52 protein-coding genes and 1 pseudogene (2 of these 53 running past the window's edge) are annotated in these 55,396 nt (G+C 64.4%); 30 read left to right on the top strand and 23 right to left on the bottom strand.

Translation table 11 applies throughout. From position 1 onward, the window contains the following. A protein-coding gene (locus PAA8504_RS15640) for a zinc-dependent alcohol dehydrogenase family protein (RefSeq protein WP_108895131.1) crosses the window boundary here: on the top strand, nucleotides 1-336 show its 3' portion. 669 nt of this gene lie to the left of the window's left edge; only the last 336 of its 1,005 coding nucleotides appear in the window; its start codon lies off the left edge, out of view; the stop codon is at nucleotides 334-336. 20 nt (nucleotides 337-356) lie between these two features. Here PAA8504_RS15640 and PAA8504_RS15635 read toward each other — a convergent pair whose 3' ends face one another. After that, nucleotides 357-1,034 (bottom strand): spermidine synthase, encoded by a 678-nt coding sequence (locus PAA8504_RS15635; protein WP_108895130.1) that lies wholly within the window; start codon nucleotides 1,032-1,034, stop codon nucleotides 357-359. A gap of 184 nt (nucleotides 1,035-1,218) precedes the next feature. Here PAA8504_RS15635 and PAA8504_RS15630 point away from each other — a divergent pair, with 184 nt between their 5' ends. The 5 genes from PAA8504_RS15630 (at nucleotide 1,219) to PAA8504_RS15610 (ending at nucleotide 6,181) form a co-directional block, all read left to right on the top strand. Continuing rightward, nucleotides 1,219-2,085 carry an S-methyl-5'-thioadenosine phosphorylase gene (locus PAA8504_RS15630; protein ID WP_108895129.1) on the top strand — a complete coding sequence of 289 codons (867 nt, stop codon included), beginning with the start codon at nucleotides 1,219-1,221 and terminating at the stop codon, nucleotides 2,083-2,085. A 195-nt stretch (nucleotides 2,086-2,280) separates the two neighbouring features. Beyond that, on the top strand, nucleotides 2,281-2,820 hold the full coding sequence (locus PAA8504_RS15625) for an adenine phosphoribosyltransferase (RefSeq protein ID WP_108895128.1): 540 nt from the start codon (nucleotides 2,281-2,283) through the stop codon (nucleotides 2,818-2,820). A gap of 33 nt (nucleotides 2,821-2,853) precedes the next feature. Beyond that, nucleotides 2,854-3,495 (top strand): type 1 glutamine amidotransferase, encoded by a 642-nt coding sequence (locus PAA8504_RS15620; protein ID WP_245897664.1) that lies wholly within the window; start codon nucleotides 2,854-2,856, stop codon nucleotides 3,493-3,495. Next, nucleotides 3,492-4,847: a glutamine synthetase family protein gene (locus tag PAA8504_RS15615; RefSeq protein ID WP_108895126.1), complete on the top strand. Its 1,356-nt coding sequence runs from the start codon at nucleotides 3,492-3,494 to the stop codon at nucleotides 4,845-4,847. The genes PAA8504_RS15620 and PAA8504_RS15615 overlap by 4 nt, the downstream gene beginning before the upstream one ends. Nucleotides 4,848-4,942: 95 nt before the next feature. Further along, nucleotides 4,943-6,181: a multidrug effflux MFS transporter gene (locus PAA8504_RS15610; protein ID WP_108895125.1), complete on the top strand. Its 1,239-nt coding sequence runs from the start codon at nucleotides 4,943-4,945 to the stop codon at nucleotides 6,179-6,181. On the opposite strand, the gene phaR is transcribed toward PAA8504_RS15610, so the two are convergent. The 3 genes from phaR to phaC form a co-directional block, all read right to left on the bottom strand. Next, complete coding sequence (phaR, locus tag PAA8504_RS15605) at nucleotides 6,178-6,720, bottom strand: polyhydroxyalkanoate synthesis repressor PhaR (protein ID WP_108895124.1); 543 nt, start codon at nucleotides 6,718-6,720, stop codon at nucleotides 6,178-6,180. The genes PAA8504_RS15610 and phaR overlap by 4 nt on opposite strands. Nucleotides 6,721-6,858: 138 nt before the next feature. After that, entirely contained in the window at nucleotides 6,859-7,311 is a 453-nt protein-coding gene (locus PAA8504_RS15600; RefSeq protein ID WP_108895123.1) for a phasin family protein, read from the bottom strand. A gap of 283 nt (nucleotides 7,312-7,594) precedes the next feature. Further along, nucleotides 7,595-9,391: a class I poly(R)-hydroxyalkanoic acid synthase gene (gene phaC / locus PAA8504_RS15595; protein WP_108895122.1), complete on the bottom strand. Its 1,797-nt coding sequence runs from the start codon at nucleotides 9,389-9,391 to the stop codon at nucleotides 7,595-7,597. A 141-nt stretch (nucleotides 9,392-9,532) separates the two neighbouring features. On the opposite strand from phaC, the gene phaZ reads away from it, so the two are divergent. Next, a complete protein-coding gene (gene phaZ, locus PAA8504_RS15590) occupies nucleotides 9,533-10,846 on the top strand; it encodes a polyhydroxyalkanoate depolymerase (RefSeq protein ID WP_108895121.1) in 1,314 nt (437 codons plus the stop codon). Between the two features lie 49 nt (nucleotides 10,847-10,895). Here phaZ and PAA8504_RS15585 read toward each other — a convergent pair whose 3' ends face one another. Genes PAA8504_RS15585 through PAA8504_RS15575 form a run of 3 tightly spaced genes read right to left on the bottom strand, consistent with a single transcriptional unit; the run spans nucleotide 10,896 to nucleotide 13,863 of the window. After that, the gene (locus PAA8504_RS15585; protein WP_108895120.1) at nucleotides 10,896-11,861 is read right to left on the bottom strand and encodes an alpha/beta hydrolase; all 966 of its coding nucleotides are present in this window, start codon (nucleotides 11,859-11,861) and stop codon (nucleotides 10,896-10,898) included. Continuing rightward, nucleotides 11,852-12,586 carry an alpha/beta hydrolase gene (locus PAA8504_RS15580; RefSeq protein WP_108895119.1) on the bottom strand — a complete coding sequence of 245 codons (735 nt, stop codon included), beginning with the start codon at nucleotides 12,584-12,586 and terminating at the stop codon, nucleotides 11,852-11,854. Before PAA8504_RS15580 ends, PAA8504_RS15585 begins: the two co-directional genes overlap by 10 nt. Before the next feature lie 2 nt (nucleotides 12,587-12,588). Continuing rightward, nucleotides 12,589-13,863, bottom strand: a complete 1,275-nt coding sequence (locus PAA8504_RS15575) for an MFS transporter (protein WP_245897661.1) — start codon at nucleotides 13,861-13,863, stop codon at nucleotides 12,589-12,591. A 162-nt stretch (nucleotides 13,864-14,025) separates the two neighbouring features. Between PAA8504_RS15575 and thrS the strand changes: the two genes are divergently transcribed. Further along, entirely contained in the window at nucleotides 14,026-15,972 is a 1,947-nt protein-coding gene (thrS, locus tag PAA8504_RS15570) for a threonine--tRNA ligase (RefSeq protein WP_108895118.1), read from the top strand. Here the strand turns inward: thrS and PAA8504_RS15565 are convergent. Further along, on the bottom strand, nucleotides 15,965-16,288 hold the full coding sequence (locus PAA8504_RS15565; protein WP_108895117.1) for an ArsC/Spx/MgsR family protein: 324 nt from the start codon (nucleotides 16,286-16,288) through the stop codon (nucleotides 15,965-15,967). The two genes, thrS and PAA8504_RS15565, sit on opposite strands and share 8 nt — an antisense overlap. Nucleotides 16,289-16,453: 165 nt before the next feature. Here PAA8504_RS15565 and PAA8504_RS15560 point away from each other — a divergent pair, with 165 nt between their 5' ends. Then, a complete protein-coding gene (locus PAA8504_RS15560; RefSeq protein WP_108895116.1) occupies nucleotides 16,454-16,660 on the top strand; it encodes a cold-shock protein in 207 nt (68 codons plus the stop codon). Nucleotides 16,661-16,718: 58 nt separating this feature from the next. Here the strand turns inward: PAA8504_RS15560 and PAA8504_RS15555 are convergent, their stop codons facing one another. Both PAA8504_RS15555 and PAA8504_RS15550 read right to left on the bottom strand, forming a co-directional pair. Next, nucleotides 16,719-17,039, bottom strand: coding sequence for a hypothetical protein (locus tag PAA8504_RS15555; RefSeq protein WP_181375821.1), 321 nt, complete (start codon nucleotides 17,037-17,039; stop codon nucleotides 16,719-16,721). A gap of 103 nt (nucleotides 17,040-17,142) precedes the next feature. Next, entirely contained in the window at nucleotides 17,143-17,535 is a 393-nt protein-coding gene (locus PAA8504_RS15550; protein ID WP_108895115.1) for a DUF2177 family protein, read from the bottom strand. Nucleotides 17,536-17,630: 95 nt separating this feature from the next. On the opposite strand from PAA8504_RS15550, the gene gph reads away from it, so the two are divergent. Continuing rightward, nucleotides 17,631-18,296 (top strand): phosphoglycolate phosphatase, encoded by a 666-nt coding sequence (gene gph, locus PAA8504_RS15545; protein ID WP_108895114.1) that lies wholly within the window; start codon nucleotides 17,631-17,633, stop codon nucleotides 18,294-18,296. 121 nt (nucleotides 18,297-18,417) lie between these two features. Further along, nucleotides 18,418-20,481 carry a DEAD/DEAH box helicase gene (locus tag PAA8504_RS15540; protein WP_108895113.1) on the top strand — a complete coding sequence of 688 codons (2,064 nt, stop codon included), beginning with the start codon at nucleotides 18,418-18,420 and terminating at the stop codon, nucleotides 20,479-20,481. Nucleotides 20,482-20,493: 12 nt separating this feature from the next. On the opposite strand, the gene PAA8504_RS15535 is transcribed toward PAA8504_RS15540, so the two are convergent. Continuing rightward, nucleotides 20,494-20,916 carry a Fur family transcriptional regulator gene (locus tag PAA8504_RS15535; protein ID WP_108895112.1) on the bottom strand — a complete coding sequence of 141 codons (423 nt, stop codon included), beginning with the start codon at nucleotides 20,914-20,916 and terminating at the stop codon, nucleotides 20,494-20,496. A gap of 125 nt (nucleotides 20,917-21,041) precedes the next feature. On the opposite strand from PAA8504_RS15535, the gene PAA8504_RS15530 reads away from it, so the two are divergent. The 4 genes from PAA8504_RS15530 to PAA8504_RS15515 are packed head-to-tail and all read left to right on the top strand — an operon-like array spanning nucleotide 21,042 to nucleotide 24,503. Next, a complete protein-coding gene (locus PAA8504_RS15530; protein ID WP_108895111.1) occupies nucleotides 21,042-21,941 on the top strand; it encodes a metal ABC transporter substrate-binding protein in 900 nt (299 codons plus the stop codon). Further along, nucleotides 21,938-22,813 carry a manganese/iron ABC transporter ATP-binding protein gene (locus PAA8504_RS15525; protein ID WP_108895110.1) on the top strand — a complete coding sequence of 292 codons (876 nt, stop codon included), beginning with the start codon at nucleotides 21,938-21,940 and terminating at the stop codon, nucleotides 22,811-22,813. Before PAA8504_RS15530 ends, PAA8504_RS15525 begins: the two co-directional genes overlap by 4 nt. Continuing rightward, entirely contained in the window at nucleotides 22,810-23,664 is an 855-nt protein-coding gene (locus PAA8504_RS15520) for a metal ABC transporter permease (protein ID WP_108895109.1), read from the top strand. Before PAA8504_RS15525 ends, PAA8504_RS15520 begins: the two co-directional genes overlap by 4 nt. Further along, nucleotides 23,661-24,503, top strand: a complete 843-nt coding sequence (locus PAA8504_RS15515; RefSeq protein WP_108895108.1) for a metal ABC transporter permease — start codon at nucleotides 23,661-23,663, stop codon at nucleotides 24,501-24,503. The genes PAA8504_RS15520 and PAA8504_RS15515 overlap by 4 nt, the downstream gene beginning before the upstream one ends. Here PAA8504_RS15515 and xylA read toward each other — a convergent pair. Then, complete coding sequence (gene xylA, locus PAA8504_RS15510; RefSeq protein ID WP_108895107.1) at nucleotides 24,494-25,789, bottom strand: xylose isomerase; 1,296 nt, start codon at nucleotides 25,787-25,789, stop codon at nucleotides 24,494-24,496. The genes PAA8504_RS15515 and xylA overlap by 10 nt on opposite strands. Before the next feature lie 262 nt (nucleotides 25,790-26,051). On the opposite strand from xylA, the gene PAA8504_RS15505 reads away from it, so the two are divergent. Genes PAA8504_RS15505 through arsJ form a run of 3 tightly spaced genes read left to right on the top strand, consistent with a single transcriptional unit; the run spans nucleotide 26,052 to nucleotide 29,163 of the window. Next, nucleotides 26,052-26,894, top strand: coding sequence for an arsenate reductase/protein-tyrosine-phosphatase family protein (locus tag PAA8504_RS15505; protein ID WP_108895106.1), 843 nt, complete (start codon nucleotides 26,052-26,054; stop codon nucleotides 26,892-26,894). Next, nucleotides 26,891-27,889 carry an ArsJ-associated glyceraldehyde-3-phosphate dehydrogenase gene (locus PAA8504_RS15500; RefSeq protein ID WP_108895105.1) on the top strand — a complete coding sequence of 333 codons (999 nt, stop codon included), beginning with the start codon at nucleotides 26,891-26,893 and terminating at the stop codon, nucleotides 27,887-27,889. Before PAA8504_RS15505 ends, PAA8504_RS15500 begins: the two co-directional genes overlap by 4 nt. Then, the gene (arsJ, locus tag PAA8504_RS15495; protein WP_108895104.1) at nucleotides 27,886-29,163 is read left to right on the top strand and encodes an organoarsenical effux MFS transporter ArsJ; all 1,278 of its coding nucleotides are present in this window, start codon (nucleotides 27,886-27,888) and stop codon (nucleotides 29,161-29,163) included. The genes PAA8504_RS15500 and arsJ overlap by 4 nt, the downstream gene beginning before the upstream one ends. A 31-nt stretch (nucleotides 29,164-29,194) precedes the next feature. On the opposite strand, the gene PAA8504_RS15490 is transcribed toward arsJ, so the two are convergent. Further along, nucleotides 29,195-29,491 carry a DUF2218 domain-containing protein gene (locus tag PAA8504_RS15490; protein ID WP_108895103.1) on the bottom strand — a complete coding sequence of 99 codons (297 nt, stop codon included), beginning with the start codon at nucleotides 29,489-29,491 and terminating at the stop codon, nucleotides 29,195-29,197. A gap of 85 nt (nucleotides 29,492-29,576) precedes the next feature. Here PAA8504_RS15490 and PAA8504_RS15485 point away from each other — a divergent pair, with 85 nt between their 5' ends. Genes PAA8504_RS15485 through PAA8504_RS15470 form a run of 4 tightly spaced genes read left to right on the top strand, consistent with a single transcriptional unit; the run spans nucleotide 29,577 to nucleotide 33,116 of the window. Then, nucleotides 29,577-30,479: a siderophore ABC transporter substrate-binding protein gene (locus tag PAA8504_RS15485; protein ID WP_108895102.1), complete on the top strand. Its 903-nt coding sequence runs from the start codon at nucleotides 29,577-29,579 to the stop codon at nucleotides 30,477-30,479. Between the two features lie 21 nt (nucleotides 30,480-30,500). Beyond that, nucleotides 30,501-31,421 carry an iron chelate uptake ABC transporter family permease subunit gene (locus PAA8504_RS15480; RefSeq protein ID WP_108895197.1) on the top strand — a complete coding sequence of 307 codons (921 nt, stop codon included), beginning with the start codon at nucleotides 30,501-30,503 and terminating at the stop codon, nucleotides 31,419-31,421. Next, nucleotides 31,414-32,355 (top strand): iron chelate uptake ABC transporter family permease subunit, encoded by a 942-nt coding sequence (locus PAA8504_RS15475; protein WP_108895101.1) that lies wholly within the window; start codon nucleotides 31,414-31,416, stop codon nucleotides 32,353-32,355. The genes PAA8504_RS15480 and PAA8504_RS15475 overlap by 8 nt, the downstream gene beginning before the upstream one ends. Then, the gene (locus PAA8504_RS15470) at nucleotides 32,352-33,116 is read left to right on the top strand and encodes an ATP-binding cassette domain-containing protein (protein ID WP_108895100.1); all 765 of its coding nucleotides are present in this window, start codon (nucleotides 32,352-32,354) and stop codon (nucleotides 33,114-33,116) included. The genes PAA8504_RS15475 and PAA8504_RS15470 overlap by 4 nt, the downstream gene beginning before the upstream one ends. Here PAA8504_RS15470 and PAA8504_RS15465 read toward each other — a convergent pair whose 3' ends face one another. From PAA8504_RS15465 to PAA8504_RS15440, 6 genes are all read right to left on the bottom strand, one after another. Continuing rightward, on the bottom strand, nucleotides 33,117-34,472 hold the full coding sequence (locus PAA8504_RS15465) for an aldehyde dehydrogenase family protein (RefSeq protein WP_108895099.1): 1,356 nt from the start codon (nucleotides 34,470-34,472) through the stop codon (nucleotides 33,117-33,119). Then, nucleotides 34,469-35,605: a glycosyltransferase family 2 protein gene (locus PAA8504_RS15460; protein ID WP_108895098.1), complete on the bottom strand. Its 1,137-nt coding sequence runs from the start codon at nucleotides 35,603-35,605 to the stop codon at nucleotides 34,469-34,471. The genes PAA8504_RS15465 and PAA8504_RS15460 overlap by 4 nt, the downstream gene beginning before the upstream one ends. A gap of 6 nt (nucleotides 35,606-35,611) precedes the next feature. Then, nucleotides 35,612-36,310: a lysophospholipid acyltransferase family protein gene (locus PAA8504_RS15455; protein ID WP_245897660.1), complete on the bottom strand. Its 699-nt coding sequence runs from the start codon at nucleotides 36,308-36,310 to the stop codon at nucleotides 35,612-35,614. A gap of 82 nt (nucleotides 36,311-36,392) precedes the next feature. Further along, entirely contained in the window at nucleotides 36,393-37,907 is a 1,515-nt protein-coding gene (locus PAA8504_RS15450) for a phytoene desaturase family protein (protein WP_108895097.1), read from the bottom strand. Beyond that, entirely contained in the window at nucleotides 37,904-39,469 is a 1,566-nt protein-coding gene (locus PAA8504_RS15445) for a phytoene desaturase family protein (RefSeq protein ID WP_181375820.1), read from the bottom strand. The genes PAA8504_RS15450 and PAA8504_RS15445 overlap by 4 nt, the downstream gene beginning before the upstream one ends. Continuing rightward, the gene (locus tag PAA8504_RS15440) at nucleotides 39,466-39,879 is read right to left on the bottom strand and encodes a DUF2141 domain-containing protein (protein WP_108895096.1); all 414 of its coding nucleotides are present in this window, start codon (nucleotides 39,877-39,879) and stop codon (nucleotides 39,466-39,468) included. The genes PAA8504_RS15445 and PAA8504_RS15440 overlap by 4 nt, the downstream gene beginning before the upstream one ends. Nucleotides 39,880-39,958: 79 nt before the next feature. On the opposite strand from PAA8504_RS15440, the gene PAA8504_RS15435 reads away from it, so the two are divergent. The 3 genes from PAA8504_RS15435 to hpnE are packed head-to-tail and all read left to right on the top strand — an operon-like array spanning nucleotide 39,959 to nucleotide 42,956. Next, nucleotides 39,959-40,843, top strand: a complete 885-nt coding sequence (locus PAA8504_RS15435; protein ID WP_108895095.1) for a squalene/phytoene synthase family protein — start codon at nucleotides 39,959-39,961, stop codon at nucleotides 40,841-40,843. After that, nucleotides 40,840-41,706: a squalene/phytoene synthase family protein gene (locus tag PAA8504_RS15430; protein WP_108895194.1), complete on the top strand. Its 867-nt coding sequence runs from the start codon at nucleotides 40,840-40,842 to the stop codon at nucleotides 41,704-41,706. The genes PAA8504_RS15435 and PAA8504_RS15430 overlap by 4 nt, the downstream gene beginning before the upstream one ends. After that, nucleotides 41,706-42,956 (top strand): hydroxysqualene dehydroxylase HpnE, encoded by a 1,251-nt coding sequence (hpnE, locus tag PAA8504_RS15425; RefSeq protein WP_108895094.1) that lies wholly within the window; start codon nucleotides 41,706-41,708, stop codon nucleotides 42,954-42,956. The genes PAA8504_RS15430 and hpnE overlap by 1 nt, the downstream gene beginning before the upstream one ends. Before the next feature lie 111 nt (nucleotides 42,957-43,067). Here hpnE and PAA8504_RS23010 read toward each other — a convergent pair. Then, nucleotides 43,068-43,544: pseudogene (locus PAA8504_RS23010) on the bottom strand (DUF2238 domain-containing protein); the annotation flags it as partial. Nucleotides 43,545-43,762: 218 nt separating this feature from the next. Between PAA8504_RS23010 and PAA8504_RS15420 the strand changes: the two are divergent. The 5 genes from PAA8504_RS15420 (at nucleotide 43,763) to PAA8504_RS15400 (ending at nucleotide 50,842) form a co-directional block, all read left to right on the top strand. Next, entirely contained in the window at nucleotides 43,763-45,832 is a 2,070-nt protein-coding gene (locus tag PAA8504_RS15420; RefSeq protein WP_108895093.1) for a methyl-accepting chemotaxis protein, read from the top strand. Nucleotides 45,833-45,947: 115 nt separating this feature from the next. Then, the gene (locus PAA8504_RS15415) at nucleotides 45,948-47,210 is read left to right on the top strand and encodes an imelysin family protein (RefSeq protein ID WP_108895092.1); all 1,263 of its coding nucleotides are present in this window, start codon (nucleotides 45,948-45,950) and stop codon (nucleotides 47,208-47,210) included. A 109-nt stretch (nucleotides 47,211-47,319) separates the two neighbouring features. Next, entirely contained in the window at nucleotides 47,320-48,843 is a 1,524-nt protein-coding gene (locus PAA8504_RS15410; RefSeq protein WP_108895193.1) for a di-heme oxidoreductase family protein, read from the top strand. Next, nucleotides 48,840-49,796: an imelysin family protein gene (locus PAA8504_RS15405; protein ID WP_108895091.1), complete on the top strand. Its 957-nt coding sequence runs from the start codon at nucleotides 48,840-48,842 to the stop codon at nucleotides 49,794-49,796. Before PAA8504_RS15410 ends, PAA8504_RS15405 begins: the two co-directional genes overlap by 4 nt. Then, nucleotides 49,796-50,842, top strand: coding sequence for a DUF1513 domain-containing protein (locus PAA8504_RS15400; protein WP_108895090.1), 1,047 nt, complete (start codon nucleotides 49,796-49,798; stop codon nucleotides 50,840-50,842). Before PAA8504_RS15405 ends, PAA8504_RS15400 begins: the two co-directional genes overlap by 1 nt. A gap of 14 nt (nucleotides 50,843-50,856) precedes the next feature. Here PAA8504_RS15400 and PAA8504_RS15395 read toward each other — a convergent pair whose 3' ends face one another. The 3 genes from PAA8504_RS15395 to deoC all read right to left on the bottom strand — a co-directional run. Further along, nucleotides 50,857-52,500 (bottom strand): alpha-glucosidase, encoded by a 1,644-nt coding sequence (locus tag PAA8504_RS15395; RefSeq protein WP_108895089.1) that lies wholly within the window; start codon nucleotides 52,498-52,500, stop codon nucleotides 50,857-50,859. Between the two features lie 122 nt (nucleotides 52,501-52,622). After that, nucleotides 52,623-54,965, bottom strand: a complete 2,343-nt coding sequence (locus PAA8504_RS15390; protein WP_219928933.1) for an aldehyde dehydrogenase family protein — start codon at nucleotides 54,963-54,965, stop codon at nucleotides 52,623-52,625. Nucleotides 54,966-54,972: 7 nt separating this feature from the next. Next, on the bottom strand, nucleotides 54,973-55,396 hold the 3' portion of the coding sequence (deoC, locus tag PAA8504_RS15385) for a deoxyribose-phosphate aldolase (protein WP_108895088.1). 545 nt of this gene lie beyond the right edge of the window; 424 of the gene's 969 nt are visible here — the last part of the coding sequence; the start codon falls outside the window, past its right edge; the stop codon is at nucleotides 54,973-54,975.

Genomic DNA, 55,396 nt, shown 5'->3' with positions numbered 1-55,396 from the left:
TCGGGCGGCGGCGTTTCGCACACGATCGAGGTCGGCGGCCCGGCGACGTTGAACCAGTCGATCCAGGCGACGAAGATCGGCGGGCACATGGCCCTCATCGGGGTTCTGACCGGCCGTTCAGGGGAAATCCCCACGGCCCTCATGATGGCCAAACAGCAGCGCCTACAGGGCCTCATCGTGGGATCCCATGCAATGCAGAATGCCATGGTCCGCGCGATGGAATCGACGGGCATCCGCCCGATCCTGGACCGCAACTTCCCGCTGGACGATATCGCCGACGCCTTCCGGCACGAGGAATCGGGCAGCCATTTCGGCAAGATCACCCTGTCGATCTGAGCCTATGCCGGTCCGCCCCCTTAGCCCGGGCGGACCGCGATCCAGACAGTGTGCCGCACCCCACGCTTCGTGCGGCCCGCGCGCACGGTCTGCGCCTCGACGTCGAACCCGGCCTGTGACAGCCGCTCGGTGAATGCCCGGTCCGGTGCGGCGGACCACACGCCAAGAACACCACCCGGGGTCAGCGCGGTCCGCGCCGCGCGCAGGCCGGCACGGCTGTAAAGCACGTCGTTGCCCGGCCGCGTCAAGCCATCCGGCCCATTGTCGACATCCAGAAGGATCGCATCGAAGCGCGCCCCGTTTTGCCTGATCTCCACGCCGACATCCCCCACTCGCAAATCGACGCGCGGATCGGACAGGCATCCTTCGAAAACCGTGCTCATATGGGCGTCCGCCCAGTCGGCAAGCTCGGGCACGACCTCAGACACCACCAGATCACCCTCAGGCGGTGCCATCGCCAGCGCCGCGCGCAGCGTGAACCCCAGCCCAAGGCCGCCGATCAGCATGCGCGGCGCTGGCCGCGGGCCCAGCCGTTCAAGCGTCAGCGTCGCCAACGCCTCTTCCGAGCCGGAGAGGCGGCTGTTCATCAATTCGTTCCCGTCCCCCAGACGGATCGAAAATTCGCCACCCCGCCGAAACAGGCGCAGGGTGTCTCCGTCCGGCGCGCGCGTCGTCGCCAACAATTCCCATGGCAGCATGTCCACCTCCCCTCGGTCCCGACGACGGTCGCCTATCCCACCGCCGCCCGTCCGGACACCTGAAAACCGCCCGCCAATTCACCCTTGGCGAAAATACCCTCCCCGAAGGGCCGGATCCCCACGTGCACCCCCTTTCGCCCGGTCGCGCAAGTCGGCAAACTTTCGGTAAACCACGGGGGCACACATGAGCAGACTTGCGATCATCGGCGGATCGGGCATCTACGACATCGACGGGCTCGAGGATGCCAAATGGCAAACCATCGAAACGCCGTGGGGACAGCCTTCGGACAAGATCCTCACCGGGCGGCTTGGAGAGACCGAGATGGCGTTCCTGCCGCGGCACGGGCGGGGGCATGTCCACTCGCCCACGACCGTTCCCTACAGGGCGAATATCGACGCTCTGAAACGGTTGGGGGTGACGGACGTGATCTCGATCTCGGCCTGCGGATCGTTCCGCGAGGACATGGCGCCAGGAGATTTCGTGCTGGTTGACCAGTTTGTCGACCGGACCTTCGCCCGCGAGAAGTCGTTTTTCGGCACCGGCTGCGTGGCCCATGTCTCGGTCGCGCATCCCGTCTGCGAACGGCTGCGCGGTGCCGTGAAGGCCTCGGCGGCGGACATCACGTTGCATGACGGCGGCACCTACCTGGCGATGGAGGGGCCGCAATTCTCGACCGTGGCCGAGTCGAAGCTCTACCGCGACGTCTGGGGTTGCGACGTCATCGGCATGACCAACATGCCCGAGGCGAAGCTCGCCCGCGAAGCCGAGCTTTGCTATGCCTCCGTGGCCATGATCACCGACTACGACAGCTGGCACCCGGATCATGACACGGTGCAGATCACCGAGATCATTGCGACTTTGCGTGGAAACGCCGAGAAGGCGCGCATGCTGGTTCGCGCGGTTGCCGAAACGCTGGCCGGTCCGCATCCCGACTGCCCGCACGGATGCGACCGTGCGCTGGAATACGCCATCATGACCGGACCCGAGGCGCGAGACCCGGACATCGTCGCCAAGCTCGACGCCGTCGCGGGTCGGGTCCTGAACGGTTAACCGCCGCTTAACCAACCCCTCCTTAGACTTGGGGCATGAAACTCGTGCTCCTCCTCTTCTGCGGTGGCTTTTTATGGCTGACTGCGCCAGCGATCGGACCCGCGCCCGCGCCAAAGGCGATGCTGTCCCGCTGACGCTTGGCGCGGGCGGCAGGCTGCGTTAGGTCACGCCCGACGTGGCCGTGAAGGAGTCTCCATGCAGCCCAAGAAATCCGTTCGCGACTACATTCGGACGATTCCGGATTTCCCGAAACCCGGCATCATGTTCCGTGACGTGACGACCCTGTTCGCCGACCCGCGCGGCTTTCGCATCTGCATCGACCAGCTTCTGGACCCGTTCGCGGATCAGCGCTTCGACAAGGTCGTCGCCCTTGAGGCGCGCGGCTTCATCATGGGCGGGGCGATCGCGCACCAGTTGAACGTCGGCTTCGTGCCGATCCGCAAGAAGGGCAAGCTGCCGGGCGCTACTCTGGAACAGCCCTACCTGCTGGAATACGGCGAAGCGGTGATGGAGGTGCACGACGACGCCCTTCAGGCCGGCGAACGCGTTTTGCTGGTCGACGACCTTTTGGCCACCGGCGGCACCGCCGAAGCCGGTGTGAAACTCTGCGAGCGGATGGGGGCCAGGATCGTCGGATGCGCCTTCATCGTCGACCTGCCCGATCTTGGCGGACGCAAGCGTCTAAAGGATCTGGGCCTGCGGGTCGAAGCGCTTTGCGCATTCGAAGGGGACTGATCCGTGCGCCTGGGACTTCTTCAATGCGGCGACATGCGACCTTCGCTGATCGACAGGCACGGAAACTATCCACAGCTTTATGCACAGCTCTTGGGTAACGGGTTCGAGTGGCAAGTCTTTCGCGTGTTCGAGGGCGACGTGCCCGACGATCCAACCCTGTGCGACGGTTGGCTGGTCTCGGGCTCACGCTTCGGTGCCTACGAGGATCATGATTGGATCGGCCCGTTGGAACGCCTGATCAGGGCGATCCACGGCACGCGTCCAATGGTCGGCATCTGCTTCGGACACCAGATCATCGCGCAAGCCCTGGGCGGCGAAGTCGGCAAGTTTGGCCGCGGTTGGGCTGTCGGGCGGCGTGCCTATGACTGGCAGGGGAAGACGGTGCATCTGAATGCCTGGCATCAGGATCAGGTGATCCACCCGCCCGAAGGCTTCGCAACCGTGATGACCAACGAGTTCACAAAATATGCCGGGCTTTCCTGCGGAAAAACCCTGACAATTCAACCGCATCCCGAATTTAGGAACGACCTGATCGGTGACATGATTCCCGCCGTCGGCGAAGGTATCGTGCCCGACGACGTGCTGTCGGACGCGCGGGAAAACCTTTCCGAACCGACCGATGCTGCCATGACCGGCGCACATCTTGCCGCCTTTTTCCGGGAGAACGCTCCGTGACCGACTGGCTGTCCCATGCCCCCGAAGCCGCGCGCCTCTACCTCGACGGGCGCGCCCCGGAAGAGATCGAGTGCATCGTCTCGGACCTGCCCGGCATCGCCCGCGGCAAGGCGATGCCCGCCACCAAGTTCGCCCGGCAGTCGCGCTTCTTTCTGCCCCGCACGATCTTTCACCAGACGATCACCGGCGGCTGGGCGACCGTGCCCGTCCCCGAGGACGCGACCGAGCCCGACATGATCCTGACGCCGGATTATTCCACAGCCACGGCGGCGCCCTGGACGGCGGATCGCACGCTTCAGGTGATCCACGACATGGAGCTTCAGCAGGGCGGCCCCGTCCCCGCAGCCCCGCGCAACGTCCTTAAGCGCGTCGTGCAGGCCTATCATGACCGCGGTCTGACCCCGATTGTGGCGCCTGAGATGGAATTCTACCTTGTCGCGCGGAACACCGATCCCGGCGACGAGATCGTCCCGATGATCGGTCGTACCGGCCGCGCCGCGGCTGCGCGGCAGGCCTACAGCCTGTCTGCCGTGGACGAATACGGACCCGTCATCGACGATATCTACGACTTTGCCGAAGCCCAGGGGTTCGAGATCGACGGCATCACCCAGGAAGGCGGTGCCGGCCAGCTCGAGATCAACCTGCGCCATGGCAGCCCCGTGAAACTGGCGGACGAGGTTTTCTTTTTCAAACGCCTCATCCGCGAGGCCGCGCTGCGCCACGGGTGTTTTGCGACCTTCATGGCGAAACCGATCGAGAAAGAGCCCGGCTCGTCCATGCATATTCACCACAGCGTTCTGGATGCGGACGGGGCCAACATCTTTTCGAATGCCGACGGATCGGAATCCGACGCCTTCCGCCACTTTATCGGCGGGCTACAAGCGCACTTGCCCTCGGCCATCGTGCTGCTAGCGCCATATGTGAACAGCTATCGCCGCTACGTGAAGGATTTTGCCGCGCCGGTGAACCTGGAATGGGGGCGCGACAACAGAACGGCCGGGTTGCGTATACCAGTGGCCGAACCGCAGGCCCGGCGGGTCGAGAACCGGATCGCCGGCATGGATTGCAATCCGTATCTCGGCATCGCGGCTTCTTTGGCTTGCGGACTTCTGGGCCTCGATCAGCGGTCCGAGCCACGGCCCGAATGCACGGGCGACGCCTACACCAACGATCAGGGCGTACCGCGTGGATTGTTCGACGCACTGGAGTTGTTCGATGGCGCACATGACCTGCACGCCCTGACCAGCGCCGAATTTGCCCAGGTGTATTCAGTGGTCAAACGCACGGAATACGACGAATACCTTCAGGTAATCTCCCCCTGGGAGAGGGAGCATCTGCTTATTAACGTCTAGATATGCGCCTGACGCATGGCACTTATGCGGTGCCATGCCATTGTGTCATACCCGTTCGGTCCGACATTGTACTCCTTCTTAAAGGAAGGGTTGTCATGTCAGTTGCTGCCGAATCGGAAACGCCCGCCGGACCCGCATTGTCGCGGTTCGAGTTCGTAGCCCTTGTTGCCTTCCTCATGGCGCTGAACGCGGCGGCGATCGACGTGGTGATTCCCGCCCTTTCGACCATCGGGGACGCATTCGACATCGGTGGGTCCAACGAACGGCAATTCGTCATCACGGCCTATGTTCTGGGGTTCGGTGGCGCGCAGATCATCTATGGGCCCCTGACCGACCGGTACGGGCGACGGCCCGTGCTGTTTGCAGGGCTGCTGATCTACATTGTCGGCGCACTGGCGGCGATCTGGTCGCCCACATTCGGGGCCCTGCTGGGTGCGCGTCTGGTGCAGGGCATCGGCGCGGCGTCCACGAGGGTCGTCGCGACAGCCCTGATCCGAGACCGGTTCGAAGGCGCGGCAATGGCCAGCGCCATGAGTCTGGTGATGATGGTCTTCATGATCATGCCCATTGTTGCGCCAAATATCGGTGCGCTGGTCCTGGCATTTGGCGACTGGCACGGGCTGGGGCTTGCCATGGCCCTGGTCGGTATCGCCGCCCTGATCTGGAGTGTGGTGCGGCTTCCCGAGACGCTCGATCCTGCTGACCGCCGCCCCCTTACAGGCAAGCGCGTGGCCGAAGCGTTTCGGATCGTCGTCACAAATCGACAGGCCGCTTGTTTCACGGGCGCCATGGCCGCCTTCTTCGGCATCCTCTTCGCGTTCATCAATCAGGCCGAACAGATTTTCACGGTGACCTATGGCAAGGGGGCGGGCTTCACGCTGTACTTCTCGCTCGTGGCCGTGTTCATGGCCGGGTCGAGCTTCGCCAATTCTCGGCTGGCAGGTCGGTTCGGGATCCGCCGACTGAGCCAGGGGGCCTTGCTCGCGTTCATGCTGCTGGGCGGGCTGCATTTGGTCCTTGCAATCGCGTACGGAGGCGCAACGCCTTTCCCATTGTTTTTGGTGATGTTCATCCTGTCGATGTGCTGCTTCGGCTTCGTGCCACCCAACCTGAATGCACTGGCCATGCAACCCATGGGGCACGTCGCAGGGGTCGCGTCGGCTGTCTTGGGCGCGGCGCAAACGCTGGTCGGCGGCATCCTCGGCGCCCTCGTCGCCTATCTTTACGACGGGACGCTCATTCCGCTTTTGGCAGGGTTCCTGGGGCTTTCCGCCTTGTCCCTGGCCCTTATCGCGGTGGCCGAACGGGGGCGGATGTTCCGCCCCGACGTCTAACCGTTCATCTTTTTCAGGACGGCCTGCATTTCGGCCAGTTGGCGACGGATGTCGTTCAACTCGGCCTCTTTTTCGGGGGCGTGTGTCTCAAGGTCTTCGGCGGCGGGGCCGGTCGACCCCGAAAACCCACCCGTCATCGCCTTGACGAAAGCCTCCTGCTGCTTCTGCATCGCCTCGAACCCCGGCATCGCCACCATGGGGCCCATCATGTTCTGCTGCCCCTTGCGAAGCATATCGAACGACATCTGGAGAAACTGCGGCACGACAGAGTTTGCCTGCGTGGTATAGGAGCGAACAAGGTCGGTCAGAACCTCGATCGGCAGGACGCTCTGACCCTTCGATTCGTGTTCGGCCACGATCTGAAGAAGATATTGGCGCGTCAGGTCGTCGCCGGATTTCAGGTCGACAATCTTGACCTCGCGTCCCTCGCGGATGAAGCCCGCGATATCTTCCAAGGTGACGTAATCGCTGGTTTCGGTGTTGTAGAGTCTACGGCTGGCGTAGCGCTTGATCAGCAGCGGTTTTTGCTCTGCAGCCATCGGTCGTCCTTCCCGTCTGGCGGTTCCGGAAATTGACCCTAGGCCCCACTCATGCAAAAAGAAAGGGCGGACCGAAGTCCGCCCAGTCATAACGCCGCCAGGGAGGAAGAGACGACGTATTCCGTTCTTCCGGTCACCTTACTTCGCGGCGGCGGTGGTCTTCTTCGCCGCGGCGGTCGCATCGCCGGAGGCCTTCTTGGCGGCATTGGTCAGGTCTTCCGACACGTCCTTTCCAGCGGCCATCATCAGCTCAACCGTCTCCATCTGGACCTTCTTCGCGATCTCGGCGAACTGGGCCATGGTTTCGGCGGTCATCTCGGCTTGGGCCGAGGCGAAATCGGTCATCGCCTTGCCGTAATCCGCGGGCTCGTCACGAACGACGGTCGCGTTGTTCATGCGGGCAAGAGTTTCCTTGGTCCAGCGGGCCGAGATCTCGGTCGACTTCTCGGCAGCGTCGAGGGCCACTTTCGACATCTTTTCGCCGAAGGCGGCGTAGGATTTGAAGCTGTCCTGATAGGCGGACATATCGGTCGGCATCGAGGACATCATCTCTTGCATCATCTTGGTGTAGTCGGGGGTCTTGGTCGCCATTGGAATTCTCCACTTTCAGTTGTCTGAGCGGGTGAGCTTTCCGTCACCCCTTGCTTGCGCTGTCTTACCTATATGGCGCTGCACTGCGGCATTGCAAGGGATTATTCTGCACTGCAGCAAGAAAACTTCCCTTGGGGAACCCGCCGATCAACACCCGATATGGGCTGTAATCCAAAGAATACGCCGCGCACAAGTCGCATACGCTAACGTTAGCGCACGCCTTCGTATCGTCCGACCCAAAACGATTGCTGCACCCGCGAAGACTTGTGCCCGCGGGCGCTGACTACGGCTTTTCGACGACGTAGGTGCCCGGTGCATCGGCCAAGGCCTTCCGATCCGCACCCGGTTCGCGCGCCTCGACCTTGCGCCCCGACCGGCTGCCCAGCCACTCGCCCCAGCGCATCCACCAGGTTCCCTCGTGGTACTCCGCCGCCTCCAGCCAGTCGTCCGGCGTCCCCTTCCAGTCCCCGTTCGTGTAATGCCCATATTTCTTCTTGGACGGCGGATTGACGATACCGGCAATATGCCCGCTTTCGGAAAGGACGAATGTCTTCGACCGCGCCCCCATCTTCTGGATACCCCGGAACGAGGATCGCCAGGCCGCGATGTGATCGGTCTGGCACGCCACGGCCATCAGCGGGACCTTCACGTCCTTCAGCGTCACGGTCTCGCCCAGGATCTCGAAGCCGCCCTCGGCAAGCTGGTTCCGCTGGCACAGCCCGCGCAGGTATTCGACAGCCATGTCGCGCGGCAGGTTCGTGCCATCGCCGTTCCAATACAGAAGGTCGAAGGCCGGGGGGGCCTCTCCCATCATGTAGCTGCGTACGGCGGGGCGATAGATCAGGTCGTTCGAGCGCAGGAAGCTGAAGGTCCTGCTCATGTAGAACGAGTCGAGATAGCCTTGGCGCCCGGCTTCGGCCTCGATTCCACTGACGAAATCCTCGTCGAGGAACACCCCGACCTCCCCCTGGTCGGAAAAGTCGGTCAGCGCGGTGAAGAACGTGGCGGACTTCACGCCCTTTTCGCGGCGCTTGGACATCAGCCCAAGGGTCAAGGCAAGCGTCGTGCCAGCAATGCAGTATCCCACGGCATTGATCTCGGGTTCGCCCGTGATCGCCTTGACCTGGGCGATGGCCTCAAGGAACCCTTCTTCGACATAATTGTCCATGCCCACATCGGCATATTCGGCGTCGGGGTTTTTCCAGCTGACGACGAACAGGGTGAAGCCCTGCTCGACGATCCAGCGGATCAGGCTGTTCCTGTCCTTCAGGTCCAGGATGTAGAACTTGTTGATCCAGGGCGGGAAGATCACCAGCGGCGTCTTGTAGACCTGCTCGGTCATCGGCGCATACTGGATCAGCTCGAACAGGCGATTGCGATAGACGACCTTGCCGGGCGTGGTCGCAAGGTTTTCGCCCACCTTGAACGCATTCGGATCGGCGAGGGTCACGACAAGCTCCCCGTCGTTCCGCTCTAGGTCGCGAACGAGGTTCTCCAGCCCGTCGACGAGGCTCTGCCCCTCGGTCTCGACCGCGCGTGCCAAGGCTTCGGGGTTGGTCCCGAGGAAGTTGGTCGGGCTCATCATGTCGACGATCTGCTGGCTGAAATATTCCAGCCGCCGCTTGTCTTTCGGGTCCAGCCCCTCGATCTGGGACACCGCGTCCCGCACCAGTTCGGCGTTCATCAGGTATTGCTGCTTGAGGTAATTGAACATCGGGTGATGCTGCCACACCTCGCCCGAGAACCGCTGATCGCGCCCGGTCTCGTCGGTCGGGGGAGAGAAATCGCCCTGCATCAGCTTCGACTGCGCCTCGACATAGTGGGTCAGGGTCTTGCCCCAGTAATCGATCTGCGTCTGCATGATCTTGGCGGGGTTTTCCATCATCTCGCGCATGAAGGCGACCCCGGCGCGGGCATAGAGATCGCTGGACGGTCCCTGCAAGGATGGCGGCACGTGACGCTTGCGGCCCATGACCGTCGCCAGCCGCGCCGACAAGGTCTCCAGCCGGGCCAGATTCTGGGTCATCGCCTCGGAATACTGCGCGACTTTGGTGCCGCCCTTTTCATCATCTGTTGCCATATGCCCTCCCCCACGCATATGCTGCACGGCAGCACGCTTCGCTGCAGTTGCGCCGGACCTTTCCGACACGCTCCGCGTTTGCGCACCGTAGCAGAGCATCCCGCGCGTTGAACAGCGGGGCCCCGGCTGAAAGGACCTTTCATGTATCGAATGTTTTCCTACGACTGGATGGAGACGATGCGAGTCACCAATCAGTGGCTCGGCGCAACGGCGCAGGCCTTCGGCTCGTATCCCGCCCACGGACTGGCCCCGAACCCCATGTTCCAGATGATTTCAGCTTGGGGCGACGTGACCGAACGCAGCTTCGACAGGATGGTCGCGAAGCCCGATTGGGGCATCCCATCTGTCGTGGGCGAGGACGGTCGCGACCACGTCGTGCAAGTTCAGAAAGTCCTGAGCGGCGATTTCGGCGATCTGCTGAGGTTCCGCGTCCAGGGACGCCCGGATACTGGACGCAAGGTTCTTCTGGTGGCGCCGATGTCGGGCCATTACGCGACTTTGCTGCGCTCGACCGTGGTGTCGCTGCTTCCCGATTGCGAGGTCTACATCACCGACTGGCACAATGCGCGAGAGATCCCGGTTTCGGCCGGAAAGTTCGATATCGAGGACTACACCCGCTATGTCGTCGACTTCCTGCGCGAGATGGGCCCGGACACGAACCTCGTCGCGGTCTGCCAGCCCGTTCCACTGGCTTTGGCTGCCGTCGGCTGGTTGGCCGAGAACGAGCCCGAGTCGCAGCCACGCTCGATGACGCTGATCGGCGGACCGGTCGACCCGGATGCCGCCGCGACCGAAGTCACGGATTTCGGCGCACGGGTCACGATGGGTCAGCTTGACCGGATGGTGATCCAGCGTGTCGGGTTCAAGTATGGCGGCGCCGGACGCATGGTCTATCCAGGCTTGCTTCAGCTTTCGTCCTTCATCTCGATGAACCTCGAAACGCATTCGAAGGCATTTCAGGAACAGATCATGCGCGTCGCGAAAGGCGACGCCGGCGATCACGACCGGCACAACAAGTTCTATGACGAATACCTCGCCGTCATGGACATGACAGCCGAATTCTACCTCTCGACCGTCGAGCGCATCTTCAAGACGAGAGAAATCGCCCGGAACGCGTTCACAATGGACGGCCAGCCTGTCGACATCTCGAAGATCGAAAACGTGGCCACAATGATCGTCGAGGGCGAGAATGACGACATCTCGGCCCCGGGGCAGTGCCTGGCCGCGCTGGACCTGCTGACCGCGCTGCCGGCCGACAAGAAGAAGACGCATCTGGAACCGGGCGCCGGCCACTACGGCATTTTCGCAGGCCGTTCCTGGCGGAACAATATCCGACCGCTGGTTCTGGACTTCATCGACAACAACGCTGGCCGCCCCGCGACTCGTCGCCCCGCCAAAAGCAAGGCCGCGGCTGCGCCGGACGAACCTTCGGAGAAGAGCCGGACCCCCGTCTGACAGGGTCCGACCGCGCGGGGCGTGCGGCAATGGGCGACGAAGTTGCCCCTCATTCCGGCAGCGAACGAACCCATGTCAGGATACGCTGGACCACGGGGTCGGTCATGGTCGGGCTCAGGATGTCGCCGGCCAGAACGTGGTTCGACGGATCGACCCCCTCCCCGGCTGCGACGGTCATGACTTCGACAGGCCCGCCCCATGCATCTATCGCGTTTTTGGTCGCGGCGGGACGGACCACCTTGTCGTCTGGCGAATAGATGAACAACGCAGGCGCGACGATATTCTCCAGTTCCGCCTGCTTCGCCCGATCCACGGCAGCCTGCATCGGGATCGTCGCAATCGTCGGATAGGCCTCCGTCCAGTATCGGGCGTGAAGCTCGTTCTCGGGATCGAAGCCCCGCGTCTCTCCTGCGATCAACGGCACCGAGGCCGCGGGCCAGGTCAGTAGGGGCGTCATCGGGTTTTGCGGTCCGAAATTGGGCGAGATCATCACCACCGCATCCACCGCGTCGGCCGTCGCCCGATCGGCCGCAGCAATGGCGGCCATCGTTCCACCGGTCGAGGTTCCGATCACCAGGACCCGCGACGCGATCCGCTGTCCGACCGCGACCGCCTCGGACGTGTCACGCGCCCAGGCCTCGGCCGAGGCCAGCGCCATGTCCGCCCCATCCCGTCCGTGCCCCGTGAACCGGGTGTAGAACACGTTCGCGCCCAGCGCTTCGGCCACCCTTTCAGGCACCGGCCGGATCTCCTCGGAGGTGCCGGAGAAGCCGTGCAGGTACACGATCCCCCATTGCGTCGGGGTCCCTTCGTCCCCGGCCCATTCCACCCGCGCCTCTGCCCCGTCAACGATGTCGTCGAACGACTCGCGCGCGTTCAGCCAGGTCGAAAGATCGGCCCCCAGGTCGATCCCCGCGAGGTCCGGCAGGTCGCCCATTCGCGCGCCCGGCACGATGGCCAAAAACAACGCAGAAAGGCCGACCACTGCCATTACGACCGCCAAGGTCAGGCGCATTCGATCACCTCGTCGATGGCGTTCTCGATCATCGTAAGGCAAGCCGGCGTCGAAAACCGGTGGTCCGCCCCTTTCACCAGGGTCAGCCGAACATCCCCGTCCAGATGGTCCAGCAATCGCAAGGCCGTCTCGCGCGTCACGTCGGCATCCTCGGTCCCCTGCAGAAGCCTCACCGGCCCGAACGGCGCGACCGGCGTGCGCAGAACAAGCGAACCGCGCCCCTCCTCGATCAGGCGCTTCGTGATCACGTAGGGTTCCCCATATTCCGATGGCAGCGCAACCCGACCTTCTCGCGCAAGGGCCTCGCGCTGAGCCGCGTCGAACCCGGCCCACATCGAATCCTCGGTGAAATCGGGCGCCGCCGCGATCCCCACCATCCCGGCGACCCGTTCGACACGCTGTGCGACGAGCAAGGAGATCCATCCCCCCATGCTGGATCCGACCAACACGACGGGTCCTTCGGTCAGCGCCTTGATTGCCGCCACCGCGTCTTCGGCCCAATCCCCGATGGACCCGTCCTCGAACGTGCCCGAGCTTTCCCCGTGCCCCGAATAGTCGAACCTCAGGAACGCCTGCCCCCGCTTCTGCGCCCAGTCTTCGAGGTGAACCGCCTTGGTGCCCCCCATGTCCGATTTGAACCCGCCCAGGAAAACGATCCACGGCCACGCCCCTTCGGTCCGATGATAGGCAATCCGGCGCCCCTGCTCCGTATCCAGCACCTGCATTCTCACTCCACTTCCTTCAGTCCCAGCGCAACCCACGCGGCCGCGCCCGACATCATTGCGAATAGCCACAGCGTGACGCTTGCCCCCGCCATCGAGGCCACAGCCCCGAACACGCCCGATCCCATCAGCACGACACCGATGACCGTGTTCGACACCGCCGTATAGGCCGAGCGTCGGTCCTCGGGCGCCATGTCCACAAGATAGGTCGACCGCCCCTGTCGCACCCCGTGATAGGCGATCATCAGCAGGAACAACACCGACGGCAAACCCCACCATGTTCCGGCAAACCCCGCGCCCACCAGGATCGGCGCCCCTGCCAGCGCGACGGCGCCAATGCCGCCCGAGGCCGCAAGAACCCGGCGGGAAGAGCGGTCCGCGAACCTCCCCCATACATAGGACGACAGGAACGACGCCGCCGCGCTGGCCAGCAGCAGTGCGCCCAAGCGTGAGAACGCGCCGTCTTCGGGGCCGAGCAAAATCAGGTAGGGCGGCGCCAGCGCGGTCGATGTCAAAAGCCCACGCACCACGATGAACCGCGCCAGACCGCGATCCTGACGCAGAAGGCGCAGCTGTCCCCATGGCGTTCCTTCGTTTCTGCCCGGTTCAGGCGCCTCTCGCAGGCCGGCGAAGACCAGCGCCGCACCCAGCCAGAGGCCCGCCGCAACAGCCAGTGCGCCCAGCACCAGTCCCAGTCGCGTTTCGTTCCACAGCACGAGGATCGCGGCAAACACGATGACGCCGAAACTTGCGAAGCTGGCTGCGAAACCGGTCGCCGATCCCCGCCGCGCGGCCCCCACGGTCTTGCCCAGGACGTCCTTGTACGTGACCGAACAGATCGAGCGTGCAAGCGCCAGAACCGCCAGAAGGGCGCAGATGGCCACGCCGGCCGCGTTTCCCTGGAGCGTCAGCGCGACTGCGACGATGCCCGCGCATGCGCCCCCCTGGACGGCCGACCCGATGGCCCAGGCCCATTTCCGTCGCGCCATGGCCTGAAGTCGCGGCGCGGTGAAAAGCTGCGGCAGAAGCGCAAGGCTCTCCCGAATTGGGACCAGAAGACCGACCAGGATCGACCCGGCCCCCAGATGCGTCAGAAGCCAGGACAGCACCAGCTTGGGGGATAAAAGGCCGTCGGCCAGTTTGGTCATCGACAGGGACGCGACATGGCGCAGGAACGACCCCGCTTCGGCCCCCTGCGCCTCTGGCGTCAGACCGGCCGGCGCGGACGTGTCGTCCGTCAGCGCCTCAAACACCGTTTCTTCGAAACCGGTCCTGCCCATCGCGCCCTCCGCTGCCCGAGTCGGACATAGGCCGCAGGGCCCCACAGCCTAGCCGAGCAAGTACCGCTTCGACTTGACAGGTGCCGCGGCGCCGTCCATCTGGACGCCACATACTTGCAACCGGGCGTTCCGTGGGCGCCAAACCGACGAGGAGGCCCGAGCATGGCCCAAATCTCCCTTACATTTCCCGACGGCAATGCACGCCAGTTCGACGCCGGCGTGACCGCCGCCGATGTGGCAGCTTCGATCTCGAAGTCACTGTCGAAAAAGGCAATTTCCGCGTCCATCGACGGTCGGCATTGGGACCTTCAATGGCCGATCGAGCAGGACAGCGCCATCGCGATCCACACCATGGACGACGACGCGGCGGCCTATGAGCTGATCCGCCACGACCTGGCCCATATCATGGCCCGCGCTGTGCAGGAGATCTGGCCAGACGTGAAAGTCACGATTGGCCCGGTGATCCAGAACGGCTGGTACTACGATTTCGACCGGGCCGAGCCCTTCACCCCCGAAGACCTCGGCCTGATCGAGAAGAAGATGAAGGAAATCATTGCCCTGAAGGATGAAGTTCGCACGGAGGTCTGGGATCGTCCGCGCGCCGTCGCCCATTACGAGGACCAGGGCGAACCCTACAAGGTCGAGCTGATCGAGGCCATTCCCGGCGACGAGCCGCTGCGCATGTACTGGCACGGCGACTGGCAGGACCTCTGCCGGGGTCCGCACCTTCAGCACACCGGGCAGGTCCCGCAGGATGCCTTCAAGCTGATGTCGCTCGCCGGCGCCTATTGGCGTGGCGATAGCTCGCGCGCCATGCTTCAGCGCATCTATGGCGTGGCCTTCAAGTCAAAGAAGGAGCTCGATGCCCATCTGACCATGCTGGAGGAGGCCGCCAAGCGCGACCACCGCCGCCTCGGGCGCGAGATGGACCTGTTCCATATGCAGGAAGAGGCGCCGGGCCAAGTCTTCTGGCACCCGAACGGATGGAACATCTACGTCGCGCTTCAGGACTATATGCGCCGCCGCCAGCGCGCGCATGGCTATGTCGAGGTGAACACGCCGCAGGTCGTCGATCGAAAGCTGTGGGAGGCGTCGGGCCACTGGGACAAGTATCAGGATCACATGTTCATCGTCGAAGTCGACGAGGAGCACGCCCGCGAAAAAGCGGTGAACGCCCTGAAACCCATGAACTGCCCCTGCCACGTCCAAGTGTACAACCAGGGCCTCAAATCCTATCGCGATTTGCCCCTACGCATGGCCGAGTTCGGGTCATGCAACCGCTACGAGCCGTCGGGCGCGCTGCACGGGATCATGCGGGTGCGCGGCTTCACCCAGGACGACGCGCATATCTTCTGCACCGAGGAGCAGATCGAGGACGAGACCCGCCGCTTCATCGAGATGCTGGCGGCGATTTATGCCGATCTCGGGTTCACCTCGTGGCGGATCAAGTTCTCGGACCGGCCCGAGCAACGGATCGGTTCGGACGAAAGCTGGGACCGGGTCGAGGCCGCTTTGCGAAACGCCTGCGAGGCGGCGGGATATGCGTTCGAGCTGAACCCGGGCGAGGGCGCGTTTTATGGACCGAAGCTCGAATTCGTCCTGACCGACGCGATCGGGCGGGACTGGCAGTGCGGCACCCTTCAGGTCGATCCCAACCTGCCCGAGCGTCTGGACGCGACATATATCGGCCAGGACGGCGCGAAGCATCGCCCCTACATGCTGCACCGCGCGGTGTTGGGCAGTTTCGAGCGGTTCATCGGCATCCTGATCGAAGACAGCGCCGGTCGCCTGCCCCTGTGGCTTGCCCCGCGGCAGGTGGTTGTGGCGACAATCGTGTCGGACGCGGACGACTATGCCCACGAGGTGGCAGTCGCGCTGCGCAAGGCAGGTCTGCGTGTCGAGGTCGATACCCGGAACGAGAAGATCAACTACAAGGTCCGCGAGCATTCGCTGGGCAAGGTGCCCGCGATCCTCGCCATCGGGGCGCGCGAGGTCGAGGATCGCAGCGTTTCCATGCGCCGCTTGGGCGAAAAGCACCAATCCACGCTGACGCTGGACGAGGCCGTCGCCAAGCTGGCCGCCGAAGCGACGCCCCCGGACCTTAAGTGATCCGCGCCTGAACTTGGGAAGACCAGCCTAGGTAAAGCTGGTCGCCCCGTTCGATTACGGGGCGCTTCATCACCGCCGGGTAAGTTGCCACAAGCTGGACAGGCGGCATCTGCCTCTGATCCTCCGACAGGCCTCGCCATGTCGTTGACCGTCGATTGAGCAGATCATCGCCGAAAGCTTCAGCGAAACGCTCCAGATCGGCCTGCGGCAAAGGGTCAGCGCGGATGTCGACGAATTCGACATCGAAGCCCAGGTTCTTGAGATTAGTCAAAGCCTTGCGGCACGTATCGCATGTCTTAAGGCCATACAGTTTCATCGCGTCATCGTTCCGTCATCAACACTTTGCTTGCAAAACACGGCATATTGCCCTCAGATTCGAAGCGCCAATCTTTCTACGGCGACCACTCCTGAGAGTAGCCTGACTTGGAAGACACTGGCTGCAACCGACGCCGCCCTCCGCGGCACGTATAGGAGATAAGGTATGCCGACTGGCACCGTGAAATGGTTCAACACCACCAAAGGCTATGGCTTCATCGCACCCGATGGCGGCGGAAAGGATGTGTTCGTCCACATCTCTGCCGTTGAACGGGCAGGTCTGACCGGCCTCGCCGACAACCAGAAGATCAGCTACGAGTTGATCTCGGGTCGTGACGGCCGCGAATCCGCGGGCGAGCTTCAGCCCCTCTAAGTCCGGCCTTCCGGTTCCGACGACATGGCCCGCCCCCGAAAGGCGGGCCATGCTCGTTTCAATCGATGCCCTTGCCCGAAGGCACGTAGACGTCGCCGCCCTTGAGCGGGATGCCAGTCGAACGCTGGTAATGCGATCGCATCGCCTTCCGCGGCGGATGCGTGCGCTGGACGGGGTGCGTCATCACCTGTCGATACGTGATCGGCTGGTTCGGGGTGCCACAAGAGACGATCCCGTTGATCGTCACGGGTTGCAGACCGTTCGGGCAATAGTTCTCATGGGTCGTGTAGGCGAAGACGGCCGGCGGATGAACTTCAGCGAGCGCAGGCGCGGCAAGGCCGGCAAGTCCCACGGCGGCGGCTATGACGGTTCGTTTCATGACTGTCCCTCTCGACTGCGATGGCCGTCACGCGGCCTTGTTCCGAAGCGTAAGCGCGCCCTGCGTCACGGTCAATCAGAGGCCGGGAAACGGTCCGCCCTCCTTACGGGAAGCGCAGGACCAGCAGCACCCCGGCCCAGGCGGCCAGTCCCGTCGCGAAAGCGCCCCACAGGCTGCCAATGACCACCAGCGACCACCGCCAGGGACGCAGCATCGACATCGCCCGAAACTCGGACGTGCCATAGGCGACGGCACCCAGAACCGCTCCCCTCAACGCGGCCTGCACCGGAAGCCCGTCCATCATCGCGGGAAGCGAGATCAGCCAGACCAGCCCGGCGGCATAGCCAAGGTAGAAGATTGCGGCCGGAAGGACCCGCGGGCCATCCCGCATGGTCGGCCCCATGGCGCGCGCAAATACCGGGCGCAGCAACAGTTTCAGAACGGCCGTGTCCAGGATCAGGAAGATCAGAGCCGTCGCGAGATAGAGTGGGAACATGAGACCTCCGCCGGGTTGCCCGGGCATATGGGCCGCCGGGCTTCCGCGGAAAGGCGGCGATTGACGAGACCGAACAGCCACGGCATTCGGGGCGGATGGATCGCGACACGCCCCTCCGCATCGTCTTCGACCTCGACGGCACGCTGATCGACTCGGCCCCCGACATCCGCCAGGCGGCCAACACGGTATTGGCGCGCGAAGGTGTCCCGCCCCTCGATCGCGACGAGGTGCAATCCTTCATCGGCAATGGCGCACCGGTGTTCGTCGATCGCATGATGGCGGCCCGCAGCCTGCCCGAAGCCAACCGGGACCGGGTTCTGGACGCATTCCTGGACCTATACGAGACCGCCGTCGACCTGACGACGCCCTATCCCGACGTGATCGAAACGCTGGCGCGACTCTGCGCGGACGGTCATGCCTTGGGCCTTTGCACCAACAAGCCCGAAAGTCCCGCGCGCGCCGTCATGCAGCATCTCGACTTGGACGGCTTCTTCGACGTCGTGATCGGTGGTGACACCTTGCCCCGCCGCAAGCCCGATCCTTCGCCGCTTCTGGCCGCGTTTCACGCGCTGGGTCAGGGTGCGGCGATCTATGTGGGCGACAGCGAGGTCGATGCCGCCACAGCCGAAGCGGCGGGGATCCCGTTCCTTCTGTTCACCGAAGGATACCGCAAGGCACCGCCCGCTGATCTGCCCCACGCCGCACGGTTCTCGGCCTGGCCGGACATGCCGGCCCTTTTGCATTATGCGCATGTCAGGTAGTCCCGCGAACGTGTTCCCGGGCGCGCAACTTTCGTTGGACGTCGCGCTCGCTTGCCTTTAAGGCAGGCTCTTCCCGCACCCTTCCGGCGCGCTGCCCCTTTTCCGACTGGACGATCCCCGCATGATAACGACCCTATCCGAAGCCCTCGCCGAGCGTGGGTTCGACACGCTGACCGACGTGCAGACCGCAGTCTCGGCGCCAGAACTCGCCGACGCCGATCTGCTGGTTTCGGCACAAACCGGGTCGGGCAAGACCGTGGGATTCGGTTTGGCGATCGCGCAAACGCTCATGGGCGAAACGGATCGCCTGGGTCCGGCTGCTGCACCTCTGGCCTTGGTCGTGGCGCCCACCCGTGAGCTTGCGTTGCAGGTGGAGCGGGAACTGACCTGGCTTTACGCCAAGGCCGGCGCGCGCGTCGTGCCCTGCATCGGCGGGATGGACGCGAGGCAGGAACGCCGTGCACTGGACCATGGGGCCCACATCGTCGTCGGCACACCGGGACGTTTGCGCGACCACATCACCCGCGGCGCGCTGGAGCTGACAGATATCCGGGCCGTGGTCCTGGACGAAGCGGACGAGATGCTGGACCTGGGCTTTCGCGAGGATCTGGAGTTCATGCTGGCCGCCGCGCCCGAGACCCGACGCACGCTGATGTTCTCGGCCACCGTGCCGCCGGCCATTGCCGAAATGGCCAAGGCGTTCCAGCGTGACGCCGTGCGCGTGAACACCGGTTCAGGTGCGCGCCAGCATGCCGACATCGCCTATCAGGCGGTGCAGGTCGCCCCGCAGGATGGCGAGAATGCGATCATCAACCTGCTGCGCTTTCACGACGCGCCAACCGCAATCGTCTTTGCCAACACCCGCGCGGCGGTCGCCCGCCTGACCGCCCGGATCTCGAACCGCGGCCTGTCGGTCGTCAGCTTGTCGGGCGAGCTCAGCCAGGACGAGCGTGGCCACGCGCTTCAGGCCATGCGCGACGGGCGGGCCCGGGTCTGCGTTGCGACCGACGTGGCCGCGCGCGGCATCGACCTTCCGAACCTCGCCCTCGTGATCCATGCCGATCTGCCAACCAATACTGAGGCACTGTTGCACAGGTCCGGGCGAACCGGCCGTGCCGGACGCAAGGGGATCTCGGCCCTCATCGTTCCGGACAAAGCCTCCAAGAAGGCCGCTCGTCTGCTGAAATGGGCCAAGATCGAAGCCGAGTGGGTGACCGCCCCGGACGCGGACGAAATCCTGCGCAAGGACGAGCAGCGCCTGCTGGACGACCCCGCGTGGAGCGAAGAGCCGACCGAAGACGAAGCCGCCTTCGCCGCGACATTGATGGAGATGCACGATCCCGCCCGGATCGCGGTGGCGTGCCTGAAGCTTTATCGGGCGCGGCTTTCGGCCCCCGAAGAGCTGAACACGCGCGGCGCTCCCGGCAAAGAGGTCGACCGCGCGCCTTTCGGCCCCTCGGCCTGGGTCGTTCTTTCCGTGGGCCGCGACAAGAACGCCGAGCCGCGGTGGCTGTTGCCGCTTCTGTGCCGCGCAGGAGGGCTGGAAAAGTCGCAGATCGGAAAGATCCGGGTCGAGGCCAAGGAAACGCAGGTCGAGCTTACCGCCGCCGCCCTGCCCGGCTTCCTGGAACGTCTGGGAGCTGGTGGTGTGCTGGAAGGCGATGTGACCGCCAAAGCCGCGGACGGGGCCGACCAGTCCCGATCCGAGGCACCGAAGCCACGCTCCGCCGCGCCCCGTCCCGCCCCGCAACGGCCGGCCCCCGAACATCCTGCCCCCATGCAAACCGCGCGGCCAAAGTCGCAAGAGGAGCCACGACCTCCGAAGGCCGGCAAGCCGACCGCGCCCCGCCCCGGACCCAAGGGACCTCGGCCCGAGGGCAAAGGACCGCGCGCGGACAGTAAGGGCCCCCGCCCCGAGGGAACGGAACGCCCGCGCCCCAACACTGCGGATGAAAGGCCTAAGCGCGCGGCGTCGAAGCATGGCGGCGCGCCCGGCGCATCGTCGCGTCCCAAGTCGGCAGGACCGGGTGCCAAGCCGAAAGGCCCACCATCCAAGCCGGGCCTTCGGGCCGGTGCCTCGGACACGTCCAAGCGGATGGAACGCCCCGGAAAGCCCCGGCCCGGTGGTAAGAAGTCCGGCCCGCCCCAGCGCGGTGGTGACGCGAAACCCCGCCGCAAGGGCTAACGACGCGACCCGTCAGTCCCGCTTGCGAACGTAAAGCTCCATGCGGTGACTGACGATGTCGTACCCCATTTCGCGGGCCAGCTCGGCCTGCAGCTCCTCGATCCGGTCCGAGCGGAACTCGATCACCTCGCCACTGTCGACGTCGATCATGTGGTCGTGATGCGCCGTATCCGCATGTTCGAACCGGGCCGTGTCGCCCTGGAACTGATGGCGCTGAATGACGCCATGCTCCTCGAGCGCCGCGAGCGTGCGGTAAACCGTCGAAATCGATAACCCCGGCACTTCATCGCTGGCACGGCGGTGCAGTTCGACCGCGTCGGGGTGGTCGTCCGATGTCGCGATGATCTCCAGCAGGGCGGCCCGCTGCCGCGTGATACGAATGCCGTCCGAACGCAGGGCGTCGGTCAGGCGCTTGGTTCTGTGTGCTCCGGCCATGGCCCTTTCATGCACTTCACCGCATTCACCGGCAAGATCCCAGTTGCAACTGAATTGCAGAAACAGCCTTTACAGTTGCGAATAATTCCTAAATGCATGTGGAGTGATCTTTCCGCGAGGACCCCATGCGCCCGGCCCCAAGCCGCCTGCTTCTCACCGCCGTTGCCGCGTTTCTGGCCGCACCGGCATCCGCGCAAGACCAGTTGAAGGTGGCGACGACCTTCACGGTTCTGGCCGACATGGCCCGCAACGTTGCCGGGGATGCGGCCGAGGTCGTGTCGATCACCAAACCCGGGGCCGAGATCCACGGCTATGAGCCGACCCCGCAGGACATCGTGCGCGCCTCGGACGCGGACCTGATCCTGTGGAACGGGCTCAACCTCGAGCTTTGGTTCGAACAGTTCCTCGCCAATCTGCGTGACGTGCCGTCGGCCACCTTGTCCGACGGGATCAATCCGATCCCGATTTCGGAAGGGTCCTATGCCGGCGCGCCGAACCCCCATGCGTGGATGGGTCCGGACAACGCGCTGATCTATATCGACAATATCGCCGAAGCACTTGCCGCACAGGATCCCGCGAACGCAGAGACCTACGCGGCGAACGCCGCCGCCTACAAGGATCGGCTGCAACAGACGATCGCCCCCCTGCGCGACCGGATCGCCGCCATCCCCGATGATCGGCGCTGGCTGGTCACATGCGAAGGGGCGTTCAGTTACCTCGCCCGCGATCTGGGTCTGCGGGAATTGTACCTGTGGCCGATCAACGCCGATCAGGTCGGCACGCCGCAACAGGTCCGCAGCGTGATCGACGGCGTCCGCGAAAATGACGTCCCGGCGGTGTTCTGCGAAAGCACGGTCAACACGGCCCCGGCCGAACAGATCGCCCGGGAGACCGGGGCCGCCTATGGCGGGGTCCTCTATGTCGACAGCCTATCCGAGGGCGACGGTCCGGTGCCCACCTATCTGGATCTTCTGCGGGTGACGACTGAAACCATCGCGGACGGCCTGACCGGAGCAACCGATTGAGCGACCCGAACGGCGCCACCGAGGGTAGCGGCATCCGGGCCGAGAACGTCACAGTCACGTATCGAAACGGTCTGACCGCCCTGCGCGATGCCAGCTTCGCGATCCCGACCGGCACCGTCACGGCACTGGTGGGGGTCAACGGGGCCGGGAAATCGACGCTGTTCAAGGCGCTGATGGGGTTCGTTCCTGCCGCGCGGGGCACGATCACGGTCCTGGGCCGCCCAGTGAAGGACGCCCTGAAAGCGAACTTGATCGCCTATGTGCCCCAGTCGGAGGAGGTCGACTGGACATTCCCCGTCTTGGTCGAGGATGTGGTTATGATGGGCCGCTACGGTCACATGGGGTTTCTGCGACGTCCCTCGTCGGATGACCGCGCCGCGGTCGACCAAGCCCTTTCCCGCGTGAACATGTCCGATCTGAGGCATCGCCAGATCGGCGAGTTGTCCGGCGGGCAACGCAAGCGTGTGTTCCTGGCGCGCGCCCTGGCGCAGGACGGCAAGGTCATCCTGCTGGACGAGCCCTTCACCGGTGTCGACGTCCAGACCGAGGAACAGATCGTCGCCCTTCTGCGCGACCTTCGGGCCGAGGGGCGGGTCATGCTGGTCTCGACCCATAACCTTGGCTCGGTCCCCGAGTTCTGCGACCGGACCGTGCTGGTCAAGGGCACCGTCCTCGCCCATGGCCCGACCGAAACCACCTTCACGCGCGCGAACCTGGAAAGCGCGTTCGGTGGGGTTCTTCGCCATTTCACGCTTGGCGGCGGCGCTATTCACGATGACGAGGATCAGCGCGGGTTCTCGATCCTGACGGATGACGAGCGTCCGCTGGTCCAATATGGCGGTAAGACGCAAGTGCGGGACCGCCCGGAATGACCCTGCTGGAGCCGTTCGCCTATGGCTACATGACCAACGCGATGTGGGTCTCGGCCTTGGTGGGCGGGGTCTGCGCGTTCCTGTCGTCCTACCTGATGCTGAAGGGCTGGTCCCTGATCGGCGACGCCCTGTCCCATTCGGTCGTGCCGGGCGTGGCGCTGGCCTACGTGATCGGCCTGCCCTTCGCGCTGGGGGCGTTCCTGGCGGGTGGTTTGGCCGCGGGCGGGATGCTGTTCCTGTCGGAGCGGTCGGGGCTGAAGATCGACGTCGTGATTGGCTTGATCTTCACATCGTTCTTCGGCCTGGGCCTGTTCATCGTGTCCATCAACCCGATGTCGGTGTCGATCCAGACCATCACGATGGGCAACATCCTGGCGATCACGCCGGGCGACACGTTGCAACTGGCACTGATCGGGGTAGCCTCGTTGGTGATGCTGGCGGCCAAGTGGAAGGACCTGATGGTCACTTTCTTCGACGAGAACCACGCCCGCAGCATTGGTCTTCGCCCCGGGCTTATGAAGGCGGTGTTCTTCACACTTCTATCGGCCAGCATCGTCGCGGCCATGCAGACTGTGGGTGCGTTCCTGGTCATCGCGATGGTGGTGACGCCGGGCGCCACGGCCTACCTTTTGTGCGACCGTTTCCCGCGGCTGATCCTGACCTCCGTGGCCATCGGGTCCACCACCAGCTTCGTCGGCGCCTATGCCAGCTATTTCGCGGACGGCGCGACCGGGGGGATCATCGTGACCCTGCAGACGGCGGTCTTCTTGCTGGCCTTCGTCTTCGCACCAAAGCACGGGATACTGGCGGCAAAGCGCAAGGCCCGCGCTGCGTTGGAGTACCCGGCATGACGGTCGAGACCCTACTTCTGCCGTTCCAGTTCCCGTTCATGCAGAATGCGTTCCTTATCGCGCTGATCGTGTCGGTGCCGACCGCGCTGATGTCGTGCTTTCTGGTCCTCAAGGGCTGGGCGCTGATGGGCGACGCGGTCAGTCATGCCGTGCTGCCGGGCATCGTGCTGGCCTATATCGTGGGAATTCCGCTGATCCTGGGGGCCTTCGTCGCGGGCATGACCTGCGCCGTAGCAACGGGCTATCTGTCCGACAACAGCCGGGTAAAGCAGGATACCGTCATGGGCATCGTGTTTTCCGGCATGTTCGGGGTGGGGCTGGTCCTCTACGTCTCGGTCGACACCGGCGCGCATCTGGATCACATCCTGTTCGGCAACATGCTGGGTGTGTCACCGTCCGAGCTTTGGACCGCCCTATTGATCTCGGCCGGCGTTTCGGCCGCGCTTCTTGTGAAATGGCGCGACCTGCTGCTGCACAGCTTCGATCCGGTGCAGGCCAAGGTCTCGGGGCTGGGCGTGGGGCTGTTGCATTATGGCTTGCTCAGCGCGCTGTCCCTGACCATCGTGGCGACGCTGTCGGCGGCCGGGCTGATCCTGGCGATAGGCCTTCTGATCGCGCCGGGGGCCATCGCGTTCCTGGTGGCCCGGACCTTCCCGGCGATGCTGGCAGTGGCTGTGGCGGTCTGCATGGCGGCGATGGTTGCAGGAACCTACCTCGCCTTCTTCCTCGACAGTGCGCCCGCGCCTACCATCGTCTTGATCCTGACGGCGATCTTCATCGCTGCGTTCCTGCGCCAGCAGATCGGCCGGCGCAGGATGGCCGCACGCACTCAGACGTAGCGGTTCACGATGTTCTCCAGCTTTTCCTGCTGGCCCGAGCGTGGCTGCGGATTGACGCCGCCCGCCTCGACCCGGTCGGCGATGCTGGCCAGATCGCTGGTCAGCATCGACTGTGCCTCGGCGCTTTCCCATCCCGCATAACGGGCACGGCGGGGGGCTTCCAGCGCGTCATCCTCAAGCATCTTCGCCGCCGCCTTCAGACCCCGCGCGCAGACATCCATCGCGCCCGCATGGGCGGCGATCAGGTCCGACGGATCCAGCGACTGGCGCCGCAGCTTGGCGTCGAAATTGGTGCCGCCCTTGTCAAAGCCACCCGCCTTCAGGACCTCGTAATAGGCCAGCGCGACCTCGGGGACGTTGTTGGGGAACTGGTCGGTGTCCCACCCGGACTGGTAATCGTTGCGGTTCATGTCGATGGACCCGAACACGCCCAGCTCGCGGGCCAACGCCAGCTCGTGCTCGAACGAGTGACCGGCCAGGATCGCGTGGCCCTGTTCGATGTTCACCTTCACCTCTTTCTCCAGCCCGAAGCGCTGAAGGAAGCCGTAGACTGTCGCCACGTCGTAGTCGTACTGGTGCTTGGTAGGCTCCTGCGGCTTGGGCTCGATCAGGATCTGCCCCTCGAAACCGATCTTGTGCTTGTAGTCGACCACCATCGACAGGAAGCGGCCCATGTGCTCCAGCTCGGCGCCCATGTCGGTGTTCAGCAGCGTCTCATAGCCCTCGCGGCCGCCCCAAAGCACGTAGTTCTGCCCCTTCAGGCGATGCGTGGCGTCGAGGCAATTTTTCACGGTTGCCGCCGACCACGCGAACACGTCCGGATCGGGGTTGGTCGCGGCACCCGACATGAACCGCCGGTTCGAAAACAGGTTGGCCGTGCCCCACAGCAGGCGGACCTTCGAGTTCTCCATCTTCTCCTCGAACAGGGCGATGATCTCATCGAAGTTGCGCTTGCTCTCGGCGAAGGTCTCGCCCTCGGGACGGATGTCGTGGTCATGCCAGCAGAAGAACGGCGCGCCCAGGATCTCGAACATCTCGAACGCGATCTCGGCCTTCAGGCGCGCGCCCTCCATGGTCTCGCCCCACCACGGGCGGTCGAAGGTCTGACCGCCGAACGGGTCGCCGCCGGGCCATGCGAAGCTGTGCCAATAGGCCACGGCGAAACGCAGATGATCTTCCATGCGCTTGCCCATGACCATTTCGTCCGGGTCGTAGTGGCGGAAGGCTAGCCCTTGGGCATCGGGGTCAAAGCGAAGCGGGGCGAGATCGCCGAAAAAGTCGGTCATGGTCATCCTTGCATTTGCGGCCCTTGGATACCTCGGCCGCCGATTTCCTGGAGGATAACCCAAACGTAGAGCGGCCCATGCATCGACGGCTTAGACGCCGATGATGGCGCGAGCCGATCCACGGGTCGCAGTATCCTCCCGCGCTCGACCCTAGAACCGGCCGTGATAGACGTCAATCATTGCCAGAAGGATTTCCGAACCAGGTCTCCCGTCTTAAAATCAGTGGTGGACTCGGGCGCTAAGTTTCTATATTTCACGAAATATGGAAAATATCACATCCTCTCGTCTCGCGACACTGGGCCATCCGCAAAGGCTGTCGATTTTCCGACTGCTCATGCGGCGCTATCCCGACCGCCTGCCCGCCGGCGAAATCGCAGGCCTGCTGGACCTGAAACCCAGCACCCTATCGGCCTACCTAGCGGCGTTGATGCAGGCCGGACTGGTGAACCAGAAACGGTCAGGAACATCGCTACGCTACAGCGTGGCGCTGGAGACCGTCCGCGAGACCTTCGACTACCTTCTGCTCGACTGCTGCCGGGGCCGCCCGGATATTTGCGCAACTCTCGCCCCCTCCCAATCGGAGCCCGCCCCCATGTCCGACAGAATGTTCACCGTGCTTTTCCTGTGCACCGGAAATTCGGCCCGATCGATCTTCGCCGAGGCCATCTTGCGCGACACCGCGGGTGATCGGTTCTTGGTGTTCTCGGCCGGCACGAAACCCCGGTCTGAACTGAACCCCTTCGCGGTCGAGGTGCTTGCGGCCAAGGGGCACGATATCACCCGTCTGCGCGCGAAGAACGCGACCGAATTCCACGGAAGCGATGCGCCGAAGATGGATTTCGTCTTTACCGTATGCGACCACGCCGCCAACGAAGACTGCCCCCCCTGGCCCGGCCAACCCGTTAGCGCCCATTGGGGTATGCCCGACCCCGTGAAAGCCGAAGGCTCGGATGCTCAGAAAAGCCTGGCATTCCAGCAAGCCTACGGCAGTCTGGCCAATCGCATCGCAGCTTTCACGGCCCTGCCCATCGCCTCGCTAGACCGATTGTCTCTGCAAAAGGCCATGGACGGCATCGGGCGCATGAACGTTGAGGACCCGGCATGACAACCTATGCACTGAACGGTTTGGGACGGATCGGGAAACTCGCCCTGCGTGCCTTGCTGGAGCGCGGTGAGAAGGTCGCCTGGATCAACGACGCGACCGGCGATCCGGAGATGCACGCTCACCTTCTGGAGTTCGACACGGTCCACGGCCGTTGGGACGCCGCGTTTTCCCACGACGCAGACAGCGTGACCATAAACGGGACCCGCCTGCCCTTCGTCGGAACGCGCGATCTGTCCGATCTGCCGCTGAACGGGGTCGACGTGGTCATCGACTGTACGGGCGTCTTCAAGTCCGAGGCGAAGCTGGCCCCCTACTTCGACGCCGGGGTGAAGAAGGTCGTCGTCTCGGCCCCGGTGAAGGACGGCGATGCGGCGAATATCGTCTATGGCGTCAATCACGACACCTACGCCCCCGGACGCCACCGGATCGTCACGGCGGCGTCGTGCACCACCAACTGCCTGGCGCCCGTCGTGAAGGTCCTGCACGAAGGCATCGGCATCCGGCACGGGTCGATCACCACGATCCACGACGTTACCAATACCCAGACCATCGTGGACCGGCCGGCGAAGGACCTGCGGCGTGCCCGGTCCGCGCTCAACTCGCTGATCCCGACGACGACGGGCAGTGCCACGGCGATCACGCTGATCTACCCCGAGCTGAAGGGTCGGCTGAACGGTCATGCCGTGCGCGTCCCGCTTCTGAACGCGTCCCTCACCGATTGCGTGTTCGAGATGGACCGCGAAACGACGAAGGAGGAGGTCAACGCCCTCTTCCGTGCCGCAGCCGAAAGCGAGATGAAGGATATCCTGGGATACGAGGACCGCCCCTTGGTCTCGGCCGATTACGTGAACGACACGCGGTCCTCCATCGTGGACGCGCCGTCGACCATGGTCGTGAACGGGACACAGGTGAAGGTCTACGCCTGGTACGACAACGAGATGGGCTATGCCCACAGGCTTGTCGACGTGGCGAGGATGGTTGGTGCATCCCTATGAGCCATGGTGCCCCCCGCCACGACGGGCTGTCCGCCTATATCGCCGTCACCGCGGCCTACTGGGCGTTCATGCTGACCGACGGCGCGCTTCGGATGCTGGTGCTGCTTCATTTTCACACGCTGGGCTTCAGCCCCATCCAGTTGGCATATCTTTTTGTGCTGTACGAGATCGCCGGGATGGTCACGAACCTTGCGGCCGGGTGGATCGCGGCTCGGTTCGGACTGACATCAACGCTTTACGCCGGACTTGCGCTGCAGGTCGTCGCCTTGCTTGCGCTGGCGCAACTCGACCCGGGATGGGCCGTCACCGTATCCGTGGCCTTTGTCATGGTCGTCCAGGGCGCCAGCGGTGTCGCCAAGGATCTGGCGAAGATGTCGTCAAAATCGGCGGTGAAGTTGCTTGCACCCAAAGAGTCCGGCGGGCTTTTCCGGTGGGTCGCGATGCTGACGGGGTCGAAGAACGCCGTGAAGGGGGCGGGCTTTCTGATGGGCTCGGGCCTGCTGGCGACGGTCGGCTTCACCTGGGCGGTCCTGTCCATGGCCGCGGTTCTGGCGCTGATCCTGCTAGCCGTGTTGGTGGCGATGCCGGGGGGGCTGCCGAAGGGACGGAAGGGGGCGAAATTCTCGGACGTGTTTTCCAAGTCCCCGAACGTGAACTGGCTGTCGGCGGCGCGCGTGTTCCTGTTCGGCGCGCGCGACGTGTGGTTCGTCGTCGGCATCCCGATCTATTTCCACGCTATCCTGTCCGACGGCACCGAAGAGGGCGCGCGCGCCGCGTTCTTCATGGTCGGCACCTTCATGGCCGTATGGATCATCCTCTACGGCGCCGTTCAGGCCGCCGCACCCCGGATTTTGCGCGCGGCCACGCGCCCCGAATCCGAACTGGTCATGGCGGTCCGGACATGGGCCCTGGCGCTTCTGGCGATACTGGCAAGCCTGACGGCGGCCGTCGTCATGTCGGACGGCCCCGCGCCGTGGCTGACGGCGGTGCTGATCGCTGGGCTGCTGCTGTTCGGAGCGATCTTCGCGATCAATTCCTCGCTTCATTCCTACCTGATCCTGGCCTTCACGCAGGACGAAAGGGTCACGATGGATGTGGGTTTCTACTACATGGCGAATGCGGGCGGACGGCTGATCGGGACAGTCCTATCGGGCCTGACCTATCAGATCGGTGGCCTGTCCCTGTGCCTCGCCACCGCCGCGGGTCTGGTGTTGCTGAGCGCGCTGGCCGCCGGGCGCCTGACCCCTGCGACCGGCGCGCGCGCCTATGCGTGATCGACCGGGTTCGGTGCATTGTGGCGCGTGATCATACCACCTCCCAGGACATCCCATCGCACTTTTCCCGGAACGCGAAACGCTTGAGGTGATCATCGATCACGTGCTGGGCCCGTCCGAGGTCTTCGGCCGTTTTCGCATTGATCGTAGCCACCAGCGCGTCTTGGCCGGCCTCAAGATCGGCAGTCCCGAACGGGAACTGTACATCGCCATGGTGGGCGTCGAACGTGACGTCGACCTTGTGGCTGAAATGCTTGCACAATTGCCGAAGATACCTGCTGGCTTCGCCGGTCTTGAAGGTTCCACGCGCCTGAATTGTCTCTTGCATCCCGGATATTCCTGATTGTAGCAGTCAGAAAATAAGTACCTGACGAAATACGTATGACTTGTAAACCGACGCGGGAGTTCCCTCCATGAAGACCATCCGTGCCGCTGGGTTCGCCGCCGCCCTTCCCTTTGCAGCCTTCGCGCAAGGGGTTGAGGTTCAGACGGCCACCGGTCCTTCAAGCGCCCCCGCTACACCCGAAACGGTCGCCGTATTCGACCTTGCCGCGATCGACACGATTTCGGCGCTGGGCGTAACCATCGATGGCGTCCCGGGTATAACCCCGCCCGCCTACCTGAGCGAGGCGATGTCGGACGCCGAAATCGTCGGCACCCTGTTCGAGCCGGATTTCGAAGCCCTCGCCGTAATGGCCCCGGACCTGATCGTCGCCGGGGGCCGCTCGCAAACCAAGGTCGACGCGCTGTCGCGCATTGCGCCGACACTAGATATGACCATCGACGGCACTGATCTGCTCCAAGAGGCGAAATTGCGGGCTGAAGCCTACGGAGCGATATTCGGCCAGGAAGAGGCCGCCGCGGAGCTGATCTCCGCGCTCGAAACCGATGTCGCGGACGCGTCGAACGCCGTCGAGGGCAAGGGCGATGCGCTGATCCTTCTGGCCAATGGTGGCAAGATTTCCGCTTATGGCGCAGGGTCCCGCTTCGGCTGGATCCACGCTGCCCTGGGCCTGGAAGAGGCGCGCGACGGCCTCGAGGCCGAAACCCATGGCGAGGCCGTCTCGTTCGAGTTCGTCGCCGAAACCGATCCCGACTGGATCCTTGTGATCGACCGCGGGGCCGCCATCGGTCAGGAGGGCGAGGCCGCCCGCGCCACGCTGGACAATCCCCTGGTTCAGGGCACCAAGGCCGGCCAATCGGGGCAGATCGTCTATCTCGAAAGCGCGCCGCTTTACCTTGCTGGTGGGGGCGTTCAGTCGATGCGCCTGACCCTCGACGAGATCACCGAGGCGTTCTCCGCCGCCGGAAGCTGAGTGTCCCGCCTTTTCGTCGCGATGGGGCTCGTCCTGTTGGTCGGGGCGAGCCTTTCCATCGGTGTCGCCGACCTCTGGGCCGCGGACATCGATGCGGGGCTGGTCATGGCGGTCAGCCGGGTTCCGCGGACTGTGGCGGCCGTGCTGGCCGGGGCCGGGCTGGCACTGGCGGGGGTCGTCGTTCAGTTGTCCGTCCAGAACAGGCTGGTCGAGCCCAGCCTGACCGGCACCCCCGAAGCCGCGATGCTGGGCCTTCTGGGCATCACCCTTTTCGCGCCCGGTTCCGCGCTTCTGGTAAAGATGGGCGTGGCCGCCGCGGCGGCGTTGGTCGGGACGACCGGGTTCTTCGTGCTGGCCACCCGCGTTCCTCAGCGCGATCCGATCCTGCTGCCCCTTGTCGGCCTGATCTATGGCGGCATTCTGGGGGCGGCGACGCTGTGGCTCGCCTGGGCGACGGATTTGGTGCAATACCTCGGCACCTGGACCTCGGGCGAGTTTTCGGGCGTTCTGCGTGGCCGGTACGAGGTACTATGGCTGATCGCAGGTCTTGCGGGGCTTCTGTGGCTTGTCGCGGACCGCATCACCCTTCTCAGCCTGGGGGAGTCGCATGCCCGCAGCCTTGGCCTGGACTATCGCGCCACGCGCTTGCTGGGGCTGGTCATCGTGTCGCTGGTCGTGGCGGCGGTGGTGGTCACGGTCGGCACCCTGCCCTTCGTCGGGCTTGTCGTGCCGAACATCGTCTCGCGCCTCAGGGGCGACAACCTGCGCACCAACCTGCCCTTCATCGCCGGCCTCGGCGGGGCGCTGATCCTCGCGGCCGATGTTCTGGGGCGTGTGGTCCGATACCCCTACGAGATCCCCGCGGGCACGGTCTTTTCGGTCTTCGGCGCGGCGGCCTTCCTGTGGCTTCTGAACGCCCCGAGGCGGCCTGCGCATGGTTAGGCACCGCCTTCTTTTCCTCTCGCTCGGGCTGGGATGTTTTACGCTGCTGTTCCTGGGGTGGCACTTGCGAACGCCTGTCGGCCTGATCCTGTCCCTGCGGGCCGAAAAGCTGGCCGCGCTCGTCCTTGTGGGGGCGGCCGTCGGCAACGCCACGGTCCTGTTCCAGACGGCGGCCCAGAACCGGCTGATCACCCCCGGCATCGTGGGATTCGATGCCCTGTTCGTGTTTCTGCAAACCATGCTGGTGCTGATCCTGGGCGGGGCCGGGTATTCCGGCCTGTCGCCCCTGCCGAAATTCGCGGTCGAGACCGGGTGCCTTGTCCTTGCCGCGACCGCCCTGTTCGCCGCGCTGTTGCGCAAGGGGGCCGAGGACGTTCTGCGCATGATCCTGACCGGGGTGATCCTTGGGGTGCTTCTGCGCGGGTTGTCCGGGTTCGCCCAGCGCATTCTGGAGCCGTCGGAGTTCGCGGTCGTCCAGCAGGCCAGCATCGCGTCCTTCGGCGCGGTGGACGCGCGGCTGTTGCCCATTGCCGGGGCGGCCCTTGTGATCGCGATGGCGCTGTCATGGCGGTTGTCGCCCCGGCTCGACGTGGCCGCCCTGGGGCGGACGAAGGCACAGACTCTGGGCCTGCCCTTCGACCGGACGATCCTTGCGGGGCTGTCGCTCGTCTCGGTCATGGTCGCGGTCGCCACGGCATTGGTCGGGCCGGTCACCTTCCTTGGGCTTCTGGCAGCCAACCTAGCGTACCGCCTGACGGACACGCACCGTCATGCGGTGCTGATCCCGGCGGCCGCGATGATCGGGGCGACGATCCTGATCGCCGGACAATTCGCATTCGAACGGGTGTTGGGCCTGCAATCCAGCCTTTCGGTCGTCGTCGAGTTTGCGGGCGGCCTGCTTTTCCTTGCCCTCGTCCTTCGGAGGGACCGATGACGTTCGAAACCTGCAACCTGTCCATTACCCGCGACGGGGTTCCTGTCCTGGAGGGGATCGACCTGTCTCTGCCGCCCGGCGGCATCACGGCGATCATCGGGCCTAACGGCGCGGGGAAATCGACGCTGCTTCACGCCATGGCGGGGCTTCTCTCGCCCCATGCGGGCGCGGTTCGCCTGAACGGCCGCGACCTGTCCGGCATACAACCAGGCGAACGTGCCCGGTCCCTGGCCTTGCTGACCCAGGACCAGGGGGTGACGGCGCGGCTGACGGTGGCGGACCTGATCGCCTTCGGGCGGTGGCCCCACCATCAAGGACGCCCTGGCCATGAAGATCGGGCGGCCGTCGCGGACGCGATCGAGACTTTCGATCTTGGACCCCTGGCTGCGCGGACCCTCGATGCCCTGTCCGGCGGACAACGCCAGCGCGCCTTCGTCGCGATGGCCTATGCGCAGACGACGCCATGGATTCTGCTGGATGAACCCCTCTCGGCGCTCGACCCGCGATATGCCCACGACATCATGCGCCGCCTGCACGATCTGTCCCGCACGGGGCCGGATGCGCGCAGCGTGGTGATCGTGGTCCACGACCTTGGCGTCACGGCACGGTTCGCGGATCGGGTCATCGGGTTGAAGGACGGAAAGCTGTTCGGCGCCGGGGAGACCGGCGATCTGATGACGTCGGACTGGCTGACCCGGCTTTACGACACGCCCATGGAAGTGGCCGAGGTCGGGGGGCGGAAGATCCCGTTCGCGGCGTGATCAGCCGGCCATGCGACGGAAAATCCGCCGGGCGGTGTTGGAATAGGGCGGGCTGAGCAAGCGCAGCCACGGCCCTTGCGACGCCACGAACACGGATCTTTCGTGGCTGAACTCGCGAAAGCCGCGATGGCCGTGATATGCGCCGTGGCCGCTGGTTCCGATGCCCCCGAACGGCAGGTCGTGGCTGGCCAGGTGCAGGATCGCCGCGTTCACGGCGCCCCCGCCCGAGCGTAGCCGGGACAGGGCCGCACGCGCCTCGACCCCGTCGCCGAAGACGTAGCTGGCCAATGGTGTGGTTCCGGTTTCCGCCTTCAGGACATCGTCCAGAGTGTCATAGGTCAGGACCGGAAGGATCGGTGCGAAGATTTCCTCTCGCATCAGGGCCAGATCCGGCGGCGGGTTCAGTACGACGGCCGGCGGGACGGGAATGTCGGCCTCGATCTGCCGAACGTCGACGGCGCGGCTTCGCGCCTCCTCCAGAAGTCCGGTCGCGCGTGCAACCGCGCGGTCGTCGATCATGCCGGTGAAATCCCGGGGCAGAAAGGCCTGCGCGTGCTGCAACAGCGCGTCGATCCAAGCCGCCTCGCTGCCCTTTGGGACCCAAAGGTGGTTCGGCGCGACGCAGGTCTGTCCCGCGTTCAGCCACCTGCCCCACGCGATCATTCGGCCATGCACCTGCGGGTCCGCGCCGGGAAGAGCCACAGCCGGCGAGCGGCCGCCGAGTTCCAGGGTGACAGGCGTCAGGGTCTTCGCGGCCGCCATCGCCACCTTACGCCCCGTTTCGGTCGAGCCGGTGAAGAACAGATGTCCCAGAGGCAATTCGCTGACAGCCTGCGCCACTTCGACCCCACCCGTCAGGACGATCGCTTCGTCTCCGGGAAAAACCCGTTGGATGAGGTTCACAAGCGCCTCGGCGCTATGGGGCGACCGCTCGGACGGCTTCAACAGAACCTTGTTCCCTGCGGCGATCGCCAGGATCAGAGGCATCAGGGCAAGCTGAAGGGGATAGTTCCAGGGCGACAGGATCCCGACCACGCCCTTTGGCTCGGGCCAGACTTCGGCGACCCCCGGAACCGGGCTCAGGACGCGCTCGCGCGACGCTTTGGCCCATTTCGGCAGCTTCTTGATCGTGTGTTTCAGCGCGCCTTGCAAGAAGCCCAGTTCCGCGGTCAGCGTCTCGACCTCGGCCCGGGGGGAGAAGTCGCGATTTACGGCCGAGACCAGATCCTCGCGCCCCTCGGCCATCGCTTGCCCCAGGGCCCGAAGACGGGCCACCCGCTGCTTCACCGGCGGCACGGCCTCCAACGAGAACGCACCGGTCAGGCGAGCATGTGCGACGTCGACCTCCCGGGTCATCCGACGTCGTAGGTCCGGCCGCGCCAGACCGCGCGCTGCCCCTTCCGGGCGCTGCGCAAGGCGGACCACTGGATCCAGAGGGTGACGCCGACGCCGACAGGATGAAGAAGCACGGACACGGGATGCTGTCGGACCTTCCAGGCCAGCAGGATGCGCGCCGCGAATACGAACATGATCGCCAGAAGGGCGAACTGAGCCGCGGCCGATGCGCCCGAAAGCCACGCCAACGCGAGGACGAGAAACGGCAGGATATGCCCCCCGCCCAGCAGAACGGTCCAGACCGGCAAGGCAGAGGGCGTCGCCATCCCCTCGGTCGCGTTCTTGGTGAAGCCTTGCCAGATGTCGGCCCAGTTGTCGTACATCCGAACCTTCGCCAGCGGTGTTGCGTCAAGGATGTCAGTCCTTCCGCCCGTTTTGCGCACGTTGCGCGGCAGGTTCAGTCCGTCATGCATCCGGTTGCGGAACGCCTCGTGTCCGCCGCTTTCTTCATAGGCCGTGCGTTCTACCAGCATGAGCTGCCCGCATCCCGCCGCGAAGCCCAGCGCGTTGGACATCCGGGCCATGGGGAACGGCAGGTACCCCAGAAGCAGGACCAGAATCTGGGGAATGGCGATAATTTCGGGCAGGGTCCGGGTGATCTGGTGGGGAAACCCCGACACGAGCGACAGGTTGTGCGCATCCAGATAGCCGGACATCCGCACCACGGCATCGGGCTGAAGCCGCACATCCGCATCGACGAACAGAAGCCGCGGGTGCCGGGCCGCGAGGGCCAGCTGGTGGCACGCATGCTGCTTGCCGTTCCACCCCGGTGGAAGCTCAACCCCCCGGATCAGACGCACGCGCGGATCGTTCGCGGCGATCCGGCTGACGACGCTGTCCGTCCCATCTGTCGAGCCATCGTCGCAGACGACCACCTCGATCTGGGCATCTTTCTGAGCAAGGGCGGCCGTCAAGGCAGCCTCGATATTGCTCACCTCGTCCCGCGCGGGGATCAAGATCGAGACGGGGTGCCGGGCTGACCCAACTTTTGCAGGCGGGGCCCGAAAAACCAACAGGTTGACCAAAGTCACACCCGTATAAAGCGCGGCCAGTCCCAGGCTGAGAACGGCGAGGATATAAAGCAGGGCGTCCATTTGACCTCAATGCGTGATGTGATCGGGATCGTAGCGCCGTCCTTCGACGAAAGCACGCAATCGCGACCATCCGCCGTAGATCCCCCCGACGCCGCGCGCTCCGCCCAGGATCGTGTCGAACTCGGCGGGATCACGCGCCATCGCAGCTTCGGCCAAGCGATCCTGCGCTGCGGTCAGGCCATCCTCCAACGCGTCTTGCCAGTCCCTTGCGTTGCCCGAAGGGTCCACGGGTCGCCCGAAATGGCACAGCGCTTCGGGGCGTTTTTCCGACCAGAAGGGATATTCCATCGCCAAGGGAATCGCACAGGCGTCGGGCACGCGGGCCATCAGATGGGCAAGGCCCGTCCTCAAGGTCACCGGACGCTCCCTCGGGTCGGCGAAGCGGCCTTGGGCGGTCATCCAGATGCAGCGGTCGGGCTTGGACAACACATGCGTGCCGACCCTGAGGAACCGCGCCGCCCCCGCCCGCGTGCCGGGATCGACCCCGAAGATCCCGATCCGTTTCATGAACCGGTATTTCTCCAGTGCGTCGGCCTCCATCGGTCCGTAACCTTCTCGGTCCGGAAGCAGAAGTGTCTGCAGCACCATGTAGAAGGCGGGATCCCACCACCCCGGATGGTTGGAATAGAAGACAATCGGACGGCCCTCGGGGATGTCCGGAAGACCGGGTTTCAGGACACGGACCGCGCGAAATCCCCGACTCATCTGCCGTTTCATCACCCCGGCGAAGAACCTGCACATCCCGGGAGAGCGCAAGGTCGTCGGATCATCGGGGACGGCCAACGCCTTACTCCGCGACCATGGGGGCGTTGCGCGTCGCATCCTGGTGCAGGCTGTCGGCTGCGATCCATCCCGACATCAGTGCCATGGGCATGCCCGCCCCGGGATGCGCGCTGCCGCCGGCCAGGTACAGGTCGCGCACTTCGCGCGACCGGTTGCCCGGCTTGAAGGCACCGTTCACCCGACCATGGCTAACCAGCCCGTAGATCGCCCCGTCCAAGACGCGATAGCGGTCGTGGATGTCTTGTGGCGTGAGGCTACGCTCGACAACGATACGGTCCTGCAGATCCTCCATACCCGCCGCACGAGAGAGTTTGTCCATGATCTTCGCCCGCTCGGCCGGCAGCATCTGCGACCAGTCCTGCCCGGGCCGCAGGTGGGGCGTGTGGACCAGGATATACAGCGCCTCGCCCCCGGCTGGCGCGACGCCGGGCTCGGTACGGGACGGTGCCGCGATATAGGCGGTCGGGTCGGGCGCGGGGACGCCATCGTCGTAGATTGCCTTGAACTCTTCCGCCGGGTCGCGGGAAAAGACGAAATTGTGATGCGCCAGATGCTCGTAGGCGCGATCGAGACCCAGATACAGGACAATCCCCGAGCAGGCAGCCTCGCGGTTCTTGTAACCAAAACCCTGCCAGGCCTTGCCGCCGACCAGCTCGCGATAGGTGCGCACGGAGTCCATGTTCGACACCACCTTGTCGAACCGCAGACGCTCTCCATTGGCGACGACGGCGACGGCATGGCCGTTCTCGACCTCGATCTTCGAGACGTCGACGCCGGTGCGATAGTCCACGCCCAGCTCCTCGCCCAGGCGGGTCAGGGCGGTCGGCACGGCGCGGGTTCCGCCCATCGGATACCAGACCCCCTCGTCCTGCTGCATCTGGGCGATGCCGCACAGAACGGCCGGCGATGCCAGCGGGCTGCTGCCGATATACTGGATGAAGTGCTCCAGCATCTGCTGCACCCGTTTGTCCTTCACGTCCCGCTTGATCTGACCGGCGACGGTCCGGTGCATGCGCAGTGCCATCACGTCCGACAACGTGGTCAGATTCATGTTGGCCTTCAGGTTCATCGTATCGCGGATGTCCTCGACCGACTTCCAGAAGAAGAACCGGTCGGACACATCCGACAGGCGGTCGGCGACCTCCATGAAGCGCTGGAACCCCTGTTCGTCTCCGGCCGACAGCTTGCCGATCTCGCGCGCGGCTTCCTTCGGATCGTTGCGTAAATCCAGCACGGTGCCATCGTCGTAGAAACACCGCCATTGCGGGTCGAGCCTGCGCAAGTCCAGATAGTCGGACATGTCGCGCCCGGCCTCGGCAAAGACCCGTTCCAGCACGCGCGGCATGGTCAGGATGGTGGGCCCCATGTCGAAACGGAAGCCGTCTTCCTTCAGCTCGGCCGCCTTCCCGCCAAGCCAGTTGTTCTTCTCCAGCACCGTCACGTCATGACCGCGCGCGGCCAGCGTCGCCGCAGCCGCCAGCCCGCCAAGGCCCCCTCCGATGATTGCGACAGAGCTCATTCCGCAGCCTCCTTGTAGGTCGGCGCGCTTGCGGCCCCGCCGGGATAGTCGAGGCCCAGATCATCTGCCGCAAGCCGTGCGGCGATCTTGGCGCTTTCGAAAATGGTGGGCAAGCCGCTTCCGGGATGCGTCCCGCCGCCGGTCAGATATACGCCGTCGACGTCCTCGAACCGATTGCGCGGACGCCAGTGCAGCATCTGCCCCAGATTATGGGCCAGGTTGAACGTGGCGCCTCGATAGATGCCCATCGACTCCCAGTCCGCGGGTGTGATCATCCGTTCGGTGCGGATCCGCGGCCGGATGTCGTGCCCGGTCAGACGCGACAGGCGGTCGAGGATCTTCTCGCGATAGACCGGTCCCAGCGTCTCCCAATCCTCGCCGCCCGAGAGGTTGCCGGTGGGCACAAGGACGTAAAGGGTCGAATGCCCCTCGGGGGCCAAGGTCGGATCGGTGACGGAAGCGTTTTGCACATAGATCGTCGGTTCCTTCGGGGCTTTCCCGGCGTCGATCTCGCGAATGTTCTCCAGGTAATCCTCGGACAGGAAGATCGTGTGATGGTGCATATCGTCGTACCGCCCCTCGATCCCCAGATACAGCATGAAGGTCGAGCACGAGAATTTCTTGGCCGCGATCTTCTTGTCCGTCCACCGCTTGCGGCGCTTGTCGGGGATCAGCTTGGGGATGGTCGACGAGAAATCGCCGTTCACCACAACCGCATCGCACGGGATCGTCCGGGCGGGCGTGCGCACCGATTTCGCTTGCCGGCCGTCGAACTCGATCTCTTCCGCGCCTTCGTCCAACAGGATCTTCACGCCGGCCTCGCGGGCGACACGCGCCATCGCCTGCGGGATCGCATTGCAGCCCCCCACCGGATGATAAACGCCGAACCCGTATTCGACATGCGCCACGATGGTGAACAGCGACGGGCATTTGAACGGGCTCATCCCGAGGTACTTGGACTGGAAGCTGAACGCCAGCCGCAGGTCCGGGTGCTTGAACCACCGTTTCAGGTCCTGATCGACCGTAAGATACGGGCGAAACAGTGGAAAGGCCTTGAGCATGTCTGACCGGAAAAGGTCGCGCATGCCGTTGAAGGGACGTTGCAGAATGGGCTTGAAGACCTCGAACTTGGCGGTGTTCTCGGTCAGGTACTTGTGGACGTTCGGGGCGTCTTCGGGGCTGATCCGCGCGGCCTCGGCGGTCAGACGCTCGACATCGGGCGTGGCGTTGAACGTGTTGCCGTCGTCGAATTGCAGACGGTACATCGGGTCCAGGCGCTTCAACTCGACCTCGTCGTCAAGGGATCGCCCGCACGCCTCGAAGATTTCGCGCAGCACCTGGGGGTAAAGGTAGAAGGTCGGTCCGTAGTCGAAGGTGAACCCGTCCTGCGTGAAGCTGGCGGTCCGTCCGCCGACACGGTCGCTTTTCTCGACCACCGTCACCTCTGCCCCTGCCGCTCGCAGCAGCATGGCTGTGGCCAGTCCGCCGGGACCGGCCCCGACGACGACGACGTGTCGCGCCCCTGACGGCACACCCTCGAAGGCGGTATCGATGGCGTTCATTGATAGTACCTCATGTTCAGCGTAATTCGACCGTCCCCCCGCACCCGAACTGCGGCGTCGGGAAACCGGGGCGGTCCGAACCGCATGGGCGCATCGTTCGAAAAGGCCAACCCCTCGAATGGACGCAGGCCGCGCCGGTTCAACTTTTGGTCCGAGTTCTCGTCGTGATAAGCTTGGACGGCATAGATACCATCCGGAACATCGTCGACAGTGACTTGTGCCGACGTGGCGGGGACGGATGCGGTATACGGACAGGATGGTTTGGTGAACGAGTCCTCGGGGCAAACGGCGACACGGACCGAACCCCGGTCCGACCGCAGCCCCTCGATCGACACAGTGATGTCCCCCGCCATCCCTGCGGCGGGCGCGGCCATGGCGGACATGACGATGATCGTTGGCAAGAGATGCATTCGAAGACCTTCTCTGGATCAAAGCGGAGTTTAGGTCCATTCATGCGACTGTCACGTTGAGGAGGAAGAGTTGTCGCGCATGACGCTTACGGAAACACGGGAGGCCGAGATCGACAACAGGGTGCACCGTGCGCAGCGTATCGCCGAGCTCGACAGCGCCGCTGGGGCCGAGAACTTTCCCGTCGCCTCCAGATTGCTACCGGCCCGGCACAGAAAGCGTGTGATCGCCTTCTATCGGTATGCCAGATATGCCGATGACATCGCCGACACCCCGCGTGCGCAAAGGGCAGAACAGCTGGCCCAGCTCGACCGGTTGGAAGAGGCTTTGGTTGGCCGCGACGGCCCCGGTGTGGGGATGGACCTGTTCCGCGCGCTTGGTGAAGGACGCGCCGATTGCGACAAAATGGCGCTGGACGCCGCGCGGCAGCTGCTGGTCGCCTTTCGCCGCGACGTGGACGGGACGCGTTGCGCGGACTGGGCCGACCTCATGTCGTATTGCGACCACTCGGCCGCACCGGTGGGGCGGTTCCTGCTTGCCATTCACGGGGAAGACTCGCGCACCTACCCGCCGTCGGATGCGCTTTGCGCCGTGCTGCAGGTCCTGAACCACTGCCAGGACATTTCGTCGGATTGGCAGAACCTTGGCCGGCGATACCTGCCGGGCGACTGGATGCAGGAGGAAGGGGCGGACGATCACAACCTAAGCCGATCACGGATGCCGCCCCCGCTGCAAAGAGTCCTCGAACGGACTTTACAGTCCTGCGACGCCCTTCTGGACCGTGCCGCCCCCCTGCCCCGCCTGATCTCGGCGCGCGGTTTGCGGGCCCAGGCGGGCGCGACCCTGTTTCTGGCGCGAAGGCTGCGGGCGCGCTTGCACGGCGCCGATCCCTTGGCGCGGCGCGTGGCGCTGCAAAGACCGGACTTCCTCAGGGCCGGGATCGTCGGGCTGTGGTCGGCCCGATGAATTTTGCCGCCGCCAGCACAGAGGACGCGGATGCGGCCGTGACGCGGCAGATCGTATCCCGGTCCAAGTCGAGTTTTACAGCCGGAATGCGTATCCTGCCTGAGCGGCGCAGACGCGCGATCTATGCTGTCTACGCCTTGTGTCGCGCGGTCGACGACATCGCCGACGGGGACGCCCCGGGCGCAGACTCCCCTGCGGACCGGGCCCGGCTGCTGGACCGCTGGGAGGAAGAGATCAATCGCACTTCCGCAGGCCGGCCCGAAACCGCCATCGGCGCCGAGATTGCGCGGGCGCGGGAACATATCGATTTGCCCGAAGGCGAATTCCACCTGATCCTCGAGGGAATGCGCATGGACGCGGCGGCGATCATCGCGCCCAGGTCCGACCGCCTGGAGGCCTACATTCGCCGGGTTGCCGGGGCAGTCGGCATCTTGTCCATGAAATGCTTCGGCGCGTGGTGCGGCCCGCCGTCCAAGGATTTCGCCCTGAACCTAGCCACGGGTCTTCAACTGGTTAACATTCTGCGCGATGTGGAAACGGATGCCCGCATGGGGCGCCTTTATATCCCGGCGCATATCCTCGATACCGCTGGCATGCCCCACGATCCGCACGGCGCGGCATCACATCCGAACCTGCCGGCCGCCCGCGAAGCGCTGGGCCGCGATGCCCGTACGGCCTTCGATGCCGCGAAGGCCCGGATCGGCGCCCACCGGCGATTGCCGCTGGTTCCCGCGCTGATGATGCTGGGTCCGTACGAGCGCCTCCTGCTACGCTGGTCGGACGACTGGACCCGCCCCCCACCGCGACGTTCCGGGTGGGGGAAGGCCCGGGACGGCCTGTCGACCATCGCCCGGACATTCTGATGGGGCGCGTCTTCGTTCTGGGGGCCGGGCTGGCCGGACTGGTCGCGGCCGAAAGGCTGAGCGCGGAAGGCCGCGAGGTCGTCTTGATCGAGGCAACCCCAAAAGCGGGCGGCCGGTGTCGATCCTATCGCGACGAACGGCTTGGCCGAACGATCGACAACGGCAACCACCTGGTCCTGTCGTGCAATACCGCCGTTCTGGACTGGGCGCGCCGGATCGGAGGGGACTGGGCGTTGACCATGGGGCAAGCGGACTTCCCCTTCATCGACCTTGCCGCCGACCGCCGCTGGAGGGTCGAACTGCCGCCGGGACCGTTCGGTGCATTGTCCGCGCGGGCGCGCCCGCCCGGCGTGGCCCTCGGCGCATTGGCGGCCGATATGGCCCGGCTCATCACGTCCGGTCCCCGTCGGACGGTCGCGGAAGTCTCGCGATCTGACACGCTGCGGGACCTGTTCTGGGACCCGATGTGCCGCGCCATCCTGAACGAACCGCCGGAAACCGGCAGTGCCGCCCTGTTGCGCGCAGCGATCATGCGCAGCTTTGCCCGCGGCAGCCGTTCAGCTCAGCCCGTGTTCGCGCCGGACGGCCTTGGCCCCGCATTGATCGACCCCGCGCTTCGGCTTCTGGGTCGACGCGGCATCGTTCCACGGTATCGGGAACCTGTTTCGACGCTGTCCGGCCGCTCGCGTCTTGAAGTCATCAAGACCACGCAGGATCGGATCGATATTGGCGAAGGCGATGTGGCGATCCTGGCCGTTCCGGTGCGACAGGCCGCGTCCCTTCTGCCGCATCTTCAGTTTCCACCGCCCGGTCGCACCATTCTGAACGCCCATTTCCTGTGTCCGGACAATGGCCTGCCCCCCTTGCTCGGGGTCGTCGGCGGCGCGACGCATTGGCTGTTCCGACGCGGGGACGTGGTGTCCGTGACGGTTTCGGCGGAAGAAGCCTCGTCCCTGTCTTCCCTACCGCGCTATGAGGCGCTGTCGCTTCTCTGGGCGGATGTCGCGCGGGCCATCGCGTCCTACGGCGGCACGGTTCCACCCGCGATGCCTGCCTCGCGACTGCTGCGTGAGAAGGCCGCGACCTTCGACCAATCGCCAGCCGGCGCGGCACTGCGCCCGCCCTCACGCACCGCCTGGCCGAACCTCTTCCTCGCCGGCGACTTCGTCAGAACCGGACTTCCAGCCACCCTCGAAGGCGCGGTCCAATCCGGCCTCCGGGCCGCCGGTCACGTCCTGCGCACGCCTTAAGCGCCCCGTCCAGGCGCCATAGATGATCGGATTCCGCGCCACGAAGTCCAGCAGCAATCCCCCCGGTGCAATTCGACGCCCTGAGACGACGGACACGTGGCACGCGATCACCCCATAGACCGCCCCAGCGAGATTGGCGATAATGTCTGTCATCGTGTCCATATTACCCTCAGCCTGGGTGTTGAGGCCGAAAAGCTGGTCCAGGCTGAACTCCAGGATCTCCCACATCGCCCCGACCATCATCGAGAATCCGAAGGCCAGGATGGACAGGATCCACACCTGGGTGCGCGGCGCTCCGCCCGCGGTGATCAACATCACGATCCCGAACCCCACCGCGGACAGTGCCGATCCGCTGACCACGTGAAGCAAGATGTCCAGGATCGGCACAGCCTCGTACCCGTCCGCGAATTCTCCCATGAGGAACGCCACGAAACAGTAAGCCGTGACCCATCCTACAAGACGCCGGGGAAACTGCAGCCCGGAAACCGCGGAAAACAGCGGAAGCAGAAGTCCAAATCCAAAGCAGACAACCAGAAGGCCGAACACCTTGGTCGAGATCGCAAGGCCGAAGGCTGCGGCCACGGCCATTGCAATCAACGCCAGGACCGGGCGGAATCTGTTGCTCATGCAGCCTCGTGCATTGTCATGGTGTCCAAGTTGGTTCCACCGCCGGCCGTTCGGTGACCTCGGTGATTGTTTCGGCCTGAAACATGCACGAAATCGCGGTTTCCTGGAACTTTTAAAGTTTCCTTAGCACCTCCCGGTAAGACTGGGCCGAAATTCGTGCAGATCAGGAGTCCGCTGCCGTGTTCAGACGAAACGCACCGAAGCTTCCCAAGGACGATTGTCCGGAAATCCTGCAATCTATCGGGCGCAGCCATATCCTGGTCAAGATCGACGCCGCAGGAAAGGTCATTCACGTCAATCCAGCCTTCTCGAAGATTACGGGCCGCCGGTCGGACGAGGTGGTAGGCCACCCCCTTGCAGCGATGCTCAGACCGATGGACAAGCGGGCGACCTGGGTCGAGCAGATTCATGCCTCGCTCAGCAATGGCGAAGATACGTCTCGGATCTTCCCGGTTATCTCTGCCAAAGGGCAAGAACTTTGGCTGTCGGGTCATTTCTCGCATATCGGGTCCGAGGCAAGCGGTCAGGAAGAGATCCTTCTGATTGCGCGCGATATCACGGAAAACCATATACGGCGGCGCGATAACCGCGGACAGGTTGACGCTATCCATCGGTCCATGGCGGTCGTCGAATTCGACCTGGACGGCACCGTGACCGACGCGAACGAGCGCTTCTGCACGACCTTGGGGTACACCCGAGAAGAACTGATCGGCAAACCTCATGGCATATTCGTTCCGGAAAGTGAGAAAAAGTCCCCGGAATACACCCAGTTCTGGGCCCGTCTCGAGAAAGGCTCGTCCGAAAGCGGTCTGGTCCGACGGGTGGCGAAAGGGGGCGACGATCTGTGGCTGGAGGCCACGTACGAAACGCTGAAGGATGGCGACGATCGTCCGTTCAAGGTGGTGAAATACGCCTTCGACGTAACAGCGGTGAAAAATTCCGAGGCGGAATCGAAAGCTTTGATCGAAGCGATCCGGAACGTGCAGGCCTATATCGAGTTCACCCCGGCCGGGGAAATCGTCTCTGTCAACGATTTGTTCTGCCAGACATTCGGATATACCCGGTCCGAACTGATCGGACAAAACCACAAGATGCTTGTCGAACCCGGCGAGGTCGCCAGTTCGGCCTACGCGGAATTCTGGTCCGATCTTGCAAGCGGGGTCGTCAAGGACGGAAACTTCACCCGACTAGGGAAAGACGGCAACCGGGTCCACGTCCGTGGCAGTTACAATCCGATCAGGAATGCGTCGGGCAAGATCGAGAAAATCATCAAGATCGCGGTGGATGCAACGACGTTCCATACCACCGCTCTGGTAATGAGCGACGGACTGGAGCGTTTCGCCAAGGGCGATCTGGATATCGAGCTTACGACCGACCTGGGCGAGCTCGACCCGATCCGCCGGAATTTCAACGGAGCCTTGGCGCAAGTGCGCGGCGTGCTCGGAAACGTATCCGAAAAAACGGTCGATGCACGCTCCGAAGCGGCCTCGATCACGGCGGCAACGAACCAGCTTGCACGCCGGACTGAAAAACAGGCCGCCACCTTGGAAGAAACCGCTGCCGCACTGGATGAGCTTACCTCCTCGGTCCACGAATCGGCAGAATATGCCCGGGAAGCGCGCAAAATGGCGTCGGGCGCGGCCGACATAACGGGTCGGTCCGAGAAGGTCGTCCAGTCCGCAATGTCAGCGATGGACGCTATTTCGGAATCTTCAACGCGGATTTCGTCTATCACTTCGACCATCGATGACATCTCCTTCCAGACCAACCTGCTGGCCCTTAACGCCGGTGTCGAAGCAGCGCGGGCTGGGGACGCGGGACGAGGATTTGCGGTGGTAGCCTCGGAAGTCCGGGCTTTGGCCGTGCGGTCATCTGAAGCGGCCCGCGAGATTGCCGGCTTGATCACCATGTCCGGGGACCGTGTCAAACAAGGGGTGGAGCTCGTCCGGGAAACCGGTGCGGCTTTGCAGGCAATCGACGAGCAGGTGCGAACGATCCGCGACCGGATCGAGCAGATCGCCGGGGCTTCCGAGGATCAGGCCAACCAGATCAAGGGCATGAACGAATCCGTCAGCAGCCTCGACCAAGTGACGCAGCGCAACGCCGCCATGGCTGAGGAGACCTCGGCCGCGGTCGAAACGCTGGAAGGGCTCGTGGAGCGTATTGGAGAAGAGCTGGCCTTCTTCCGCAGCGGGACCGCGGTGAGCAGCCCCACCCCGAAAGAGACGGAGTTCCGGCAAGCAAGCTGACACCAAAAGGCGGAAGGGTCGGTCACCCGGGCCCTTGCTTATTCCGATAGTTTAAGTCAGTCATTCTTCAGCCCCGCGCTTACCAAAGCGTTTGCTTGAAGAGGATGACGAAACCATGAGAATACTGACCACAACCGCCCTTTGCGCCGTGATTGCCGGGCCCGCTTTCGCGGTCGAGGAACAGGACGTTCTGGCAACCTACGCAGATATCGCAGCGGCGGGCTACGGCGACAGCCTGAAGACGGCGGGCGCGCTGCAAGGCGCCGTGCAAGAGTTCCTGGCCGCCCCCTCGGCAGAGGGGCTGGAAGCGGCCCGGCACGCATGGCTGGCGGCCCGGGTGCCGTATCAGCAGACCGAAGTCTTCCGTTTCGGCAACCCCATGGTCGACGATTGGGAAGGCAAGGTGAACGCCTGGCCGCTGGACGAGGGGCTGATCGACTACGTGGTGGCCGAAGGCACCGCCCCCATGGCGGGGTACGACGAAAATCCGGCATCCAACCTCAACGTCGTTGCGAATGACAGCTTCGACATTTCTGGCGAGGCTGTAGATGCGACGGAAATCACGCCTGTCCTTCTCGAGGAGACCTTGCACGAGGCCGGTGGCGCGGAGGCGAACGTCGCGACAGGGTATCACGCGATCGAGTTCCTGCTTTGGGGTCAGGATATCGGGGCTTATGACGCCACCGCCGGACAGCGTCCTTGGACCGATTACGACACGGGCAATGCCTGTACGAACGGAAATTGCGACAGGCGGGCCGTATACCTGAAAGCCGCAACCGACCTTCTGGTGTCCGACCTGGAATTCATGGCCAATGCGTGGGCCGAAGGTGGCGACGCACGGAACTCGGTTCTCGAGGATCCAAACGGTCTCTCGCGGATTCTGACCGGAATGGGCAGCCTGTCCTACGGGGAGCAGGCCGGCGAACGGATGCAGCTTGGCCTTCTTCTGAACGACCCCGAGGAAGAGCATTCGTGTTTTGCCGATAACACTCATAACGACCATTTCTACGATGCGCTGGGCATCCGGAACGTGTTCGCCGGAGAGTATGTCGGCGTGGACGGCACCGTGACGCAAGGGGCGTCCCTGCAGGATCTGCTGAACGAGGCAGCGCCGTCCGTCGCCGACGCATTGTCCGACGCCTTGGACCGGACCATGCTCGAGATGACGCAGATGAAACTGGCGGCCGAATCCGGGTTTCATTACGACATGATGCTCGACCCCGGCAACGAAGCGGGCGGTGCACTGATCCAGGCCGCGATCGACGGGCTTGTCGCACAGACCCGCGAAATCGAGCGGGCAGTCGTCGCGCTGGGTGCCGATCAGATCGCATTCGAGGGATCGGACAGCCTCGACAATCCGGATGCCGTGTTCGAATGACGTCCAGCTGCTTGGCAGCGACGGAAACAGCATCGACGTTGCGCGGCGGACCACATCTCCGCCGCGCAATCGTCGAACCGGAGGCCATGCCTTGAACTATGGCGCGATCATGTTGTCGACCGCCCTCGTCGCGGGGGTTGCACTGGCTCAGTCCCCCGCGGACCGACTTTCCCTGAAAGAGCCCCATCTTGCTGTCGTGCCGCGAAGTGGGGCGGAAGCGGCGAGAATTCAGGCAGTCACCGCCCCACCCTCGGATTTCGGAACAGCCCAGCCCTTCGAAGCTAACCAGGGTGGCGCGGGAACCGTGAGACGTCGCGACGACGGTCAAGCGTTCAGCCTGCCCCAGAACGACCTGACCTTCGAGCAGCAGAGCGACTTCGCGGTCGGGAACGGCTTGTTCGAGCGTCTTTGGGTCACGGCCCCATCTTCCACCATCGCGTCCGATGGTTTGGGCCCGATGTTCAACACCCGGTCCTGCCAGGATTGCCATATCAAGGACGGTCGGGGACATGCCCCGCAGGGCCCCGGTGACGATGCAGGATCCCTGGTTGTGCGACTCGGCCTCCCCCTCAGGGACGATCCAACCGCTGCGAACGATCTTGACCTGTATCTGGGCGCGCACCCCGACCCCGTCTATGGCCACCAGTTTTCCGACAACTCGGTTCCGGGTACGGCATCCGAAGGGAAGGTCAGCGTGACCTGGGCGCATGCCGATGCGGTTGCGCTTCCGGGCGACGAACGCGTATCGCTTCGCCGGCCCGAATGGAGTCTGGATGATCTGGGATACGGTCCGCTGGACCCGCGCACACGGATAAGCCCGCGTGTGGCGCCACAAATGATCGGGCTTGGCCTGATCGAGGCAATTCCCACCGCCGACATCCTGTCCCATGCCGACCCGGACGACCTGGACGGCGACGGGGTTTCCGGACGCGCCCACGTGGTGTGGTCGCCGGAGTACGAACGTCCGATGCTGGGGCGCTTCGGAGTGCGCGCCACGACACCGACGCTGCGCCAGCAGGCTGCCGATGCATTCAACGCCGATATCGGCATCGCCTCTCCCTTGCGCCGCGATCCCGCTGGCGATTGCACGGAAGCGCAAGTCGCCTGTCGTGCCGGGCCGCACGGCCTGGACCCCGAGCAAGGCGGCTTTGAGGTATCTGACGAAAGCCTCGACTTGGTGACGTTCTATACCGGCCGCCTCGGCGTGCCCCGTCGCGCCCGGGTCGACGATCCCGAGGTCCTGCGTGGCAAGCAGGTCTTCCACGCGGCCCGATGCACGGCCTGCCATGTCCCTACCTTCGTGACTCACCGTCTCGAGGACCGCCCCGAACACAGCTTCCAACTTATCTGGCCCTATTCAGATTTTTTACTTCACGACATGGGGCCCGGACTGGCTGACGGATTGCCGGCCGGTCAGGCCACGGGGTCGGAATGGCGCACCCCTCCGCTTTGGGGGATTGGCTTGACCGAGGAAACATCCGGGCATCGGCAGTTCCTGCACGACGGACGTGCCAGATCCCTGACGGAAGCTATCTTGTGGCACGGAGGCGAAGCGCAGGCGGCCCGGGATCGGTTTGCGTCGCTTTCTGCGGATGATCGTGCCGCCATTCTTGCCTTTCTGGAGTCGCTATGACCCTCCGTTCCGCCCTTACCGCCGCAGCAATCGCGGTCGCCTCGCCGGGGATCGCCGATGTCGACACGGCGCTGGATCAGCATGTCCTGCCCACGATGGACAAGCTTGCCCAGACAACACAGACGTTGGCCGAGACGCCTTGTGCTCCGGAAGACCTGCGCCCGGCCTTCCGAGAGGCGGCGCTTGCCTGGGCGGCGGCCTCCCACCTTTCCCTGGGCCCGGCGGAGGAGGACGGTCGCGCAAAGGCGATCCTGTTCTGGCCGGACGATCGCAATTCAACCGGGCGTGGCATTCGCCTTTTGGCGCAGCAGGGGGAAGAGGCCTGGACCCCGGAAGCCATTCAGCGCGCATCCGTCGCGGGGCGCGGGCTTGGTGCCCTGGAGCGTCTCATCTGGGAGCGTGACGCCGTGCCGTGCGCTCTGACATTGGCCTTGGCCGATGATCTGGCAGGGACGGCGACCGCGATCAGGGACGGCTGGTCCAAAGGCTTCGCAGACCTGATGCGCGATCCCGGCGGCCCCGGAAACACACGGTTTTTGACGGAACAGGAATCCGAAGCTGCGCTTTACACCGCGCTTCTGACCGACATGGAACACGCCGCCGATCAAAGACTTGGCCGGCCGATGGGGACATTCGACGACCCTCGTCCCGCCCGCGCCGAGTTGGGCCGGTCCGGGCTGTCCATGGAAATGGTGCGCGCCGCGCTTTCGTCGCTCCGCGACCTCGCGGTCACCTTGGCGGACGCCCCGGAGACCAAGGCGTCCCTCGACCGGGCCGTCGAGATGGCACGCGACCTGCCGGATCACGCACTGCAAAACACGGACGACGTGCAGACGAGGTTCGAGGTTGAAGCCCTTCAGACCGCCATCCGCACCGCGCGCGACACGGCCAGTGCCGAGATCGGCGGAGCCCTTGGCGTTCCCATGGGCTTCAATTCCGCGGATGGCGACTGATGCTGTCGCGCCGCCGCTTCCTTGCCACGACCGGGGCCGCCGCGGCCCTTCCAGTTCCCACATGGGCCGACGCAGGCACGCCCAGCTTTCTTGCCGCCGCGCGTGAGCCATCCGGCACCTACGCCCTGTTCGGCCTGACCGTCGATGGACAGATCGCCTTTCGCGTCGGCCTGCCCGATCGCGGCCATGCAGCCGCCGCGCATCCGTCCCGCCCAGAGGCCGTCGCATTTGCCCGCAGACCGGGAACCTTCGCGGTGGTTCTCGATTGCGCGACCGGCAGCGTCCTGCACGAGCTTCGATCGCCCGAGGGTCGGCATTTCTATGGCCACGGCGCCTTTATCGACGGCGGCCGGATCCTTGCAACGACCGAGAATGCTTTCGAGACCGGCGAAGGGCGTATCGGCCTGTGGGACGCCGCGTCGGAATATGGGCGCATCGGGGACATCCCCTCTGGCGGGATCGGTCCGCATGAGATCATCCGCCTGCCCGACGATACGCTGGCGGTCGCGAATGGCGGGATCCGCACGCATCCCGATCACGAGCGTAAAAAGCTGAACCTCGATACGATGCGGCCCAATCTTGCGTATATCGTGGATGGCCGAGTCGTTGAGACGGTCGAGCTTGAAGACCCCAAGCTTTCGATCCGCCATATCTCGGGGCGGGCCGACTCTACCGTCGCGATGGGCCTACAGTCGCAGCGCGCCCCGTCGGAGCGGGTGCCGATGCTGGCGACCCACAGACTGGGCGACCCGGTGGCGCGAACCTTCGGCACCGGCCTTGCCCCTGCGTTCCAGGGCTATGTCGGGTCCGTCGCGTGGTCAGGGGACGGGGCGCGCATCGCGGTGACCGCCCCACGCGGCGCGCAAGCGGCCCTGTTCGAGGGGGAGGCGTTCGAGATCCTGCGCCGTCCCGACATCTGCGGTGTCGCGCCGTCCCGTCGTGGGCTGGCGTTCACCGATGGCACCGGCGGCGTTCTGACCGATAGCGGGGCGGTGAAGCACGGCGTGGCTTGGGACAACCACCTGATCGCGCTCACCCCCGCCTAACCCATCTGAACGGGTCAGCCGCGCGCGTGAATCGCAAAGGATTCCCAAGGCGCCAGGGTCATCGGGCCATCGATCCGGTAACGTGGTTCCACCGTGCTCAGAAGCCCCTCGCCCTCTATATGCAGGGCCTCGGGCGGATCGAAGCGGACCTCATCGCCCGTCATGTTGGCGACGACCGCCAGCCGTTCTCCGTCGTGATGGCGCAGATACGCCGCGACCTTGTCGTGTTCGGCGGCGACAGCCTCGAACCTGCCCAGCGCGACGACATCCATCTTTTTGCGCAACGCCACAAGCTTGCGGTAATGGGCCAGCACCCCATCGGATTTCGCACGTTCGGCTGCCACGTTGATTTCGGGGAAGTTCGAATTGACCTCGATCCATGGCATGCCGTCGGTGAACCCGGCGCAAGGACCGTCGTCCCACTGGACAGGCGTCCGGGTATTGTCGCGCCCGTTCTCGTTGGCCCCTGCCAAGAACGTGTCCCAATCGGTGCCGCGCTCGCGCTCCTCGTGCCACAGGCCGATGGTTTCCAGATCGCGGAACTGGTCGATCCGCTCCAGCCGGATGTTGGTCATTCCGATTTCTTCGCCCTGATAGATGAACGGCGTTCCCTTCATCAAATGGGTCAAGGTGGCCAAGGCCTTGGCTGATCGGACGCGGTATTCCCCGTCATCGCCGTACTTGGACACCTGTCGTGGAAGATCGTGGTTCGACAGGAACAACGAGTTCCACCCCGCGTCGGCCAGCGCCTCCTGCCAGCCGAACAGCTCGTCCTTGAACGCGACAAGATCGAAGGGTTTCGGCTTCCACTTGCCGTGAACCTCGTCCCACTGGCTTTTGATGTGGTTGAACTGGAACACCATATCCAGCTCGTCGCGATCCTTCGCGCAGTAAAGGGGCGCCGTCTCGCGGCTGACGGACCAGCTTTCGCCAATTGTCAGCACATCGCGGCCCTTCAGGGTCTTTTGGTGCATTTCCTGGAGGTATTCGTGCAAGTATGGACCTTCCTCGAAGACCTCGTTCTCGATGTCCTTCCCGATCAGGCTGATCACGTCCATCCGGAACCCGGCGATCCCGCGGTCGAACCACCAGTTCATCATGTCGTAGATTTCGGCCCGAAGTGCTGGGTTGCGCCAGTTCAGATCCGGCTGGAACGGAGAGAAGTAGCCCAGGTAGTACTGTCCGGCCTCTTCGTTCCAGTTCCAGGCGGGGCCGCCGAAACAGGCGCGCAGATCGGATGGCGGTTCACCATTCGGGCCGGGGTCGCGCCATACGTAGTAGTCCCGCTCGGGTGCGCCAGAGTCGGCCTTCGCCGCCTCAAACCAGCGGTGCTTGTCCGACGAATGGTTCACCACGAGGTCCATGACGATGCCGATGCCGCGGGCCTTCGCCTCGGTGATCAGGCGATCCATATCATTCAGCGTGCCGTATTCCGGCGCGATGTCGCGATAGTCCGAGATGTCGTAGCCCATGTCCTGCTGGGGCGAGGCATAGACCGGCGACAGCCACAAGAAGCCGATCCCCAGATCGGCCAGATGATCGAGCCGGGAAATGATGCCGGGGATATCGCCGACGCCATCCCCGTTGCTGTCTTGAAAGCTGCGCGGCCAGATCTGGTATCCGACCGAGCGTTGCCACCACGGCGTGTCCTGCGTCATGTCGTGCCTCCTCGGTTCACCGTCGAGTTAGGCGAAACGTGGGGCCGTCAAGGCCATGATGAGCCCGACATTCGGAAAGCGACGGCGGAAGCCAAGCGGTGCGAGAACCCCACGACCCGGGATCAGACGCCGTAGGGCACCCATATATTCTTGACCTGCGTCGCACGGTGCAGGAACGCGCGTCCTTGCCCCTCGGGGCTTGTCCAATCGCGAGCGCCGTCCCCTTCGACCCAGGTCTGTTTCAGGTTGCCGGCGCTTTCGGCCTCGACCATCGCGCCCGCGCTGCCGACATACCACATGCCGTCGACCCCGTCGTGCTGGGCCAAGGTCGTGGCCAGATCGTCACGGGATCCGGTGACGATATTGACGACACCCGCGGGAACATCGCTGGTCTCGATCACCTGGTACAGGTCCGTGGCCGACAGGGGGTGGACCTGTGATGGGACCGCCACCACGCGATTGCCCATCGCCAATGCAGGCATCACCAGCGAAATGAACCCCAGAAGCGGCGCATCGGTCGGACAAACAAGCCCCATGACGCCAAGCGGCTCGTTCATCGCCAGCGTGACATGCGACGACTTGGTGGCGTGGACCGCGCCGTCGAACTTGTCGGCCTGCGCGGCATACCAGAAGGTCCGGCGGATCGCGGTTTCAACCTCCGCCTCGGCGCGCTGCGTGGACTGCCCGAACGAGGTCAGGCGATCCGCGAACTCGGCCGCGCGGGCCGAAAGGTTCTCGGCCAGGTAATACAGGATTTGCGCGCGGTTATGCCCCGTCGTTCCCCCCCACGAGGATGCCTTCGACGCAGCCTCGACGGCATTGCGGATGTCTTTGCGATTGCCAAGACCGGCAAGACCGACTGGCCCGTTCTTCCCTTCAACACCATAGACATAGCCGCCGTCGGGCCGCGTCTGCTTGCCACCGATGAACAGTTTGGCCGTCCGGTCCAGACCCTGCGGCCCGCTGTCCTGCGGAGTCGCGGTCAAGGCGGGCAGTGTTCTGTCCCGGCCCTGTTTCGCGGGCGTTGTGCGGTAGGCCTGCATCCCCTCGCGGCCGCCCTCTCGGCCGAACCCGCTTTCGCGGTAGCCGCCGAACCCGGCGCCGGCATCGAAGACGTTCGTGCAGTTGATCCAGATGACGCCGGCCTTCACCTGCCCAGCAATGTCGAGGCAGAGGTTCACGTTCTCGGACCAGATCGACGCGGCCAGGCCGTATCGCGTGTTGTTCGCCAGCGCGACCGCGTCGGATGGGGTGCGGAAGGGCGTGACCGTGACCACGGGGCCGAAGATCTCCTCGGTCGACAGGATGCTGGCCGGTTGCACATTCGTGACGATCGTCGGCGGGTAGAAGCAGCCCTCGGGCGCGGTGCCCTGCGTGATCTCGACATTCTCGGCCGCGCCTTGCGCCATCAGGGACTTGATCCTCTCCAGTTGGACGGGGTGGACGATCGCCCCCATGTCGGTGTTCTTGTCCAAAGGATCGCCGACGATCAGCTTGTCCATCCGCGCCCGCAATTTGGCGGTGAACGCATCCTCGACCCCTTCCGCCACCAGCACGCGCGCGCCGGCGCAACAGACTTGGCCCTGGTTGAACCAGATCGCGTCCACAACACCTTCGACCGCGGCATCCAGGTCGGCATCGTCGAAAACGACGAACGGGGACTTGCCGCCCAGTTCCAGCGTCAGCCCCTTGCCGGACCCCGCGATCTGCTTCCGAATCGTTTTGCCCACGTCGGTCGAGCCGGTGAAGGCGACCTTGTCCACCCCCTCGTGCCCGACCAGCGCAGCGCCCGTCGCCCCGTCGCCGGTCACGATGTTGAGCACGCCCTTGGGCAATCCGCATTCTCGCGCGATCTCGGCAAAGGCCAGGGCCGACAAGGGAGTGTATTCCGCGGGCTTCAGAACAACCGTGTTGCCCGCAGCCAAGGCGGGCGCGACCTTCCATGCCAGCATGAGCAGGGGGAAATTCCACGGCACGACCTGTGCGCAGACACCGTAAGGCTGCGTTCCGGGCAGTTCGTCTTCGACCAGTTCCGCCCACCCAGCGTGGTGATAAAGGTGCCGCGCTACCAGTGGTATGTCGATGTCACGGCTTTCACGGATCGGCTTGCCGTTATCGATCGTCTCGAGCACGGCGAGGAAACGCGCGTGCTGCTGCACGTGCCGCGCCAGCGCATAAAGATGCCGCGCCCGCTCATGCCCCGAAAGCGCCGCCCACCCCGGCTGCGCCGCACGCGCGGCGGCGATGGCCGTGCCGACATCCGCTTCGGACCCTTGTGTCACATGGGCGATGACCTCTGCGGTGGCGGGGTTCTGGACCTCGAAAGTCTCACCCGGGTCGGTGAACGCCCCGTCGATGAAATGGCCGAAACCGTTCTCGTGGCGGGCCAGCCAGTCGGCCACGATCGTGCTGTCCTCGGGCGCTTTGCCGTAATCCATGGTCTGAAGTATGTCCGATATCTGCATCTGTCCCTCACGACATCGCGTGGCGATGGGCGGCGGCATAGCGCCCCGTGGCATGATGTTCGAGCTGGCGTTCGATGTCGCCCAGCATCGAGGACGCGCCGAAGCGGAAAAGGTCGGGGTTCAGCCAATCGCGGCCCAGTTCCTCTTTCATCAGAACCTGCCAGGCCAAAGCCTCTTTCGCGGACTTGATCCCGCCGGCGGGCTTGAACCCGATCCGGTGGCCGGTCGCCTCGCCGAAATCGCGCAGGGCACGCACCATGGTCAGGGACACCGGAAGCGTGGCGTTCACCCCTTCCTTCCCCGTTGAGGTCTTGATGAAATCCGCCCCGGCCTGCATCGCGACCATCGACGCCGCGTAGACATTCGTCAGCGTTTCCAGCTCGCCTGTCGCAAGGATCACCTTCATATGGGCCGCGCCACAGGCGTCGCGC

The organism is Palleronia abyssalis, assembly GCF_900302445.1.
Lineage (GTDB): Bacteria > Pseudomonadota > Alphaproteobacteria > Rhodobacterales > Rhodobacteraceae > Palleronia > Palleronia abyssalis.
Note: the sequence above shows the minus strand (reverse complement) of the source record. Positions and strands in the feature narration are given on the sequence as shown.

Excerpts from the sequence above, each read along its gene's own strand:
- PAA8504_RS15550 (WP_108895115.1), bottom strand. The coding sequence starts at position 17,535 with ATGTTCCCACTCTATCTCGCGACGGCTCTGATCTTCCTGATCCTGGAC.
- hpnE (WP_108895094.1), top strand. The coding sequence starts at position 41,706 with ATGGGGCGCGTCTTCGTTCTGGGGGCCGGGCTGGCCGGACTGGTCGCG.
- phaZ (WP_108895121.1), top strand. The coding sequence starts at position 9,533 with ATGTATCGAATGTTTTCCTACGACTGGATGGAGACGATGCGAGTCACC.
- phaC (WP_108895122.1), bottom strand. The coding sequence starts at position 9,391 with ATGGCAACAGATGATGAAAAGGGCGGCACCAAAGTCGCGCAGTATTCC.
- PAA8504_RS15560 (WP_108895116.1), top strand. The coding sequence starts at position 16,454 with ATGCCGACTGGCACCGTGAAATGGTTCAACACCACCAAAGGCTATGGC.
- PAA8504_RS15435 (WP_108895095.1), top strand. The coding sequence starts at position 39,959 with ATGACGCTTACGGAAACACGGGAGGCCGAGATCGACAACAGGGTGCAC.
- PAA8504_RS15535 (WP_108895112.1), bottom strand. The coding sequence starts at position 20,916 with ATGGCCGGAGCACACAGAACCAAGCGCCTGACCGACGCCCTGCGTTCG.
- PAA8504_RS15575 (WP_245897661.1), bottom strand. The coding sequence starts at position 13,863 with ATGGGCAGGACCGGTTTCGAAGAAACGGTGTTTGAGGCGCTGACGGAC.
- PAA8504_RS15635 (WP_108895130.1), bottom strand. The coding sequence starts at position 1,034 with ATGCTGCCATGGGAATTGTTGGCGACGACGCGCGCGCCGGACGGAGAC.
- PAA8504_RS15610 (WP_108895125.1), top strand. The coding sequence starts at position 4,943 with ATGTCAGTTGCTGCCGAATCGGAAACGCCCGCCGGACCCGCATTGTCG.
- PAA8504_RS15475 (WP_108895101.1), top strand. The coding sequence starts at position 31,414 with ATGGTTAGGCACCGCCTTCTTTTCCTCTCGCTCGGGCTGGGATGTTTT.
- phaR (WP_108895124.1), bottom strand. The coding sequence starts at position 6,720 with ATGGCTGCAGAGCAAAAACCGCTGCTGATCAAGCGCTACGCCAGCCGT.
- PAA8504_RS15470 (WP_108895100.1), top strand. The coding sequence starts at position 32,352 with ATGACGTTCGAAACCTGCAACCTGTCCATTACCCGCGACGGGGTTCCT.
- PAA8504_RS15450 (WP_108895097.1), bottom strand. The coding sequence starts at position 37,907 with ATGAGCTCTGTCGCAATCATCGGAGGGGGCCTTGGCGGGCTGGCGGCT.
- PAA8504_RS15540 (WP_108895113.1), top strand. The coding sequence starts at position 18,418 with ATGATAACGACCCTATCCGAAGCCCTCGCCGAGCGTGGGTTCGACACG.
- PAA8504_RS15580 (WP_108895119.1), bottom strand. The coding sequence starts at position 12,586 with ATGCAGGTGCTGGATACGGAGCAGGGGCGCCGGATTGCCTATCATCGG.
- PAA8504_RS15555 (WP_181375821.1), bottom strand. The coding sequence starts at position 17,039 with ATGAAACGAACCGTCATAGCCGCCGCCGTGGGACTTGCCGGCCTTGCC.
- PAA8504_RS15520 (WP_108895109.1), top strand. The coding sequence starts at position 22,810 with ATGACCCTGCTGGAGCCGTTCGCCTATGGCTACATGACCAACGCGATG.
- PAA8504_RS15500 (WP_108895105.1), top strand. The coding sequence starts at position 26,891 with ATGACAACCTATGCACTGAACGGTTTGGGACGGATCGGGAAACTCGCC.
- PAA8504_RS15405 (WP_108895091.1), top strand. The coding sequence starts at position 48,840 with ATGACCCTCCGTTCCGCCCTTACCGCCGCAGCAATCGCGGTCGCCTCG.
- gph (WP_108895114.1), top strand. The coding sequence starts at position 17,631 with ATGGATCGCGACACGCCCCTCCGCATCGTCTTCGACCTCGACGGCACG.
- PAA8504_RS15445 (WP_181375820.1), bottom strand. The coding sequence starts at position 39,469 with ATGAACGCCATCGATACCGCCTTCGAGGGTGTGCCGTCAGGGGCGCGA.
- PAA8504_RS15390 (WP_219928933.1), bottom strand. The coding sequence starts at position 54,965 with ATGCAGATATCGGACATACTTCAGACCATGGATTACGGCAAAGCGCCC.
- PAA8504_RS15415 (WP_108895092.1), top strand. The coding sequence starts at position 45,948 with ATGAGAATACTGACCACAACCGCCCTTTGCGCCGTGATTGCCGGGCCC.
- PAA8504_RS15410 (WP_108895193.1), top strand. The coding sequence starts at position 47,320 with ATGTTGTCGACCGCCCTCGTCGCGGGGGTTGCACTGGCTCAGTCCCCC.
- PAA8504_RS15565 (WP_108895117.1), bottom strand. The coding sequence starts at position 16,288 with ATGAAACTGTATGGCCTTAAGACATGCGATACGTGCCGCAAGGCTTTG.
- PAA8504_RS15530 (WP_108895111.1), top strand. The coding sequence starts at position 21,042 with ATGCGCCCGGCCCCAAGCCGCCTGCTTCTCACCGCCGTTGCCGCGTTT.
- arsJ (WP_108895104.1), top strand. The coding sequence starts at position 27,886 with ATGAGCCATGGTGCCCCCCGCCACGACGGGCTGTCCGCCTATATCGCC.
- PAA8504_RS15620 (WP_245897664.1), top strand. The coding sequence starts at position 2,854 with ATGCGACCTTCGCTGATCGACAGGCACGGAAACTATCCACAGCTTTAT.
- PAA8504_RS15480 (WP_108895197.1), top strand. The coding sequence starts at position 30,501 with ATGGGGCTCGTCCTGTTGGTCGGGGCGAGCCTTTCCATCGGTGTCGCC.
- PAA8504_RS15395 (WP_108895089.1), bottom strand. The coding sequence starts at position 52,500 with ATGACGCAGGACACGCCGTGGTGGCAACGCTCGGTCGGATACCAGATC.
- PAA8504_RS15440 (WP_108895096.1), bottom strand. The coding sequence starts at position 39,879 with ATGCATCTCTTGCCAACGATCATCGTCATGTCCGCCATGGCCGCGCCC.
- PAA8504_RS15585 (WP_108895120.1), bottom strand. The coding sequence starts at position 11,861 with ATGCGCCTGACCTTGGCGGTCGTAATGGCAGTGGTCGGCCTTTCTGCG.
- PAA8504_RS15460 (WP_108895098.1), bottom strand. The coding sequence starts at position 35,605 with ATGGACGCCCTGCTTTATATCCTCGCCGTTCTCAGCCTGGGACTGGCC.
- PAA8504_RS15400 (WP_108895090.1), top strand. The coding sequence starts at position 49,796 with ATGCTGTCGCGCCGCCGCTTCCTTGCCACGACCGGGGCCGCCGCGGCC.
- PAA8504_RS15505 (WP_108895106.1), top strand. The coding sequence starts at position 26,052 with ATGGAAAATATCACATCCTCTCGTCTCGCGACACTGGGCCATCCGCAA.
- PAA8504_RS15455 (WP_245897660.1), bottom strand. The coding sequence starts at position 36,310 with ATGAGTCGGGGATTTCGCGCGGTCCGTGTCCTGAAACCCGGTCTTCCG.
- PAA8504_RS15600 (WP_108895123.1), bottom strand. The coding sequence starts at position 7,311 with ATGGCGACCAAGACCCCCGACTACACCAAGATGATGCAAGAGATGATG.
- PAA8504_RS15485 (WP_108895102.1), top strand. The coding sequence starts at position 29,577 with ATGAAGACCATCCGTGCCGCTGGGTTCGCCGCCGCCCTTCCCTTTGCA.
- PAA8504_RS15630 (WP_108895129.1), top strand. The coding sequence starts at position 1,219 with ATGAGCAGACTTGCGATCATCGGCGGATCGGGCATCTACGACATCGAC.
- xylA (WP_108895107.1), bottom strand. The coding sequence starts at position 25,789 with ATGACCGACTTTTTCGGCGATCTCGCCCCGCTTCGCTTTGACCCCGAT.
- thrS (WP_108895118.1), top strand. The coding sequence starts at position 14,026 with ATGGCCCAAATCTCCCTTACATTTCCCGACGGCAATGCACGCCAGTTC.
- PAA8504_RS15430 (WP_108895194.1), top strand. The coding sequence starts at position 40,840 with ATGAATTTTGCCGCCGCCAGCACAGAGGACGCGGATGCGGCCGTGACG.
- PAA8504_RS15490 (WP_108895103.1), bottom strand. The coding sequence starts at position 29,491 with ATGCAAGAGACAATTCAGGCGCGTGGAACCTTCAAGACCGGCGAAGCC.
- PAA8504_RS15625 (WP_108895128.1), top strand. The coding sequence starts at position 2,281 with ATGCAGCCCAAGAAATCCGTTCGCGACTACATTCGGACGATTCCGGAT.
- PAA8504_RS15465 (WP_108895099.1), bottom strand. The coding sequence starts at position 34,472 with ATGACCCGGGAGGTCGACGTCGCACATGCTCGCCTGACCGGTGCGTTC.
- PAA8504_RS15515 (WP_108895108.1), top strand. The coding sequence starts at position 23,661 with ATGACGGTCGAGACCCTACTTCTGCCGTTCCAGTTCCCGTTCATGCAG.